Origin of the sequence: Candidatus Methanoperedens sp., from assembly GCA_027460525.1 — an archaeon.
Classification (GTDB): domain Archaea; phylum Halobacteriota; class Methanosarcinia; order Methanosarcinales; family Methanoperedenaceae; genus Methanoperedens.
In genome coordinates, this window is record JAPZAS010000009.1 from 1 (window position 1) to 54,624 (window position 54,624).

Here is a 54,624-nt window from a genome sequence, read left to right on the forward strand (position 1 = left end):
ACATGAACTACTTTGTCTCCTTTCCTCACACTTCTTCTTAGATATTTATACTGTTTGCCTTTGATTGTTTTTATTTCTATGAAAGCCATAATCCTCTTAATTTAGGGTACACATTATATATGGAAATTATTCTATTTATAACTATCTATAGACTGAATATGCGTGATAAAATATAAGTTAAAATAAAAATACTATTATCAGTTAGATACCGTACTTAAGATTGGTTGAATGGCAAAACAAGCATTCAGAGATAACAATCGGTTCCAGTATGATATTTTTCTTAACCTGCTCCCTGATATTATAACTCAATTCCACAGCCCATATATGCTTTAATCATCTCCAATGTCTATTAGGCATCTAAAAGGTAATAAAGCTTTCGATACCTAAAAGCTTATATGTGATTAGTTACATAAGGAAAATTATGCAATTACAAAAACAGGTATCAAGGAGATATAAGGGCGTTAATTATCCAAAGTATGTCATCGTAGTACCGCCTTCCGAAATCGAAAAGTTAGGGTGGAAAGATGGGGAGGAATTAGAGCCTGAAATTGATGATAGCAGACTTATTATTAAATCTAAGAAAAAATAATGAATAGAAAAGGGATTTTCAAGGGTATTGCAACTGTAATTCTCATCGCCATATTCATATTTATTATTGTAGTAGCCCTTCCAAATATTTTTAATTGGAAAATCGATTTTATGGGTATAAATCCATCAGAGCAAACACACGGAAAGCTCATACACCTTGAGTATCCGCCATCAAGAATACCACAGATAGAATTAAATTCATCTAATGAATATAATCTTTCGGGCTTACCGTTGCTTTCCATTGATATAGGTTTACAATATAATGGTATTTTGGTCGAAGACACGCCTGTCGAAATAGGAGCTACCGGTTTTGTGTACCCAGATGGACAAAAGATAATAAAAAGAGCAATCTTAGGAGGCGGTCTTACTTATAACTATTCTGTAGGATTAAAGTTTGAAAGTGCATCAGTCTATGATATAAATCATACAAATTTTCCTATTGAAATGCCAACTATCCCTGTTGACTTGCACAACGCTTCATATATTATACATTCACGCCCTCCAAATAATATTTTACCTACTTTACTAACTATCAGTTGGGATACCCAAGGAGATTATTACCCTTCCATCACTATTTTTTATGTTAATGGAACTTATACGACTGTCACATACCCAGATTTTAAAATACATGTTAGTTCGCCTGACGTGGTGCAACAAGAAAATTATGCCAGAATAAATACTTGGTTAACTATTGGGTTGTTTTTCTTTACATTAATAGAAATTGTGCATTTATTAGGTCATTCGCTTCCAGAAAAATGGTTAAGATGGTTCGGACTCGATAACAACAGCAATTCCAACAATGAATCCCCCAAACAAGAACAACATTCCGCCAATAACAAGCATCCAAATTCCAAGCCACACAGCAAATATAAGTAAAAGATATGAAAAAATAAAAAAAAGTACCGCAACGAATATTATGTCGAAGCCAACACATGCGAGATGAAATGGAAATTCTTCATCGTTCTTTATTTCACGAATTTTTTCCCACAACTTTACTGCCTTAATAGTGTCCCTAAGCGGAAAATGCATTATCGCATCCCCCGCAAGATAGCTCCCGATTTTTGACAGGGGTTCGAAAAGGTCTGAGCAACCGAAGACTTGACAGAACCCTGGCAAAGATAATCGCTGAAAAAGGAGTATGGACAGGATAAACAATATTGCAACTGGAAAGCAACGTGCATATAAGCCAAGCTTATTTATATAAACATGAAGATAAGAGATTACAATGCATACACTTGTCATATGTATTGACCGGGATAATGACCTGGGGGAAAAGGCAGGCGTTCCAAGTCCCATAATAGGTCGCGCCGCAAACCTCGATGCCGCTGTTAAGCTTGCTACCAGCGACCCTGAAGATTCCGATACTAACACCATTTTCGGCGGGATTAACGTATACGATAAACTGAATGCCGAAAAAAACGATGCCGAGATAGTTTCAATAGCCGGGGACAAGAAAGTCGGGATTATTTCAGATAAGAAAATTTCAGAGCAGCTCGACAGGATACTCGCGCAGCTAAAACCTGAGAGGGCAATCCTGGTATCCGACGGCGCAGAGGACGAATCCGTGCTTCCGATCATCCAGTCCAGGATAAAAGTGGATGCGGTGCACAGGATAATTGTAAAACAGCATGAGAATCTGGAAAGCACCTACTATATAATCAAAAAGGCTTTTAACGACCCGAAGATCTCGCATACTTTTTTCATGCCGCTTGGTTTTGTATTCCTGATATATGCAATTTCATTGTATTTTGACCAGCCCGGGATTGCGGTTATGGCAATAACGGCTGCGATAGGGGTTTACATGCTCTTTCGGGGCACAGGTCTTGATGATGCCGTTGATGATTTCGAGAAGTCTATGATGAACTCTCTCCATGGCGGAAAAATCACGTTTGTCATGTATCTTGCAGCCATAATACTTTCCCTGATAGGAACAGTAGAGGGCGGAATAGAGGTGTGGAATTATTACAACCAGCAAATAATGGTAGGATACATCATACTCCTGATGGGATATGTCAATGCCTCCATATGGTGGTATGTAATTGCAGGAGTTTTAATTAATACAGGAAAAATAATCGACCTGCGTCTGGCAAAAGAAAAAATAGGGAGGAACTGGTCACATCCATTCTTCGTGATTGCAGGCGGCATTCTGTTCTGGGCAGGCAGCACCTATATACTTGTAATAAGCGAGACACTAAGTGAATTCCCTCTGCTGGGTAGCGGACGTGAGTTCTTGGTCGGTAGTGTGGCGGGCGCGGTTTTAATAGCGATTCTTGGGGCATGGATTTCCACAAAATCAAACCGAAAGAGAACTTCAAAAAACTAATAGCTATTGTGTCTTTCCACGGCTTCGTCCAGGGTCAATTCCCCTTTTGCAACAGCTCGCGCCAGCATGCGCGGAATTGTGGAGCGTCCGTTTGAGTATTCGCGGCTGTGTTCCTGTATCACCCTGACCTCGCCCTGTGAAGGCTCTATAAACTGTTTTCCCACATTTTTTCCCGGAATCTTTGCTATATTTATTGCCGCGATTATATCGGATATTACCTGACCGTGCACGCCTTTACCAAGACGGGGTGTTGTCCCTGTCTCGTCAACCATTTCGACCGGGAGCCCCAGGTCAAGGATTCCGTTAATCAACTGTGAACGGATGAGTCTTGCACCGTGCCCGATTCTGACAGTGAGCTTTTTATCCTCATATTCCCGCATGATCCTTTTTATCAAAGGGCAGACCTCGCCCACAGATACGCGGTGGACCGAGATGGTTTTACTGTTCCCGAGCACTGCCATCCCCGGATATTTCCCCGGATCTATGCCGATTATTATGTGCTCAAAATCCTCTCCGGACAATAAAGAAATGGCTTTATCGATTGCAGCCTGGGGTTTGTCCCCGATTACCATCCTGTCACGGCAAAAATCGATGCTTCCGGATTCTTCTTCAGTAGTAATGATTGCGCCCACATTCGCCGGGATAGGCTGGGATGGGGCAAGAACAGGTATGTTCAGGCTTCGGGAACGCGCCTCCTCGATAATAGAATGATATAATGAGAAATCTTCGGTGACAAGGGCTATGTTCTTATACCTTTAAAGCCCTCCTTGATGTGTTTTTCTGGGATTTCAATTATATTGTATAATGTGATTATGGTATATTACCCTTTTCAATCACTTTCAATAACCTTCCCCTTTCCAGGAATGAATCTCCCTCTCCCTCTTTTTGCGATAATCTCCCCGTCTTCTGAAATTATATCGCCTCTGGAAATGGTCATCCTCGGGAACATGCCGGTCATACCGTTATACGGCGTCCATCCTGCTTTGCTGTGCAGTTTTTCTTTCCGGATTTCCTTCGCTTCTCCCGCAATTACCATGTCTGCGTCAAAGCCCGGGGCAATAACACCCTTATTAATTCCGAATATCCTTGCAGGGTTCTGGCTTGTGACCTCTATTAATCGCCGCAGGGTGATAAGATTCCGTTTAACAGCATTCAGCATAAGCGGCATCATGGTTTCGACGCCAGGCACGCCGGCAGGTGCGCTCCAGATATCCGTCATTTTTTCAGATTCAAGGTGCGGCGCATGGTCTGAGGCAACAACATCTATGATGCCTTCGTTCAAACCTTTCCAGAGGCTTTGCTGTGAGTAGAAATCGCGCAGCGGCGGGTTCATTTTTCCAAGCGTTCCAAGGCGCTTCCAGTCCTTTATAGTAAGAAAAAGATGATGAGGCGCAACCTCACATGTGATATTCGTATTTTCAGCTTTTGCCCTTCTTATGGTTTCCAGGCTTTCACTGGCGCTGATGTGGCAGAAATGGAGCTTCGTGTTTGCCGCAAGCTTGAGGGCTTTTTCCACTGCAATTTTTTCAGATAGGGGAGGTCGGGATTTTGAGTAAGATTCCGGCGCAAGATTTCCTTTCAGGAGATGGACGTATCTAATTCTTGTCTCCTCATCCTCTGCATGGATGCAGGCGACGGCATTAAGCTCTCCTATGACTTCCAGCGCTTCTTTGAGTGTTATATAATTCACATTCAGCGAGGCTGTGGATTCTGCCATGAATATCTCCCCGAAGGCTGTGGCGCCGAGTTCCCAGAGTTCTTTTAAGTATCCGGGATTCCGGGTTACTCCGGCGTTGATTCCATAATCGATTATGGATTTCTTTGCCTCTTTTTGCTTTTTTTTGAAAGATGCTGGGTCTATCGTTGGGGGGATGGTGTTGGGCTGGTCGATCACAGTGGTGACGCCTCCTGCTGCCGCCGCGCATGAGCCGGTGTACCAGTCCTCTTTCTTTTTCATCCCCGGGTCGCGGAAGTGGACGTGTACGTCTATTGCCCCGGGCAGCACGAGCGCGCCTCTTGCGTCTATTACCTGGTTTACTTCCCCAGTCCCTACTATTTTCCCGACTTTTGTGATTTTGCCGTTATCCACGGCTATTTCCGCAGGCTGGAGGGCATCATTGATGAAAATCCTGGCATTCTTGATCACGAGGTCGGGCATAATTTTTTATTAATAAAGAGTGTCATGCTCGTAAGGCGATGGAATCCAGACGCATTTTCAAAAAAATAACTATTTAGTCATCACAATTTCTATTATGGAAACGTTCGATTCCCCTCTATCCGTGGCAATTTTTTCCGTCCCGATCTTTATATCCTTTACTTTAGAACCCTCCAAAAACCTATTCTTTGCAACTTCTACTGTATCCACTGCCCTTGATATTGCCCTTCCTCTCGCTTTGACTGCAACCTCCGATGCTCCATTGTTGAATTGCGTGACTACTGCAAGCACATAGTTCATCACTGGTTTGTTCCCGATATACACTACGTTATCATCTGTCATTTTTTGTCTCCCTGCAATTTAAGACAATCAATTACTATGCCCCTACATATATTTAACGAAATTTTTGCAATCATTTATATCCAAAAAGATACCACTAAAGAGACCATGATCAGGCTCTTGGAAATCTATTCCGGCAAGGCAAAAACGGTCTTCAAAACAGACGCTCCGAATAAGCTTATAATGGAATTCAGGGACAGCCTCACAGCCTTTGACGGCAAGAAGAAAAGCAGCGCGCCGAAAAAGGGTTATTACAATGCACAGATAGCCGCAAAGCTTTTTTTACTGCTCGAGGAGGAGGGCGTTAAAACTCATTTTGACAGCATGCTTTCAGGGACTGAGATGGTAGTGGATGCTGTGGATATAATAAAAATCGAGGTAATTGTGAGGAATATCGCAGCAGGTTCCCTTACCAAAAAATACCCCTTCAAGACAGGGCAGAAGCTTGACCCGCCGATTTTGACTTTTGATTACAAGAGCGATGAATACGGCGATCCCATGATTAATGACGATATAGCGATTGCTCTGGGGCTTGCCACGAAGGATGAACTTTACAGGATCCGAAGACTTGCACTCTGGGTCAATTCGATACTTGTTGAGTATCTGGATGAAAGAAATCTTCTGCTCCCGGATTTCAAGCTTGAGTTCGGAAGGCGAAGTGGTGAGATAGTGCTTGCAGATGAGATCTCCTGCGATACCTGCAGGTTCTGGGACAAGACCACGGGCGAATCACTGGATAAGGATGTGTTCAGGTTTGATAAAGGCGACCTTGTGGCTGCCTACCGCGAGGTTGCAAGAAGAGTTGTGCCTGAGATATTTGCCGATTAAAACTACCTTCCCTTCAGCCTTGAAACCCCCTGTCTTACTTTGAGCATTAACTTTTCAGGCACACATCCAAGGATTTCAGGATCGAGATAGACTGCCCTTATCAATGCCTGGGCAGCCCTCTCATAGCTGCCCAAGTTATAATAGACCGACCCGATGCCCTGGTAAGCTTCCGGGGATTCGGGGTCAAGCCTCAGAGCTTCCTGAAACTCCTTGAGCGCCTCATCATACATGCCTGTTTCAGCGAAGATGCTGCCAAGATTGATATGGGCAGGGGCATAATCAGGGTCGAGCCAGAGCGCCTCCCTGAACTCCATAATCGCCTCCTGATTTTTGTTTTGCAGTGCATGGATATGCCCAAGATTGTTGTGTGCAACTGCATACCGAGGATTAAGCCTGAGCGCATCCCTGAGCTCTTCTGTCGCCTCCTCGTATCTGCCTCTTCTTGCATAGAGGCTGCCGAGGTTGTTGTGCGCTTCAGTATAATCTGGATTGAGCCTGAGCGCCTCCTGCAGTTCCCTCTCTGCCTCGTCATACTTTCCCATCCTGTCATAGGCTACCGCAAGATTATTGCGGACTTCGATATAACATGGGTTGAGCCTCAGAGCGGTATTTAACTCTTCCAATGCTTCCTCGTATCTGCCTATCCTGTCATAAGTAATGCCGAGATTGTTATGGATATTGTGGCTCAAACCTATGCCTGTTGTTAGCTGGAAAAAAGAGTAATACCGGGTGAGCAGCGTGGAAGTCTCGTCATCCAATCCTCCGGTATTCTTCAGGCAGTAATAATTTTCTTTCCGCTTATATCGGCTGGCATCTACCTCAATGATAGAATCTATGCTAAAATCTACGAAAATCATCGAATCAGGAGAGAACCCGTCTATTGAAATAAAGACATGCGGTCCTGCGCTTGCAGCCCTTACCTCAGGTACCAGGCAGCGCAGGAGAATATAGCCAAGCTGGGTGATTGCGGCGCAGGAGGCAAGGAACTCCTGCTCTTTCTTTTTGTCTTTTTCAGGGATGCCGGATTTTTCGAGGAGTAAAAAGATATCTTCGTTCCTGTGATTTAAACCATTGACAAGAAGCCTGATAAGTTTGGTGGGAAAGTCTGGACGGTAGTAGCCTTTGTTTTCCAATTGAAGCATCAGTTCTTTCAGCGAATTGATTAGTCCAGCCGTATCTTTTGCCCCCTGCGCTGAGTATACAGCCTGTCTCAGCTTTTCGAAGTCTATCTCTTTGAATAAAATATCGAGTTCGTACAGTATATCCGGTATGCTTGTCTCATGATAGCCCAGGCGCGCGAGCAGGTCTCGGAGGTCGGGAGGAGAATTTGGAAGAGTCATTTTTTTTATCGGGAGTTTATCTACTATCTGATTTAAACCCATCTGACAAACTATATGTATAATTTTTTAAAGTTCCCGTTACCTTTATATACCATCATCACTAACCCAAGGTTAGTAACCTCAAGTCACTAACTCGGGGTGAAGCAAAGACATGGAATCAGCACAACTGTTGGACATACTCGGGAACGGAAACCGCAGGAAAATCCTGCAGCTTCTGGCAAGCCGCCCCTGCTACATGAGCGAGATAGCAGAGCGGCTGGATGTAGGAGCGAAGGCGATACTGGGGCATCTTCTGCTTCTTGAGCAAGCAGGTCTGATTGAAGCCAACGTTGATGAGCAGCGGCGCAAATACTTCCATATAACAGACAACCTCCGTCTTGAGGTATTTGTGTCGCCCTACTCCTTCGAAGTGGAAACCACGACCATTGCCATCAGCGTTCCAAAGCACTATGTAAAAGCCCGCCAGGCAATCACGGGGTTAAAAGCCCTTTATGGCGAGATCCAGGGGCTTCTGGAACAACGGCGCCAGGTGATGCAGGAATACCAGCAGGTCCAGTCAGATATCACAGAGGCTATGGGACATAGCATGGATGCCATCGAGGAGGTGGCGGCGGACGATGTGGAGGCTGAAATACTCTATGCCCTGCTGAAAGGTCCGATGAACCAGCGTGCATTATCCATGCAGCTTGGAATACTCGAATACATGCTTGAGGGATATCTGGAAAGAATGCTAGAAAAAGAAATAATAAAAGAAGATACAAATAACTATAGTATAGGCTAAAAACAAAATATAGTATACAGAGGTTAAAAACAATGTTCAGAGGATGGAGAAAACCCGAAAAGGGATTTTTTGACGAATTTGAGAGAGAAATCGAAGAAATGAACCAGCTCATCGACAGCATGATGCGTTCAACAGGCAGCGAGCCTTTAGTTTATGGGTTCAGCATGCATGTAGGACGTGACGGAGTGCCTCATACGGAGCATTTCGGGAATGTAAGACCGGCTCATAACGAGTTAAATGTGAGGGAAGAGGAGCACAATGTCAGGGAACCCTTTACCAGCTCGATGATCGATGAAAAGAATAATGAACTCAATATAACAGCAGAAATGCCGGGAATTAAGAAAGAGGACATCGAACTCAATGCGGCAGAGAACGAAGTTGTGATAAAAGCTGATAGCGAAGGCAGGAAATACTACAAGAGCATAAACACTCCCTGCCCTGTTGAACCAGACAGCGCAAAAGCGAAGTATAACAACGGGGTTCTGGAAGTAACACTCAAGCTCAAAGAAACCCTTAAACCAAAAGGAAAAGCAGTAAGAATCGAGTAAAAACCCCGTATTTAAATACCGGGATTACTACCAAAACAAGGTATATATGGATAAAAAAGATAAAACCGTGTCATTGAAAGTGGTTGAAGCAAAACCCTACGATGCAGGCAGGGGTATTGCCCGAATAGATCCTGAAGTGGCTTACGACCTCGGACTGCAGACAGGCGATGTCGTAGGTATTGAAGGCACGAAAAGGACGGCAGCAATAATATGGCCGGGTTATCCGGAGGACAGCAACTCCGGAGCGATTCGCATTGACGGAACAGTGAGGCGAAATGCCGGCGTAAGCATTGATGACAGGGTGCAGATACGGAAGATACAGACCGCGCCAGCCCAAAAAATCCTTTTCTCACCCACCCAGCCTTTAAAAATCCAGGGTGGAGAGGCGTATTTAACGCACAACCTGGAAGGGCGTGTAATCACGCGAGGGGATGTGGTGGAATTGAATATCATGGGAAGGCGGGTTGACCTTGTGGTTGTTTCCATAAAGCCTGTTGCCGACTCTGTCATAATAGGCGCGGCTACAGCGATAGACATCAGCGATAAACCCGCAAAGGAGATGCCCTCCATTCCCAGAGTTTCGTATGAGGATATAGGCGGGCTCGGGGATGAGGTCAGGAAGGTAAGGGAAATGATAGAGCTTCCGCTTCGCCACCCTGAGATTTTCGAGCGCCTCGGCGTGGAAGCGCCCAAGGGTGTTCTGCTTCACGGTCCTCCGGGAACGGGGAAAACACTTCTTGCAAAAGCCCTCGCCTCCGAGACCAATGCGAACTTCCTTCCTCTCAGCGGTCCTGAGATCATGAGCAAATTCTACGGCGAATCAGAGGAGCGGCTGCGTGAGATATTCCAGCAGGCAGAGGAGAATGCGCCCAGTATTATTCTGATCGACGAGATAGACAGCATTGCCCCGAAAAGAGAGGAGGTCACGGGTGAGGTGGAGCGGCGCGTTGTGGCGCAGCTTCTTGCTGTGATGGATGGTCTTAAGACTCGCGGCAAAGTCGTGGTAATAGGAGCCACGAACAGGCCGAATGCCATTGACCCCGCGCTTCGCCGCCCCGGAAGATTTGACCGTGAGATCGAGATTGGAGTTCCAGACAGAAAAGCACGCCTTGAGATTCTGCAGATTCATACTAGAGGGATGCCGCTGGCTGAGGATGTGAAACTTGAAAAATTTGCAGACCTTACACACGGTTTTGTAGGGGCTGACCTCGCCGCACTTACGCGGGAGGCTGCCATGAATTCAATCCGGAGGGTGCTGCCCGAGCTTGACCTCGAAATCCAGAGCATACCAGCTGAGATCCTGAATAAAATGACTGTAACGGGCGATGACTTTAATAGTGCATTGCGTGAAATGACTCCGTCGGCGCTGCGCGAGGTTTTCATCGAATCCCCCAATATCCACTGGAGCGACATCGGCGGGCTTGAAGATGCAAAGCAGGAGTTAAAAGAGGCAGTGGAGTGGCCCATGAAATATCCCATGCTGTTCAAAGAAACAGGCGCTCACCCTCCGAAGGGAATCCTGATATACGGGCCTCCGGGAACGGGCAAGACCATGCTCGCAAAGGCAGTGGCAACCGAAAGCGAAGCAAATTTCATAAGCGTTAAAGGTCCCGAGTTCCTGAGCAAATGGGTGGGCGAGAGCGAGAAAGCGGTTCGCGAGACCTTCAGGAAAGCAAAACAGGCAGCACCGTGCATCATCTTCTTTGATGAGATTGATTCCATAACGCCTACGAGAGGTACAGGCTCGGATTCCCATGTTACAGAGAGGGTTATAAGCCAGCTTTTATCTGAAATCGATGGGCTTGAGGAATTGCATAACATTACTGTAATTGCCGCCACCAACAGACCTGACATTATAGACCCTGCACTTCTTCGACCTGGAAGGATTGACCGCCTGATCTACGTCACGCCGCCGGATAGGGACGCAAGGTACGAGATATTCAAAGTCTATACCTCAAAGACACCTCTTGACAGCGATGTTGACCTTGACAGGCTTGCCGAGGATACCGATGGTTTCACAGGCGCAGATATCGCTTCGGTGTGCAATGAAGCCACGATACTTGCCATAAGGGAGTATGTGAATTCAGGGAGGGCTACGGACGATAAATCTGTAAAAGAACTGAAAGTGGGTTATCACAATTTCAGGGATGCGATGGCAAAAGTAAAGCCGTATTCCAAGAAGGAACTGGAGAAATACACCAAGATATCTGAGAACTTTATATATCAGTAAGGATTATAAAAGCTAATTATGGCTGAGGATTTGCTTACAACCATTTTAGCTTTTATATACACCATAGGGCACTGGTTAGGCGAAAAGATAGTAGGTTTGATTCACTCCATTTCAGGCGTGATCATCCCCTCGACAATAGTTGACGCCATCGGGATGCTTGTGATACTCACAATATTCCTGGCAATAGCAGAAGTGGCAAAAAAGGCGATATGGATTGTTGTGGCTATCGGCTGGGTGCTTATAATTGTACGGATTTTGATGTTGATGATAGGATAGTTTCGGTCTTCAGATTTACTTTCTCTACTTAATATTTAATTCTGATTTCCAAAGCGCAACTGTCATATGGTTTTACCCCTTTCGTTTTTTTTGCTCGCTTCAAAATCGGACTAACGGCATATCCAAATAATTTTTTTCTATCGAAAGTTTTATACATGATTATCATGTATTATAAATATTACAGTGCGGCGTTTCAAAGCGATATAAAGGGAACAGGCGCTTGCCTGAAAATGCCGGAGGTATGGAAGTGGGAATGATGAAATTAAAATCTGGGTATCAAAGGTTTTGAATTGGGAGGGATATCTATGGTTAAAAAAAAGGTTATTGTAGAGATGCGAGTACCGAAGGTACCCGAATCAAGATTCGCAGCGGCAGCAAGTGAAATTACATCTCAGCTTGACATACCCGGTTTTAAATTGGATCCGGATTACAAGCCTGTGTCGGCAAGCCCGCCCGATCATCTTGCGGCGAGCTTTGCAGCTTCCAATGAGGCAGTTATGCTGGTGCGGGGTGAAATAGAGGAAGGTAAAGAAAAGGAGCTTGAGTCCAAACCGAATGTCATAAAAGTCTGGACGGATGCAAGAATAGAGCCTTCCTACGATTGCGACACCGATACTTCGAAAGGGGACATAGACAGCGTCGCCAGCTATCTGGGAGTGGATAAAATATGGGCAAAAGGCGTGCGGGGAAAAGGTATTGTTATTGGTATATGCGATGATGGTGTCAATGCAATATCGTCGGATATAGTGGTTGACGGATGGTCGCCGCCAAATTGTTCCCGATATGGAGCCGAAGGCGGGCACGGCAACATGACAGCTACAGATGCTGCAGGGATGTGCCCGGAGGCGAAAATCTATGATATCGGTGTGCTTAAGAACCCGCCGGGAAGCCTTCCCGATATCGGGGGAGCAATTTCCAACGCCATAGCCGGGTTCCAGTGGGCTATCGAACGACACAGGAAAGATGGTACTCCGCACATTCTTTCCAATAGCTGGAACTGTTACCAGGAGGCATGGGCTCCCGATTATGCAAGGGATTCGAACCATCCTTTTACAAGAAAAGCCGTCGAGGCGATAAGGGAGGGGATAATAGTTTGCTTCAGCGCCGGGAACTGCGGCGACAAATGCAAGGATAAGGACCCTCGGTGCGGTTCGGATGAAGGTTCGGGGCGCAGCATCTGGGGCGCAAACGGGCATCCGGAGGTGATAACGGTAGGCGCAGTAAATGTGAAGGGAGAGCTTGCCGGTTATTCAAGCCAGGGGCCGGCAGCCCTTTCAAGTGAAAAACCCGACTTCTGCGGGATAACCCATTTTAAAGGATACAATGACCCGGATACAGGGACGTCGGCAGCGACACCGGTAGTGGCGGGTGTTATCGGTCTGTTAAAATGTGCAAAGCCCACGCTCACTCATGCAGAGGCAAAAGCCGTATTGAGAAAAACAGCCAGAGATATCGCCGGAGCGGGTTTTGATACCGAGTCGGGATACGGGATAATCCAGGCGCGAGCGGCTTTCGAACTCATAAAAGGGCAACCCAAACCTGAGCCCAAACCAAAACCCAAGCCTAAACCAAAGCCGAAAAAAGAACTAACTATAAAGGGATGATTGAAGGCTTAATTTTAATTACAGATAGTTATGTGAAATGCAGGTTTACGCTTCTCTGAAGAACTCCAGCCGCTGCTTCAATCCCTGATGAAGTACGCGAAGAAGTAATCATTAATTCAATCAGACCTTCCCAGCAGCCTGCACGTCTTGCACAGTGCTTCACTGCTGGGCTCGCCGCATATCTTGCACCGGACGATCTGTGTACCGGGCGGCTGCAGCCCCTCTGATATGGCGTCAAACCCGCCGAGCAGCGAGTACTTTGTTCCCGGGTGATTTACCTCATAGTTATTGATCATCTCGCGTATCTCGTTCCGCAGCGCCTCACCTGCGTAAGGGCATTCATCCAGGCTTACCGGAAGGAAGTTCAGGAAATCGTAGAGCGCCACCTCTTTTTCTGGTACGCTGCGAAGCGGTTTTATTCTCGGCACAAGTCCTGGCTGGACCGTGCCGGGAAGCGTCCTTTTCATTCTGTCTACATCCCCGCGCAGGTAATTCATCAGTATGGTCTGGGCTTCATCGTCAAGGTTGTGGCCGGTTGCGAGCTTATCAGCGCCAAGTTCTCTTGCAGCTTTATTAAGGAGATTTTTTCGAAGCACACCGCACAATGTGCATGAAGCGGCTTCATTTTTCTCGATAAGCTTATCAAGTGTTGTTCCAAACTCATCCTCAAAAGACCTGATCGTATGATGGATTCCAAGTTCACCCGTCAATTTTACAGCATGAGGGAGAGTTTTTTTCCGGTATCCACGAATGCCTTCATCGATTGTGATGGCTGAAAGTTCAACGTCGGGTCTTTTCTGAAAAATCTTATGCAGTATATAGAGCAGCGCAATGCTGTCCTTCCCTCCGCTGAGCGCCACTGCTATCCTGTCGCCTTTTTCCACCATTTTGAATTTCCGGATGTCGCGTTTTATCTTCCGCTCCACGTCCTCGATAAAATGAGGTTTGCAGAGGTGAGCATTGGAATATTTCTGGTATGCGACAGCGGTTTTGCTGCATCTCTGGCATTTCATGTATCATGTTCCAAGGCTTATCCGCAGTGTTACAATGGAAGGATTTTCCATTATCCGATACGCAGCATCCGTTTCCTTTCCTATTTTGACATCACCTTTTCGTCCCACGGTCGCGGTGAAAAGATAGTCTTCGCCGCTATACACATCCACGGTTTCGCCTGATAATCCTCTGACCGAAAGAACCACATGCTTCTTCCCGCGCTCAACCATGGGTACAAAACTTGTAATCTCGGGTTTGCTTTTCTTTCCTGCCCATTTTCCTTCCTTTTCACGAATATCAAGGTGAATCCCAAGCTTTCTTTCTATCCTGTCTATATTCCTGCCGCCTTTCCCTATGACAGCCGGGATATCTTCCTTGGAAACATACACCATTGCGCTTGAATCCGACACCACCTCAACCTCAACCGCGCTGCGCGCATATTTCTGAACTTCCTTCTCTATCTCCCCGACCGCCAGAGCCCATGTGCCTGGACGTTCCAGTTCCTCACCCACAGGCATCACCACGACCTGCTCCCCGTATGTGTATATCTCGTATTCTATTTTCCCGGTTTCAAAATCTGCCACCGTAATTACCGGTCGTGCCAGATCCTGCTCCACCATGCCGTGCGGCACTTTTACCGTGAACTTGATGTCATAAACCTTGGAAACCTCGCCTTTATCTATGAAAATCACGGTATCCACCACCTGGGGTATTATCCCGAGTTCGACCCGCCCGATGAGCCGCTGGATTGCGTCAACAGCTCTTGTGGCATGAACAACGCCGATCATACCAACGCCTGCCATCCTCATGTCCGCAAACACATGGAAATCCCGGGTTTTCCTGACCTCGTCGTAAACAGTGTAGTCGGGTCTCACAAGCAGCAGGATATCCGCGGTTTTTTCCATATCGCCTTTTATAGGCGCATACTGGGTTATGGCATCGGGCACCATTAAATCCCTCGGCGATTCCATTGTTTTCACGATATAACCCTGCTCGTACAGCACCTCAGCAACACTGGCTGCAAATGTGGATTTACCGGCTCCCGGAGGACCTGCAACAAGTATGCCCCGCTGCCTTTCGATAATCCTTTTTTTAAGCTCCTTGTTCAGCCTGTAATCATCAAGATGAACGACAGCAACGGGTCTAACAGCCGTAATCTCTAAGCCATCAGAAAACGGGGGTTGCGCGACTGCGATGCGCATCGAGCCTATCTGGAAGACCATGACGCCTTCGTATTCTATTTCCAGGTGCGAATCAGGGTCGCGTTTTGCCCTTTCGATGAGTTCTTTTATGATGGAATGAAGCTCGGCATCGGTGGAGGCTTTGTCCCTGATTTTTACAAGCTTTTGCTTGCCCACGCTGCCCTTTTTAGCCACTGGCGGGACATTTTCTTTGAGGTGGATTGAAAGGGTATCGTGAGTGAAAAATTCCTCAATGCGAAGGGGTTTTAACTCCTCCATGATCGGAGTAAGGTATTCTACATTCAATCCTTTTGCGCGTGCCACCTCTGCCTGCACCCTGTCGCTTGTTATAAAAATCGCATTGTTCTCGACCGCAACCGCGCGTATCATGGAATCTATCTCTCCTGCGGAGGCAAGTTTTATCTGCTCAAGCGAGGGGCGTTTACCTGTGAATTCAAGCCTGATCTCCCCTCTCTTTGCCATGTCGCTTAGTTCTTTTAATTCTTCAAGCCCTTTGAAACCTGTTTCCCTTCCTCTGTTTGCCTGCGCTTCAAGTTCAGACACGAGTGCTTCAGGGATGATGACTGCGGCTTCCTTAAATTCCCCGGCTTTTAATTTCGCTGTTATGCGCCCGTCGATGATAACACTGGTGTCAGGGACTATGCAAAACGTGTCGTTCATAATGGTTAGATGCTCACGAGAAGCTAAAAATGTTCTGATGTGGTCTCTTGCAGATGCACGCATGAGGGCTGTAACATTATATTCGATCTTTGTCGTCTCTGAGATCAGACAATTCGGTTTTGGACATGGGGCCAAAGAGACTTTTTTCCTTAGCCGCGACTATCTTTTCCAATGAAACAGCCTCGGCTGAATTTAAAATAGCATTCCTGCGAATGTAATTCCTACTGGATTCTATACCTCTGCGGCTGACTATGTCCACATCGCGCCCTAATATCTGTTTGAGTTCGTCTTCCATATGGACTAGATCAAACATTGTATGTTTTGCATCTTCGCTGAAGGTGACGAGGACATCAACATCGCTGTCGGGACGAAAATCTTCTCGAAGCACCGAGCCGAACAGGGAGAACTCTCGTATTTTCCATTTTTTGCAAAACTCAACAATCATGTCTCTTGGGATATCGATGCGTGGTTTTGTATTTGACATTCTTCCATGTCTATTATTGTGATTGTTCTTTTAAATCTCTTTTCATGGGTGCAAGTGATATAATGTAACAAAATAGAAATTCGCGCCGCGCACTGCTTGCAGGGTGTGTCGGTGAGTGTCCTAAAATGGCAAAAGAAGGTTATTATTGGTGTGTTGATGAACTGCATCTCGACAAAACTGGCACAAAGAAAATTTATTTACCCAATAAATGCATGTACGTATCTATGGAAAAAACAATTACAGTTTCAGACGATATTTATAAAGGACTCCCAAAATTTAAGAGCCACAGGAGCTTTTCGGAAATTTTAGCTGGAATGATAAAGAAGAAAGGGAATCTGGAAACACTGGAAATCGGGTTCGGAAGTAGGAATATCAGGGAAAAAGAGACGCTGAAAGCAGAACTTAAAAAAGTTGAAGAGGATTTCCAGAAATGGATTTAATTCTGGACACGAGTATAATTATAGAAATTTTCGGCGGTAATCAAAGGATTCTCGAACTTTTGAGAAAATATGGAAACAAAGTGTTTGGGATAGCCTCTATAACGGAATTTGAGCTGTTTTGCGTTGATTTAAAAGAGAGAGAAATAACAATGCTTGATAGCCTTCCAGCATGTGATTTTGATAAAAAAGCAGGAAGAATTGGGGGAAATATTTTTAAGGATATGAAGAAAGCCGGAAAGATGCCTAAGATAAAGGATTTACTGATTGCTGCAACCTGCATAGCTAACAATAAGCGACTGATAACAGGCGATGGAGATTTTGAGTCTTTCAAGAAATATGGGCTGGATGTGGAGGTAATCTGAAAAGTTGTGGCAAAGAGAGATAATATTATGAAAGCGAAGAGATACGAAGCAAAAGATGAGGATGAGCTTCTCAGGTTTATCGACGAAGACCCGGACAAATTAAAAGGCTGGGAAGGTCCAATCGAGGCGCATTTGAGGTCTGTTCGCTATCCTCCGAAGAAGTCTAAAGGTAAAGTCTGCGCGGTAAATCAGTGAGCCTTTTTTTTGTTATAATTTAAACCACAGCATCAGATCCGTTAGCCTTTGCGCGCCGTGCACTTCAGCACTTCCAGCAGGCGCATCAAAAAAACAGTTTATTCATAAGTTATTATTGGAAATACCATATTCTTTATTATCGTCAAAGACATTACTTTGGGTTGGTGTATAATGTCTCTATTGGAAGATATTGAAACGCTGGATAATGGTGCAAAGTTTTACAAATGCGATTTACATATTCATACACCGGCATCTTACGATTTTACTGAGAAAACGATCACTCCCAAAGATATTATTGAAACTGCTATTAAAAAAGGATTAAAAGTAATCGCAATTACAGACCATAATACGAGTAAATGGTGCAAGGACTTGATTGAAGCAGCAAAAGGAACTGAATTATGCATATTACCCGGAGTAGAGATAACATGTTCAGACGGTATAAAAAATATTCACTTGATTGCTCTTTTTCCCAAAGATAAAAGTAAACGAATTCAGGATTTATTATCTAAAATTAAAATTAATGTAGAAGAGCAAGAAAATCCGACTGGAGAGACGCATAGCGAATACAATGTCGTCAATGTTCTTAATGTAATTAAAGAGTTAGGTGGTTTTGCAATTGCACCACATGCGGATAGCGTGAATGGTATTGCATCTGGAAAAGAGGGAATTCCCAGAGTCGACATTATAAAACACCCCGCTTTAATGAGTGTGGAAACAAAAAATGAGAAGACAAAGAAGTGTTTAGATGGTAGCGATTCTGTATATAATAGAAAATTGGCTTGTATCAGAAGTTCTGATAATCATTCACTGGATGGAATTGGCTCAGAATCGACCTTCATAAAATTAGATATGTTGGATTTTGAAGGGTTGCGTCAAGCATTCTTAGACCCCGATTCGCGTATTAGAGAAGTAGAAGAATCCATCGAATACCCATTAATTATCGGAATGATCTTCGAAGGTGGATTTTTAGACGGGCATGTGCTTCATTTTAATAAAAATTTGAATTGCTTAATTGGAAGTAGAGGAACGGGAAAATCTACGATTATAGAGCTTTTGAGGTATGCATTAAATGATTCACCAGATGAGATGCTTCAAAAGGTAGAAACCCAACGGCAAGGTTTAATAAAGTATACCCTTGGTGATGGGGGAAAGGTAACTGTATTTATAAAAACTAGTGCTGGTCAGGTATACCAAATTGAAAGGGCATTTGATGATGAAACCAAGATACTTGATGATAAAGGCAATCAAATTCAAGTTTCAGTGAACGACTTATTTAAAATTGAAGCCTATAGTCAGGAAGAAGTCGTGGAGATTGCTAAAAAACCTTCGATTCAGCTTGACATGATTGATAGCCATGCTGATATTAAAGATTTGGTGACCGAAAAAGAGACCATTAAAAAGAAATTAAAGAAAAATGCAAAAGAACTCGGTGAAGAAATTGCACAGGTAGACGAGTGGTCGACGGAAGTCGCTCAGCTAGGTATAATAAATCACCAACTTATGGTGCTGGATGAGCATGGGTTGAAAGATCGATTAAAAATTCAACGAATTTGGGAAAATGACAAAAGAATTATACAAAAAATTCGTGAAGAAATTGAAAAGGAGATTAAAAGATGCGATGATTGGTGTAGTATAGATTCAGTTGAAGTACCAGTTGCGAGTGATGAATTTGCCAATCCAAAGGTTATCGAACTTTGCCGTAATGCTCTAATAGAGGCAAAACAAAAACAAATGGCTTTAAAGAAAGAAGAATTAAAAATCTGGCAAACAACAAAAATTAATTTTGAAAAGTTTTTAATGGAATGGAATAAGAATTATACAAACCAGAAGGAAGCATATCGGGAATTGCTCAAACAATTGCAAAAAGAAGGAATTCAAGAACCTAGTAATTACTTGAAATTAGAGGATCGCAAAAAAGATTTAGAATTACTGGCAAATAGAGTTGAAGAAAAAAGAAAAAGTATAAAAAAATACGAAAGAGAAAGAAATAAACTATTAGAAGAGCTCTCTCGTAACAGTAAAAATATTTTTGGAAAAAGGCAAGAAATTGCCGAAGAAATTACTGAAAAAACTAATAATTTTGTTCAAGTTAAAATCGAACATGAAAAAGATAGAGAATTATATGAGAATTTTGTAATGGAAATGCTTAATGGATCGGGTATACGCGATACAAAAAGTAATCCTAATAAACAAAGAATAGCTTTAATTCATCCAATTGATTTAGTGAAATTTGTAAGAAATGGACAAATTGAAGAATTAGCAAAACAAGCTAGTGTAGCTAAAAATATTGCCGAGAAAGCCATATACCACTTTAAAAACAAAGAGATATTTGATTTGGAACTCCAAGATTTAAATGATAGACCAGAAATAAAATTAAAATTAGAAGATGGAACATACAAACCTATAACAAAATTATCTCCTGGTCAAAAATGTACCGCTATATTATCCATTGCAATGTTAAAGAAAGACAAACCATTAATTGTAGATCAACCAGAAGATGCAATAGATAATTCATTCATTAGGCAGCAGATTGTAGAAGGGCTTAGAGCAATAAAAAATAAACGGCAGATAATACTTGCAACGCATAATGCAAATATTCCAGTTTTGGGCGATGCAGAATTAATCATGGTTATGAAAGCTGAAGAGAATAAAGGTGAAATTGTTTGTTGTGGTGCAATTGATAGACAAGCAATAAAAGATTATGTAACATCTTTACTTGAAGGTGGAAAAGAAGCATTCACGATGAGATTAGAAAAATACGGGTTTTGAATCATGTCCACACCCCTCCTCACCAAAGTAACCCTCGCAAGCTCCGCCTCCATCCCCTTAGCCAGTGTGCCCGGCGCTGTAAAGAACAAAGCCCTCACGGCAATGGCGCAGGCTTTGGACTCAAACAGGGACAAAATAATCTCTGCCAACAAAAAAGACATTGCAGCGGCAGAGAAACTCGTCGAGGCAGGCAAGCTCTCAAAGGCTCTCATTAAAAGGCTGAAAGTTGATGATACCAAGATAGACGAGATGATAGCAGGCATCAGGGATGTCATCAAATTCGAAGACCCGGTTGGGAAAACGCTCTCGGCACTTGAATTAGACACCGGTCTTGAACTTTTCCAGGTAAGCTGCCCGATTGGACTAATCGGTGTAATATTCGAATCCCGTCCCGACGTTGTGCCGCAGATAATGTCCTTATGCCTCAAAAGCGGCAATGCCACCATCTTCAAAGGAGGAAGCGAGGCGGCTTATTCCAACAGGGCGCTCTTTGATGTGCTCGTAAACGCCATCGAGGGCATGGAAGGCATGCCAAAAGGCGCATTTGCGCTCATGGAAACGAGGGAAGAGGTTAACGAGATGCTGAAACTCGATGAGTACATAAACCTCATCATTCCAAGAGGCTCGAACGAGTTCGTGAAATACATACAGGATAATACGCGGATTCCTGTGCTGGGACACTCCTCTGGGATTTGCCATGTGTATGTGGACAGCGAGGCAGACCTGAAGAAAGCCCTCGATGTATGCTATGATGCCAAAGTCCAGTACCCTGCAGTGTGCAATGCCATGGAAACAATGCTCGTGCATAAGGATATTGCAGAAAGGTTTCTCCCTGAGATTGGGAAAAAATACCACGAGGCAGGCGTCGAGCTTCGGTGCGATGAGCGCTCATTCAAGCTTTTAAAAGATCTGGGATTCTTAAAAGCCCTACTTCATGCCACTGAAGAGGACTGGAGGACGGAGTATAACGACCTGATACTTTCCATAAAAATTGTGGATTCGCTGGATGAGGGTATAGACCATGTCAACAAATACGGCTCCCACCATACGGATGCCATTGTGACAGAGGACAAAAGTAATGCTTCAAGGTTCATCGAGCTTGTGGACTCATCCAGCGTGATGTGGAACGCTTCAACGAGATTTTCGGACGGTTACAGGTACGGGAAAGGCGCGGAGGTGGGTATCAGCACGAACAAGATACATGCCCGCGGACCCGTGGGGATGGAAGGGCTTCTGATATACAAGTACGCACTTCTGGGAAAGGGGCATAAAGTTGCGGATTATGTTGGAAAGAGTGCAAGGAAATATACACACAAAAAGCTGAATGCAAGCCTTGCAGATAAAATGGGTCAAGGATGATAATGGAGCCTCACGCTGTTGACAGGAAGGAGCTTTTCAGGGATACCAAAAGAATTGTCCTGAAGATAGGGACTTCATCCCTGACAAGGGAGGACGGAGGTTTTAACCGAAGGTTGACCGAAGACATAGCAACGCAGGTCGCGCAGCTTGGAAAGCTTGGGAAAACGGTGATTATCGTAAGCTCAGGCGCCATCGGGATCGGGGTCGAGGAGCTGAAATTGAAAGAGCGACCAAGGGAAATCCCGCTCCGGCAGGCGGCGGCAGCCGTGGGTCAGAATATCCTGATGCAGGAATGGATGGCTGCGTTCAACAAACACAACCTCAAGGTGGCGCAGATATTGTTGACCTACGAAGCCTTCTCAAACAGGATGACGTATCTCAATCTTCGAAACAGCATCTCGGCGCTGTTAGAGGCTGGAGCGATACCCATAATCAATGAGAACGACCCGATCTGCGTGCATGAGATAGAAGCCACCTTCGGGGATAATGACAGGCTCTCTGCCATGGTGGCAAGCAAGGTTGAGGCTGAGCTTCTGATTCTTTTATCCGACATCGACGGCTTATACGACAAAAACCCCAAGAAAAACGAAAATGCAAAGCTCATAAGCATTATCGAAAAAATCACGCCTGAAATAGAGAGCTATGGAGGAAGCCCGACAAGCATGAAAGGCGTTGGAGGTATGAGGACAAAGATAGAGGCGGCGAAGATAACCTCCCTGGCAGGATGCCACATGGTGATTGCAAACAGCGAGATTGATGATGTGGTTATAAGGATCATGAACGGCGAGAACATAGGGACGCTTTTCCTTGCGAAGGATGGAAAACACAAAAACAGGACGCGCTGGATAATCCTTTCAAAGGCGTCTGGAAAGCTCATCGTGGATAAAGGCGCTGAAAGAGCCATAAAAAAGAGCATGGGGCTTTTGCCTTCAGGGATTATCGAGGTAGCAGGGATGTTTGACAGGGGCGATATTATCGAGATCGAAAGCGATGGATGCGTTTTCGCAAAAGGTATCACGGATTATGCGTCTTCAGAGTTGAACAAAATCAAGGGGAAACATTCGAATATGATTGAAGGGATACTCGGATACAAGAATTACGATGAAGTTATGAGGAAGGGTAACATAGGGCTGCTGTAAAACCATTCCTTCCATTAGCAGAAAGCTTTTAAGATTCCTTGACGATACATGCAACTATGAAACACATGTATTATCAATTCCCAAAAGAACCTGAATTCGAGCGAAAATTCAATTTTAAAGCAGACCTTCCTTATGTAGTCAAAGTCATGGCAGGAATGGACGGGCAGTTCGGGAATTTCATAACAGACGGTCCGGATCGTAAGGCTACGCCAGTAAAAGCCAAAAGAAGCATAAATATTGAAATCACGGATAAAAGCATCGATTTTTATCCGCTTAATAAAAGCAACCTGAATTCCGTACTCAAGGACGTAGCTGCGGAGGGCATAATCGATTTCAAGGTTCACCTCAAATATTCTTTCCTGGATGAAAAATTTGACCGCGTCCCCTTCAAGGGAGATTCTTTTCTTGTAAGGACAGACCTTGAAAACGGCGTACTTACGATGAAGGTGCACCATATCGAAGGCATGGGAAGGACTGAATGCGAAAGAGTAGCAGATACTATTGTTGAAGAGATAGCAAGAAACGCACCCAATGTTTGAGGAACCGTTCTAAAAAGATGTTATCAGCAATGGGTTCATCAAAGTCTGACCTTATTTATACAGTTTCAATGCCTTTTCTAAGAAAAGGAAAAGAGGCGCTGAAAGAGAGTGAGCTCGTGCTTGCGCTCTCCATTGATTTGAACTGGTTCACCCCGGAGCAGGCCAAGAATGTGTTGATTCAAGCCGAGAAATCAGGAATTTTAAAAAGAGAAGGGGAGATGATATCCCCGGCATTTGATTTATCCGGGGTGGAGATACCTTCGGGATTCAAGCCTGAACCTGGCGTTTTTGAGAAAAAAACCGTGTTTGACAGGATTATCGAGCGCATTATATCGGGCACAGGCATGGAAAAGCGAAAAGTGATAGCCCTGATCAATAAAAAACAGGAAGAGCTTGCAAAGATGGTTTTAATCGAGGTCAGCGCCATTCTGGTTGCGCTGGAGAATGGAGTATTGGTGGATGACCTCATCGAAGAGGAATACGAGGCTTTGATGAATTCCTCATCTTAAACAACTTATTGGTGTTTGCTGAGGAAAATCAAAAATTAATACGTAATAATCTTAGAAAATTCATGACTTTCATAGATTTTAATATTCTATTTTAAACTACTTTATAGGTCAATTCATCTTATATCAAATTAGTTTTACCTAATTTATAAACTATTTTCTCTATTGACGATATTTTTAAATACATAGTTGAAATATGAGTTATCGGATAGGTGAACAAATCCTGTACGTAAAAATGGGTGGTAAAGTTGGCTGGTTAAGGAGATAAAACTCTAACAACTGGATTTTACTGACCATGAAAAACGTAGGGCTCAGCCGTTCCGCAGGAGCAACCCTGCCCGAAGGCACTGCAAAGTTGGCTTTAAAGATATACTTAGAGCTTGCTTGGTTTGCCTCCGGGATAAGGAAAAATTAAAGGAGAAATAAAATGAAAATAAATAAAGCCATAAAATTAGCTTTGTCCTGTGCCGTATTATTGCTTTTTATCGGGGGCAGTATTGCAGCAGCAGGGCAAACCGACATTACAGCGCAGAACAAACACACACAGCCAGGCAAGGTTATGTCCCCGGATCGTCGTTACATATATAATGAAACGGATTTTGATAACGCAGTAATTTCCAGTGGGACTATAACTGTGCCTTACACAGAGGACATCAATGAGCGGCATAAAATATCGAAAAATGCGATAAATAATTTATACAAACAATTTAAAGTGCCGCCCAATGAGATTGTGAGCCTTGAGTGTGATTTCAAAAAAGGAAACTGTACTTATGAAATCAGTAAACCGGTCGAAGGAACTGCCATAGCGTCAGGGGAGGTGCCCTCAGCGCCATCGACGCCATTTAAAGGTTGGGCAGAGAGTGCCACATATTATGATGCTGCAGGTACCACATCGTTCAATGGTCATTGGAACGTTCCAAGGGTTCCAAATAGTCAGATTGGTCAGGCAATAGCCTACTTCATAGCATTAGAACATTTTACTCCGCAGTATGGTGAGATTATTCAGCCAGTGCTTGAGTGGAACAATGGTTTTGGTCCCCAATGGGATATTGCTTCTTGGTACTGCATGAACGGTAAACAATGCCAGCGAGACGCCCACCCCAAATTAGTTAGTGTAAATGATAATATAGCTGGCTACTTAGAATATGAAGTATATCAAGGAAAGCCAATCCAGTGGTGGATATTCACGGAGGATATCACACAGGGAACCGAATCGACTTTGAATATAGAATCGTCGGGAGTATGGAACTTGAACTACATTGCACTGGAATTCACTAAATTAGAAGTAGGTGTAAATTCCTGTTCGAATTTCCCCGGCGGAGCAGATTTCACAGGTTTATCAATAAATAATGCCATACCAAGTTGGACACCTTGGATAAATTCAAGTGCAGCAGCTGTATGTCCGTCGATGGGAGTCAATATAGTATCGCCAAATGAAGTCCAACTTAAAGCCTTTCCCAATGACACCGTCGGCGTCTATCGCAGCAGCACCGGTACTTTCTATCTCAAGAACAGCAACAATGCAGGTAATACTGACATAACAGTACCGTTCGGTCCGGTCAACCCCACCAACATAATACCTCTGGCTGGAGATTGGAACGGTGACGGAATTGACACCATAGGAATTTACCAGAAAAGCACAGGAACATTCTTCCTGAAGAACAGTTTCAGTGGAGGATCAGCTGACATAACAGTACCGTTCGGTCCGGTCAACCCCACCGACATAATACCTCTGGTTGGAGATTGGAATGGTGACGGAACTACTACCATCGGTGTTTATCAGAAGAGCACAGGAACGTTCTACCTGCAGAACAGTTTCAGTGGAGGAAACGCGGACATAACCGTACCCTATGGTCCGGTGAGCCCCGCCGACATAATACCTCTGGTTGGAGATTGGAATGGTGACGGAACCACTACCATCGGTGTTTATCAGAAGAGCACCAGCACGTTCTTCCTGAAGAACAGTTTCAGTGGAGGAAACGCAGACATAACCTTCGTTTATGGCTTACCAGGTGATATACCTGTAACCGGTGACTGGAACGGACAGGGCATAACAACAGTAGGCGTCTATCGCAGTGGTGTGTTCTATCTCAGGAACAGCAACAATGCTAATGCTGACATAACCTTTGGTTATGGTGTGCCAAGTGATACACCTGTAACCGGCAACTGGGACGGAAAGTAACAGCAGCAACTATAAAACAGGAAATTAAAAAATGAAATACCAGACCGTTGCGGGACTTGTGGTAATATGGCTCGTATTAGCTACAGGTCTCGCAGAGGCTGGAACATTGACGGTCAGTCTGTCACCAAGCCTTGACGGCAATGGAACTATCAAAGCAGCGTCCATCACGAAGGCTGTACTTTCCTCAATCGATGGCGCGTTACCAGATGGCTCGTTTGTCGTCAGCAGTGGTGGATATGGTATAAAGTTTAATACTTCATATAAAAATGCAACTATTATTAATGGCACAGCAAAGTTTAATCTTAGTACAGGAGATGTCAGCAGTGGGTATTATAGTGGCTCACAATTGGAGGGGGCATCTGTGATGCGGATAAATGACCTCAACGATGATCTCATTCCAACACGCATTGATGACCCGACGAAGGATATCCACCAGTATGTGGGAGAGAAGTTGCGGGTATCTGTTATAGGCAACCTTTCAGACCCAACCTATCGAATCGAAACGTTCTCCAAAGGGCAGGGTAAGAATCCAGTAGTTAAGTGTACTGATGGCACTGGAGTGATATTTGATAGTATCTATATCATAATATCTCTGAAAACCAACCCGCAGGAACTCGAAATTAAAGCTATTCGCGACGGACTCGAAATGTCTCAGCCTGGTAACTTTTCGGGAAATATATTAATCATTAGTGCGGAGAGAATAACCAACTTTACACCAACCGCACCAACTCATCCGAGCACTTCGACCGCGATCAATCCACTCTTCTCCAAATGGGTATTCGGCCACGGCGATGATTATGGTGGAAATGACAGCAAATGCAGTAACTGCCACGGAAATCTTGACACGAAACCAGCAAGCTTCTCTGAGATCACTGTCAACAACGGTTTTTGCTTCAGGTGCCACAACGGAAAAGGCGGTGCTGACGCAGGGTTCGCAGGACAAGTCGGCTGCATGCATCCATACCCGCCACCCCCCGAATTGATGATAACACCAACCCCAACAGTCACACCGACGGCAATACCAACGACTGCAACACCAAAAACATCTGCGTTCGAAGCACTTTCGGCAATTGCGGCTTTGCTGTCAGTGCTATTAATCAAAAGAAAGTAAAATCGTTCCTTTTGGAGCTTGGGTATGCGGAGCATCCCCTGCATTGAAAAACTTTCCTATATTTTTTTCTTGAAAAGCTTAATAAACTCGTCGCACTCCTTGGTAATTTCCTTGGATGCTTTTGTTATCACTTCTATGGGGTCAGCGCCGTCCGTCCTCACAAAAAGCACAGGTTCGCTGATTGTGGGATGTTTTATGTCATACGTTGCTATTTCAACATGTTTGTTGTTCAGCAAAGCAGTCTTGAGCACATTAAGCAGGGTATGCGTCTCCCCAGCCACTCTTATATTTATTTCATTTTCTGTCTTGTTGAGTATTGTAAGTTCCATAAAATCACCTAAGACCCCATATTTAAATACGGGGACTAAATAACTCCTGTCCCGTAATCAGAGGATATTTTTCTTGTCTCCGTTCTTTCACATTTAGGACATTTAAGCCTGCCGTCATCTTTTTTCAATACAGCCCTGCAATTGCCGCAGTAAGCCTTCATGACCCCGAGTTCCTTATTTACTGTGGTGAGGCGCATGTTCCTCATGTCTATCACCCTCGCTTTTACGATGTCAAAAGGCGCAAATTCGTTGTATAATTCCTTGACATACGCATCCTTTACGTTTGAGACATGGATTGCAGCCTGCTCTGCGTTTACAATCTCCCGTTCTCCTTTTCCTTTTATCCCTGCAATCTCTACCAGGGCAACAGAATCTTTTACATCGGTAACCTGACCGATAACGATATCCCCGACCTGGAGATGGGGAGGTGTATTGGTAACAGGAGCGACTGAAATGGAACGCTCTTTGGTATTTATCCTTACGATCCCGCTGATAGATGCGTATATGTTCCCCTTATCCACGTAAGTTCCGATTTTTGGGGTGAATTCTTCTGAAGTTCCAATGAGGTCTCCGGGCAAGACTGTTGTGCCTTTTTCTTCCGGTTCTCTTGCTATTTCTTCGGGTTTCTCTAACTCTTGCGCAGTTTCCTGTATCTCTTCTTCAACTTCTTCCTCTAACTCAAGCTCGTTTTCTTCCTTTTCCTTTTTTTCTCCAATATCGCCTTTTCCGAGCTTTCTCCTCGTTGCTATTTTCTTTCTTTTAATTCTAATAACTATCCCTCTATATTTTCTCAATCCTGTATATCTCGACTTTTATGACCTGTATTTCCTTCGTATGAAACCTGAATGTTCTTTTAATAGGAAAATCGATTAATTTATGTTCTGTTATGACCGAAGGGCTAATGAATTTTTTTATGAATTCCATGCTCCCGAGGTTATGTATGGAGTAAACCACGCCGCTTACTTCGAGGGCTTTCCTCAAAAAAGGGCGGTCGCTTCCTTTCACCTGGGCGCCAAACGGTGGATTCATCACTACTGTATGCGCTTTCCCGCAGACTTTTTCTATACGGCTGCATACGAACTCGACATCCGCGCCGAGTCTCCTAGCATTTGCCCGTGCAGTCTCAAGAACATCAATATCATCATCAAAACCTATAACCTTTTCTGCTCCCAGAAGTTTTGCCCCGATCGCAAGTACTCCTGTCCCGCAGCCGAGGTCATAGACCGTATCTACAATATCGCCCCGCATAAAAGCAAAATGCAATAGTTCTGACGCTATTATTGCAGGCGTGGAGTACTGTTCCCGTTCAGGTTTCGGAGATATGAATCCTTCCACCTGTTCAAGCAGCATCTCCAGATGTTTCTTTCTCATAGTTTCTTCGCCGTGAAATGGAGCGCGGGCAGCATTGCCTCTCCGTGGACTTTCACATGGTTAAAATATTGCCTGGCTAGCATTCTAATCCCTGTCCCTCCCTGTGCTTTCTCTTTTTTTATGAGGTTCCCGAGCATTACAAGATGCGCCCTGACATACTCCTCGGGTACTCGTATGTCTCTTTTTACGATTTCAACGGTTATTTCACTGAAACCTGATGCAGAGAGCTGCCTGCTGACATCTTCGAATTCGTGCCGGAAGAGCGCGCCGGTACTTTTTAGGAGTTCATTAAAAAGAAGGCTTGATTTCTGTGCATCGTTCTGCGCTGACCATTGGAGCAACACAAAGGAAAAGCCTGAATCTTTAGCCAGTACCCTTGCAGCTTCATCGAACGCGAAGCCGAGCATCTCGGATGAGACCAGGTCAAAGTAATGATACGAAATAACTGCAGCAAAGGCAGAATTTTTAAATGGCAGAAGCGTGGGTTTTATAAGGATAGCATTTGTTAGCGGTCTTGGGGTCGTTATCCCGGAAACCGCAGAAGGTAGTTCCTCAGAAAGCATTCCTCCGAAATCAAGGACTCGCTTGTTATACTCAAGGTTTGAGCGTTTGATGAATTCCTGTCTGTCTTGTGCTGCGTAGGGCATATTTTATTGGACCAATATAAATTAGCAACATACTTATGTGAATGTAAGTATAAATAACATCTAATGTCAATTCAAAAACAAGTAATCAAACACCCCTACATCACAACCGATACAAGAATATGTAAAGGCAGCCCGATAATCGCAGGGACAAGGGTACGCGTACTTGATATAATCATTGAATACGAGTATCTTGGCTATGCTCCGGATGAAATTGTCAATGAACATACACACCTGATTCTTCCCCACGTACATGACGCCCTTTCTTTTTATTATGAGCACAGGGAAGAGTTAGATCAGGAAATCAGACTGAGAAAACAGAAAATAGAAAAATTACGTAAAAAGTTTAGTTCTTGAAGGCTTGAACGGGAAAATTCATTTCTACCCCTTCGCCACCCCGAGCGGCATTACCTTGACAACCTTACGCGCTATACCAAGCTGGTGCACTACTTCCACGACCTCGTCGCTCGGCTTGTAAACCAAGGGCGCTTCCTCTGCTATCACAGAGGGATGCGTGGCTCTTACAGATATGCCTCTGGCAGCCAATTCCTTTTGTATTGTCTCGCCGCGGAACTCCCTCAGTGCCTGTCCACGGCTTGATACCCTGCCGGCGCCGTGGCATGCGCTCCCGAACGTGAGTTCCATGGCTTTCTCTGTTCCATGCAGTACGAACGATGGCGTTCCCATGCTGCCTGGGATCAATACCGGCTGACCGACTTTCCTGTAAGCCTGTGGAATATCTGGATGCTCAGGCGGAAAAGCTCTCGTTGCTCCTTTCCTGTGCACATACACCATCTTTTTTTCCCCGTCAATGGTATGTTCTTCAAGCTTCGCAACATTATGCGCCACATCGTAGATGAGCGACATATCCAGGTCATCTATATCGCGCCTGAAAAACCGTGCAAACGCTTCCCTTACCCAGTGTGTGATGACCTGCCTGTTTGCCCAGGCATAATTGGCAGCAGCAGCCATGGCTTTAAAGTAGTTCTGTCCTTCGGTGGATTCCGCAGGCGCACATGCAAGCTGCCTGTCAGGTAGCCAAATACCGTATTTGCGGGTGGCTTGCTCAAGAATCCTGAGATGGTCTGTGCATATCTGGTGACCTGCGCCGCGCGAGCCGCAGTGGATCATGACAGTTACCTGCCCTTTATGAAGCCCGAATACCTTCGCAACATCTTCGTCGTACACATCATCCACATACTGCACCTCGAGGAAATGGTTGCCTGAGCCAAGCGTCCCGAACTGCGGTTTGCCGCGGCTTCGCGCCTTCTCGCTCACTTTCGAAGGATCAGCGCTTTTCATGTACCCGTTCTCCTCGCAGTGCTCGATATCCTCTTTTACCCCGTACCCGCTGTCCACAGCCCATTTAGCCCCGTGAAGGAATGCATCGGTAAGTTCCTTATCCGAAGCTCGAAGCTTGCTTTTTGAGCCCACTCCCGAGGGAATCTCATGGAAAAGAAGCTCTATGAGTTCTTTCATCCCGGGTCGCACCTCATCAACTGTTAGATTAGTCCTGATTATCCGTACTCCGCAGTTGATGTCGTATCCCACGCCGCCGGGGCTGATTATTCCTGTGCTCCTGTCAAAAGCCGCCACTCCCCCGATTGGAAATCCGTAGCCTGAATGTGCATCCGGCATTGCCATGGCATATTTCTGGATTCCCGGCAGGGTTGCGACATTGGCGGTCTGTTCCAGTGTTTCATGCTCGAGGCTCTGGAGTAGTTTTTGTGAAACGAAAATGCGCCCAGGTACTCGCATGCCCTGTTTATAGCTCATGGGTATGTCCCATGTGTAATCATTCACTTTTGTGAGGAGGGCTTCAACACCTTTTCTTTGTTCGGACATGGTTGTCTTTCACTTATGCTGTGTGGATTTATTAAGCTTGGCGCAATCTCTTTCAGGTATCCACAATCATCCGCACTATTTATCCAGCACCAATACGCTTGATATCTTCTGTCATCTCCCTGATATTTTCAAGCTCGGATTTGAGCTCAGAATATGCCTCTCCTGCCGACTTTGTGGCAAGAGCTCCCTGCGTTGAAGGGGCAATCAACCCCTGCTGTTCGAGAATGCGGAGAGAATATCTCACAAGATGGTCTGGTATACCGGTTTCCAGTGATAGTTTCATTATTCCGATTGGTCCTGAATCTATTACTTTTTTGAGTACGATGATGTGCCTTTTTAATAATTCAAGTTCATGCCGGACTCTTCGGGTTAGCATAATCACCAGATTAGAGTTGTAACTATGAGCATATCTAATTTAGCATGGTGAAGTAAAAGAGCAAAAAAATCTTGCGTCTCTTGGGGAATATTCACACCCCGAGAGCGCGGAATACAGTATTAATAGATGAAAAAATTACTTCTTGAACTCTGTATAGCCGCACTTGCCGCATGCGAGGCGGTTCTTGTGCTCACCGAGGAACACTCCAGGTCCGCATCGTGGACACGAGGGCTTTATCCTTTTAGCCTTACCCCCGCTTATTTCATAAAATTTATTTACTGCCATTAGAATCACTTCTCTTCAGATTTCTTTTTTCCCTCAGCTTTAGGCTCTGCTTTGGGTTTGGCTTCGTGCTTAGCTTCAGATTTAGCCTCGGGTTTTGTTTCCGCTTTAACTTCAGGTTCTTTTGCGGCTGGCTGGGCAGCCTGTGCAGGTGCTGCTTCTGCCTCGCCTTCTTTAGCCTTGGGCGCATCCCTTGCAACAAGATGCTGATGAGCCAACTGTTTCAAACGTTCTTCGCTCTGATAGATACATGCTGTTCCCGTCAATTCTTGTTTTCCATAGATTGTGTCAAGGTGTTCTATCACAATCAATTCAGGTTTGGAATTGAGGAGTGCTGCCAGTTTACCCTTCACCTCTATTCTTGAAGGGGTTGCCCTTTCCTTTATTTTCAGCGAAATCTCTCGTCTGTTCAATATCGGGTTTGTTTTGTCCTTGATAATCTGGATTTCCATTATTTTACTCCTTACATTTCATTCTTTCAAGCAATGATTGTATTTCTTTCTTCTTGCTTTCGGTCACTCGAACAAGTACCGCCCCTTTGTCAGGCAATCCATATATAATTACTGATGAAAGAGGCGCCATGGCTATTGCGGGAAGGGCTGCCAGATCCTCCTCGCCTTTTATAAATATCTGGGTAGGCTTGTCTGAATCCATCGCGCGGGAGATTTCCTGCAACAGCGCTTCTGTTATTATTCCGGCTGGATTTTCAACAGTCAGTTGCTTAAAAAGGGCATGCCTTGTGCCACGCATTATTTTATCCGAAGCTGGACCACGTTTTGTCCTGTCATCCACAAAGGATATGTCTGGAACCAATCCCGCGCTTAGAAGATTGAATGTCACAATATCCCCCACGGAAATTAGTTTAGTATAGTTTTTTAAATCCCTAATCATTTGTTTTGCGGTCTCGACACCATTTCCGGGGTAAAGCTCGCCATGGAGTTTTCGAAGCTCATCTCTTAACTCGTTAGGGAGGCAGTATCGTTTCAAGTTACCGTACCTTCAATGCGTACGCCCCTGGTAATTTGACACCGAGCCTTTTAGCAATCTGTGATTTTCCGGGGTCGACTATTATCACATAACCACTCCAATCAGAAGTAAGGGCGGTTGAATTGCAGACAGGGCAGACCTGTCCCTTGACGACAACATGACATTCCCTGCAAACATTCTCTGCCATTATGTCCCCTCAGGTTTAGATTCTGATTGTTCTGCTCTCGGGGCTTCTTCTTTCCTTTTCTTCTTAGGCTTCGCTTTTTCCTCGACGACTTCTTTGGGTTTGCGCGCTTCTTCGATCCATTCCAGTTTGCCCAGAGCGTGCTGGCGCATTGTAAGACCGATTTTACTGTCCCTGGGTTCGCGCTCGTTAAGGCTTACGGCTATGATTCTTGCACGTACTTTGTCCCCGTCTGTCACTGAACGCCCTGATTCCTTGGTTATAAGGCGTGAATTTTTCTCATCATAGCTCACGAATTCATCGGTAAGCTGGCTTACATGCACAAGACCGTCAAGGGGACCTATGCCTACAAAGATTCCGAATTCTACAACTTCTACAACGCTGCCCTCGATAATTTCCTGCATCTCTGGCATGAAGGTCAATGCATCAAAAACCGCATCATAATACACTCCGCCATCCCCTGCAAGTATATGTCCTTCGCCAACCTCTATAACATCCTTTACCGCGACCATTGCACCGATTTTTTTATCCACGAGTCCTTCGAGCTTATCCCTTAAAGCGAGTTTGACAGCTTCGTGAACAGGTTCGCCGAGCAATTCAGGTGCGATTCTCACCGTATCTGCTAATCTCATTTTTCTATACATCTAAATCCTCTTAGTAAAAGCTATTAAATACTTAAACGAGTCTTATCTTGAAGATACACAATAGTAACTCCCTTACTACATAATCTTTTCTTTAATTCGATATCATTTGTTAACACCGCTGCATCCATCTCAACAGCCATATCGGTTATTATATCATCCGCAAATCCATTCTTTTCGATTATGGTACATCGGTCAAGTAACGATAGTGCGATTTTTGCCGCTGTCCTTTCCTTACCTCTTCCCTGTGAATAAATTTTATCTAACTCTTTAACAGAAGCCCTGGGAACAAGATAGGAATCAAAGCCCAACCGCCCAAGCTCAGAAAAAATATCAAGACCAAACTGTCCCGGGATCATCAACCCATTGGTATCAATTATTACTTTGGATTTCATTTAAATTCTTTCAGTACGCCTGAGCCGATAAGCCTCCAGCGCGCACCGACCCTGCGAGAAATAGCAATATGCGCGCCTTTATCTGCGCAGATCGGTCTTTTAAGTTTTACCTCGGCGTCCTGCAACCGTGCGCTTGTGACCACGCCGATGGTGGTTGCAGTTCCGATATTAAGCATCAGGGGTTCATTTGAATGTATTGGTTCGACAGCGGATTCATCGCTTATTCCAACAACCCGCGGAAGGAGTTTTGTTTCCATCACGAAACCCGAAAGTGCAGGGGGGAGTGACCCCGGGATACCTGCAACCTGCCCAACAAGGGCATCGCTCTTGGTGAGAGAAGGATCGAGCTTGGTACCTACGCCGATAAGACCGCCTGGCGCTGCCTCGTCTACCTCTTCATTGCCTGCGCGTATCGTTGTGATTACAGTTCTTATAGGGATCCATTTAACAGTGCCGCCAGCTTCAACTTTTCTGCCCGGGCGCATCTCTATCTCATCACCAGGATGAAAAACCCCAAAATTTAAAGAGCCGCCGATTGCACCCCCTACCAGCTTATCCGGATCTGTCCCGGGTTTGTTTATATCGAACGACCTTGCCACGAACATCAGTGGCTGTTTTTTCAGGTCATGTTTTGGGGTCGGGATATATTTTTCAATCGCTTCGATGATAAGATCGATGTTTGCATTCTGTTGCGCCGAGACAGGAATAATCGGCGCATCCTCTGCTACTGTTCCTTTTACGAAATTTTTAATCTGGTTGTAATTTTCAAGAACCTTCTCGCGCGGAACAATGTCGATCTTATTCTGGATTATTATGATATTCTTTATGCCCAGGATATTCAAAGCCATTAGATGCTCTTTTGTCTGCGGCTGCGGACATTGTTCATTTGCAGCAATGACAAGAAGCGCGCCGTCCATAAGTGCAGCCCCGGATAACATGGTTGCCATCAGCGTCTCATGACCCGGAGAATCCACAAATGAGATTGGACGCAGAACTTCTGTTTTAGCCCCACATTTCTCGCATATTTCCCTGGTTGTATAGCAATCAGGTTCCGGGCAATCAGGACATTTCCTGAGCACCACATCCGCATAGCCAAGCCTGATCGAGATTCCCCTTTTTATTTCCTCGCTGTGCCTGTCAGTCCAGACGCCTGAAAGTGCTTTTACGAGGGTGGTTTTGCCGTGGTCAACATGTCCTACTATGCCTATATTTACAACAGATTGCAATGAAGCCTCCAATGGAAAATAATGCCTTACATTGGGGTCTTTGTATTTAACAGCTTTTGCATAAAAGGTTTGTACCACACAAAAATATGGCTGTAATCACTTCTTCTTTTCCCCGTATTCTTTGAATTCTTTTTCAGCCGCAAGAATCTCATTAATTCTTCTTGCTTTATCCTGTTCGATATAAACTACCTTTACCTTCATTTCAATCACCTCAATACTCCAAATGAGCCTAAGCTACCCGGATTAATTCAAATCGTCCCTGTTTCCCCGTTTTATAAATCTCGAATCTTGATTTTTTGCTGTTTTAAAATATCATATATGCAGGCATAGGCTTTTTGGTCACAAAGCGGATAAACAATATTTAATCATTAAAATTAAAATGTTGTCACGCGCTTCATCAATGTTTGCCTGCAGATATCATACTTATCGCATTGCCTGCACTCATTCCATATAACTTTTTTTTCCTCGTTCGGAAGCCTCTGGAACCCTTTTTTCTCAAAAAAACCAGGCGATGTGGTGCGAAGATAAACAGCATCTGAAAGCCCGGCTGAACGGCTTACAACGGCATCCGCCAGTCTTGAACCTATGCCCTTATTGCGAAGACCTGGAAGTACTGCAATGGAACGCAACTCCACAACCTCGTCAATGTCAAGACAGGCGCACCCCACGGTTTTGTTATCCAGAACAGCTACTATGAACTCGGGAAGGTTTTTCTCCACTTTTTCAGTGTCAAGATAATAAAAAGAGAGAATGATTTTTATATCCTTAATATCGGCCTTTGTGGCTTTCCTGATTTCAATATTCATCTTTGGTGATATTTTTGGTTTCCACATGCGATCCAACGATATATTCCATAATGTTTTACGTAATTCTTCTTTATACCATATCTTGTTATAAAAATATAAGTACGATAACATACTAATTATCATCTTATCGGGATACTAATAGGAGAGAGATGCTGGAAGAAAATGATATAGAGAAAGAGTTTAGAAAGAAGGTCAGCAATATGAAAAAACAGGAAAAAATTGCGCAAGAGACTTTAAACTTGCTTGAGCATGGTTTTAAATTCGGCAAAAGGTTGTATAAAAACAGAAGCGAGCTTTATGAGCGATGAACTATCGTTGATTGACACAGATTTTTTGGCTTCTTTGATGAGAGCGAAGTATGAAAGTTATACGCGACCCTATACATGATTATATTGAACTGGACGAACTTGCCCTTGCTTTGCTTGAAACCCCGCAGGTTCAGAGGCTGCGGAGGATAAGACAACTGGGGTTTTCCAATCTTGTTTATCCGGGGGCAAATCACACGCGGTTTGAGCATTCTCTGGGTGTGTACCACCTTGCAAAGCATATGGTTAAACAGGTGGATGAACTCCAGAAGGAGGAATTACTTGCGGCAGCGCTGCTCCACGACATCGGGCACGGACCTTTTTCCCATGCAACCGAGGGAATAGTAAAACAGTATTCCAGAAAAAACCATGTTGATGTGGAGGAATTATTAAGAAAAGGAGAAATTTCTGAAAAACTTTCGGACTTTTCCATATCGCCGACAGCCGTTGCAAGTCATATAAAGGGCGAGACCTATCCAGGTCAGATCATCAACAGCGAAATAGATGTGGACAGGATGGATTACCTTGTGCGCGATGCCCATTATACAGGCGTAGCCTTTGGTCTTATCGACCATGTGAGGTTAATCCATGAACTCAAGTTCAATGAGAATAAACTTGTCCTGAATCCCGGTGGACTGCAGGCTGCGGAGTCACTGCTTGTTTCAAGATTCCTTATGCATCCAACGGTTTATTTCCATCATGTCAGCAGGATTGCGGAGTCAATGTGCCAGCATGCGGCTGGATATATGATAGAAAATGGTCTTTCTCCAAAAAAACTCAGGAGAATGGACGATGTCGAGTTCATGAATACAATGAAAGCTGCCGAAGGCTACGCATCCGAGATTGCCAAAAGGCTTGATGAAAGGCGGTTATTTAAGCGGGCGCTTTATACAGGTTTTGATTCTCTGGGCATGGACGTGATAAAGCCGAGGTACAACATAAAAAGGATTGAAAATGAAATAGCAGAGAGCGCTGGCGTCGAAGCGGAATATGTTCTCGTGGACATACCCGAAAAACCCGAGATTGTTGAAATGAAAGCAGAGGTTCTGGTAAACGGTAAAATGATACCCATTGATAAAGCCTCAAGCCTGGTTTCTGCCCTTGGGAAAGCGCAGCTTGATAACTGGCGCCTCGGGGTTTTCACGTTACCTGAACACAGGGAAAAGGTAGGCAATGCTGCAAGGGAATTCTTTGAGGTGAAAAAAGATACAAAACAATTCAAGCTGACCGAGATTTAATATTCTGAACAATTTATGCGCAAGGCTAAAAACGTCCAAAGCTTTTATATATTCCTTCCTCGTTTAAAGCGGAAAGCACGCTGCGTATAATTACGCACGTTGAAGTCGATCAAAGTCGGATTTGATGAATTGCATGGGCCTATGCGGTTATCGCATGCCCGGAGATGCATGTAAGTCAAAATCTATTTTGTGAAGGCATATTTGCAAAGTTTGCAACTTGCAACTCCAACGTATTACATATTATCAAGGAGGAACAATGTCACACCCCCACAGACCAAGGCGCGGGTCAATTGCATACAGCCCGCGGATAAGAGCAAGAAGCGAAATCCCCCGTGTGAGAGCGTGGCCTCTCTCAAAAGAGCCCAGGCTATTAGGATTTGCAGGTTATAAAGCCGGCATGACGCATCTCATTGTAAGAGATGAAGCCCCAAACAGCTTGACAACCGGGATGGAAATTTCAGTACCAGTAACCATTATGGAAGTTCCTGCAATGAAGGTTGCAGCAATACGGGTTTACAAAAACACCACTTATGGAGCCGTTGCTATAGCTGAAGCATGGACAACCGAGCTTGATAAAGAACTCAACCGTGCAATCACGGTTCCAAAGAAACACGACCTGCCTGCAGCACTTTTGAAAATCGAGCAGCTAATCAAGGACGGCATGGCAAAGGATTTGAGGGTTATAATGTACACACTGCCTGAAAAGGTAACAGGCATCCCCAGGAAAAAACCTGAAATCATGGAAAACAATATTGGAGGCACTGATTTAAAAGCACGTTTTGAGTACGCCAAGAACCTTCTTGGCAAAAACGTCAACATAAGCGACGTATTCAAAAACGGCGATATCATAGATGTTCTTGCCATAACCACAGGAAAAGGATTGCAGGGACCGGTAAAGCGCTGGGGAATACAGCTTCAGAAAGCAAAGCACTCAAGAGCGGGCAGCGTGAGGGAGATCGGCACACTCGGAGCCTGGCATCCCTCGCACGTAAGCTGGAGAGTGCCGCAGTTGGGGCAGACAGGCTATCATCAGAGGACTGAATTCAATAAGCGAATCGTGCAGATCGGTAAGGACAGCAAGACTGTGACACCCGAAGGCGGGTTTTTGAACTACGGTATTATCAGGAATGATTATATTATTGTCAAGGGAAGCGTTCCGGGTCCAGCTAAAAGACTGGTACGCATGCGACCTGCTATCAGACCAAATAAAGCACAGGCGCTCACCCCGGAGATAACGTATATAAGCCTTGAGTCAAAACAAGGGTGATTCCATGGACTTAAACATAATCGATTTATCAGGAAATACTGCAAAGAAAATCACTACGAATCTGTTCGATGAGCCTTACCGTCCGGATCTCATAAAGAAAGCTGTGCTTGCTGCTCAGGCAAACCGGCAGCAGCCCTATGGTCCGCACATGTATGCGGGCTTACGGACCTCAGCCGAAGGATGGGGACCTGGAAGAGGCGTTTCAAGAGTGGCAAGACTTAAGAACAGCAGCAAGTCTGCCAGAATACCCCAGGCAGTCAAAGGAAGAGAAGCCCATCCCCCGAAACCTGAGAAGGACAGGACAGAAAAGATCAACGACAAAGAGCGAAAAAAAGCCATTAAATCTGCCATTGCTGCGACAGGGAATTTAGAATTGGTCAAGAAAAGAGGGCATATGTTCTCAGCGCAATTGCCTTTGATTGCAGTGGATGAACTTTCTGGCCTTACAAAGACAAAGGATGTAAAGTCGTTTATGGAGGCAGCTCATGTATGGGATGATATCGAGAGGGCAAAAGATACAACGATAAGAGCAGGAAAAGGCAAGCTCAGGGGCAGGAGATACAAGAATACAAAGAGCATTCTGATCGTCGCTGCCGAGGATAAGGGACTGATTAAGGCTGCGCGCAATCTTGCAGGTGTGGATATTGTTATCTTAGACCAGCTCAACGCTGAATTATTAGCCCCTGGAACGCATGCGGGCCGTTTAACGATTTTTACCGAATCTGCAATAGCAAAACTCGAGGTGGCAATGCAATGATCCAGCATCCATACGTCACAGAAAAAGCCACGCTCATGGCTGAAAAAAATAATGTTCTCCAGTTCATAATTGATGTCAGCGATACTAAAGATAAAGTGAAAAAGGAAATTGAGGCACTCTATAAAGTGAAGGTGTTGAAGGTTAATACGATGCTTACGTCGAAAGGAAAAAAGAAAGCCACCGTAACATTTGAGGAACCCAACACAGCAACTGAATTAGCCTCGAGGTTAGGAATATTTTAAGGTGAGAAAATGGGACATAGAATTATTTCTCAAAGCAGGGGAAAAGGTTCTCCTACATATAAGGCACCTTCTCATAAATTCAAGGCAAACCTTGAGCACCTGAAGGTAGAGGAAGGAATTGTCACAGGAAAAGTACTTGAAATCATCCATGATACTGCGCGCTCAGCTCCTATTGCACGAATATCCTTCAGCAATGGAGAGGAACGTTTGATGCTTATTCCAGAAGGCGTGGAAGTCAACCAGATCATACAATGTGGCATTTCCGCGCCTGTAGAGCCAGGCAATACCCTGGTGCTTGCAGAAATCCCTGAGGGTGTACCGATATGCAATATCGAGTCGCAGCCCGGTGATGGCGGAAAATTTGCACGGGCTTCAGGGATGTACGGGATTCTCGTGGCTCATGATGTGGGTAAGACGATTGTGCAATTACCGAGCGGCGAGATGAAATGGCTCAATCCGAAATGCAGGGCTATAATAGGCGTAGTAACAGGGGGCGGGCGTACAGAGAAACCTTTTGTGAAAGCGGGCAAGAAATTCCACAGGATGAAAGTGAGAGCCACCAAATGGCCAAGGTCAAGAGGAGTGGCGATGAACGTGGTTGACCATCCCTTCGGTGGTGGCGGACGCCAGCATCCGGGCAGACCCAAGACCGTGGCAAGAGGCACGCCGCCGGGGCGGAAAGTGGGCTCTATTGCCGCAAGAAGGACAGGAAAGAAGTGATAATACATGGCAAGAAAAGAATCATCAAAAATACCTAAAAGGAAGGGAGAATTCACATTCAGAGGTAAGTCATTAGAGGAACTCAGGAAGTTAACCCTCGATGAGTTCGCACTGCTTGTCCCAGCAAGACAGCGCCGCACCATGCAGCGCGGGTTATCAGAGGACCATAAGAAGTTGCTGCACAAAGTCAAGATCAAAGACCAAGGTATCAGGACGCATCTTCGTGATATGATAGTACTTCCTGAAATGGTAGGCTTGAAAATCGCAATCCACAGCGGCAAGGAGTTTACACCCGTTGAGATAATACCCGAAATGCTGGGTCATTATTTCGGTGAGTTCGTTCTTACGCGCAAGAAGGTTTCACACGGCGCAGCAGGGATAGGAGCTACACGATCGAGCAAATTCATTCCATTGAAGTGATACCATGAAATTAAATTATTCAATCGAACCCGATGCTGAAAAAACTTCAAAGGCTATGGGCAAGGAACTTCATATTTCAAAAAAGCATGCGTATGAGATAGCAAGAGCAATAAACGGCATGAAACTCAAGACTGCAAGAGGATTCCTTGAGGATGTGGCAGCGCTGAAGCAGGCTGTGCCTTATAAGAGATACACAAGAAACGTTCCTCACAGAAAAGGGATGTGCACAGGGCGGTACCCGCAGAAGGCAGCAAAGGAGTTCCTCAAGGTATTGAAAAATGCCGAGAGCAACGCCACATACAAAGGGCTTGATTCTGAAAACCTCAGGATTACTCAAATCGGGACAAAGAAAGGTCATTCTTTCAGGGGGTCATTTCCCAGGGCGCAGGGAAGGGCAACGCCAAAGATGCATGAAACGGTCAGCGTCGAAATGGTAGTGGAGGCGCAATAATGGGAGTAGAAAGAAAATTCGTTAAGAACGGTCTTGATAAGGCTCAGATGGAGGAATACTTTTCCAAACAACTGGAAAGGGCTGGTTACGGTGGCATGAACATCAATAGAACCCCCATGGGCACCCAGGTCACTATAGTCGCCGAAAAACCGGGCATGATAATCGGAAAAGGCGGCAAGACCATACACAAGCTTACCCATGACCTTGAAACCATCTTCCGCGTGGACAATCCCCAGATAGATGTTCAGGAAGAAAAAGTTCCTGAACTGAATGCGCAGATGATGGCGTCCCGCCTTGCAGGAGCCATAGAACGAGGGCTATACTTCCGCAAAGCCGGTCATAACATGCTTCGAAGGATACTGGAATCCGGGGCACTTGGATGCGAGATTGATATCGCAGGCAAGCTCACGGGTCCCAGAAAAAAGACCGAGAAGTTCGTGGGAGGTAATATGCTCCATGCCGGCAACCCTGCCATGGAACTGGTAGATAACGGATTTGCCATCGCGATTAAAAAACTGGGAGTTATCGGTTGCCGTGTGCGGCTGATCAGACCCACTGTTAAACTTCCGGGAAGATTCAAAACCATCCAGATAGCAGCTGCGCAGGTTCCGCAGGGCGCTGCAGAAAAGAAACCAGCCGGCATTCCCGAAATTGTGAAGGCTGCTCCAGCTCCAAAAGAAGTAAAACCAGAAGCTATACCTGTGCCTGAGGCTCCGAAAGAAACTTTACCAGAGGAAACTCGTGCTGCCAACGTCGAAGAGCGGATGCACGGCGATGTCATGGAACACAAGCATCCGGAATACGATTACTGGCATCCTGCTTCACGCCTTCATAAAAAGGAGGAGAAGTAATGGCAATACTTCGGGCGGATGAAATAAGAAAGATGAATCCTAATGAGCGGCTGGAAGAACTGGACAAGCTCAAACTTGAGTTAATCCGCGAGCGAGCCATTGCTTCGGCTGGCGGCGCCCCTGAAAACCCGGGGCGTATTAAGGAAATAAGGAAAACTGTCGCCAGGATAAAAACTATCCAAAAGGAGCCGAAATGAAGCTGACGCCACATAATATCATACACCATGAACTCATAGGTCTTGATACAAAGGTAGTGGACAGCACAAATAGCTCTCTCGTGGGAATAGAGGGAAGGATAGTGGATGAAACGAAAAATATGCTGGTAATAGAAAATGCCGGGGAGAAAAAAGTCCCGAAATCCAGTTCATCGTTTATGTTTACAATTCCATATTTTAACGGTAAACGTTACTTGCCGTTAAGAATCAAAGTCGATGGAAGATTATTGCTCTCGCAACCCGAAAACAGAATCCAGACAAAATTCAAGAAAAAATTCAGGAAGGTATAATAATGACACGTGATATCGGGCTGGATGTTCAACCTCCAGCGAAAGAATGCACCGATCCCAATTGTCCATTTCATGGCATACTCCCGGTACGAGGACAGGTTCTCAGCGGAGTCGTGGTGAGCGATAAGATGGATAAGACTGTTGTGGTGCAGAGAACATTTGTGAAAAAGATTGCAAAATATGAGCGATACGAGAAGAGAAAAACCAAGGTGCATGCCCATAACCCTCCATGCCTGAGCGCAAAACAGGGCGATAACGTAACGATCGCTGAATGCCGCCCCTTGAGCAAGACAAAATCGTATGTAATTATAGAGGTGAGAAAATGAGGGGATTGAAAGCAAAAATCCCGCGCGCCATTAACACAGCTACGAGAATGGAATGCGCAGACAACACAGGCGCAAGAGTGGTTGAAGTGATTTCGGTATTGAATTATCGCGGGGTCAGGAACAGGTACCCCAGAGCAGGTATCGGGGATACTCTTATAGTGAGTGTAAAGAGAGGAACTCCGGAAATGAGAAAACAGATGTTCAAAGCGGTTATAATACGCCAGAAAAAGGAATTCAGGCGACCCGATGGGATGAGAGTTTCATTCGAGGATAACGCATGTGTGATAGTGGATGACGAAGGGGTGCCGAAGGGCACGGAAATAAAAGGACCGGTTGCCAGGGAAGCCGCTGAGCGGTATTCAAAGATATCCTCCGCAGCCTCGATTATAGTGTAGGTGGAGCATGACATCAACGCAGCCAAGAAAACAGAGAAAATCCAGATACCAGGCGCCGCTCCACATGAGACATAAACTCATGGGCGCAATGCTGAGCCCTGAACTTCGTGAAAAACATGGGGTGAAAAGCATACCCCTGCGTACGGGCGATACCGTTAAAGTATTACGCGGAGACCATAAAGGCAAGGATGGCAAGGTAGCAGGTATTAATCTTAAAAAGATGACCATCACGGTTGATGGCGTGAGTGTTACAAAAGCGGATGGCACAGAAGTTCCAAGACCGATACAACCCTCAAACGTAATGATAACCAAATTAGAACTCAAAGATGAAAAGCGCTTAGGTGATTAAATGGGAAGACATCAGAAAAGAGTGGCAGCACCAACATCATGGCCGATTACGAGAAAGACGCATCACTGGGTGGTTGGAGCCAATGCGGGACCTCATTCGAAGGAAACCGGGATTCCACTGCTTGTGGTTGTCCGTGACATGCTCAAACTCGCGAACAACAGCAGGGAAGCCAGACGAATAATTAACGAAGGGACTATTTTCGTTGACGGCAAAGCAAGAACTGATTATAAATACATTATCGGTCTTTTCGATATAGTATCAATTCCTGCAACCAACGAATATTATCGCGTCCTTCTGGATAAACAGAACAGGTTCAAACTGTATAAAGAAGATGCTGGCGCCATGAAGCTGTGCAGAATCAACAACAAAACTATTGTGAAAAAAGGAACGGTGCAGCTCAACCTGCATGACGGAAGCAATATCCTGGCGTCCAATGATTACAAGACTTTTGATACCGTCCTTCTGGGAGAAAACCGCGAGATTGCGAAACACATAGCATATAAGCCAGGAAATCTTGCAATGGTTGTGGGAGGAGAACATTCAGGTGAGATTGGAAAGATAAAACAAATCCGCAAAGTCAGGGGTTCTGGGACAAACATGGTAGCAATATCCAATGAAGGGGAATTTGAGACCATTGAAAATTATGTGTTTGTTATAGGCGAATCCGCCCCTGAAATCAAGGTGATATGAAATGGACAAAATGAGAACGCCTTCTGTAGCTAAAGTCACGGTTCACATAGGGACAGGAGAAAGCGGCGAGCGCTTGACAACTGCGGAAAAATTGCTCGAGGCTATTGCCAGGCAAAAGCCCGTAAGAGCGATTGCAAAGAAAACATTGCCAACATTCTCGATAAAGAAAAAAGAACCTATTGGATGCAAGGTGACGCTCAGGGGAAATAAAGCCGGCGAGTTCCTTAAAACTACATTGAAAATCATAGATAACAAACTGAATGCGTCCCAGTTCGATGAAAACGGGAATTTTTCATTCGGGATCGAGGAACACACGGATTTCCCAGGGATGAAATACGATCCCTCTATAGGCATCTATGGAATGGATATTAATGTGGCATTGAAACGTCCGGGATACAGGATAGGCGCCCGGAAAATCGAGAGACATAAAATACCGCAAAACCACAGATTGAAAAAAGAAGAGGCGATTTCTTTTTTAAAAGAGAAGTACGGCGTGGAGGTAATTTAAATGGAACGGAGTAAGAAAAAATTCGGAAGAGGTGCCAATACCTGCAAACGCTGTGGAAGGAAACAGGGACTTGTCCGGAAGTACGGCATATACCTCTGCAGGCAGTGCTTCCGTGAAATTGCCTATGACATGGGCTTTGAGAAATATACGTAGGTGACTATAATGTTATTGGATCCACTCGCAGATGCATTGTCAATAATAAAAAATGCAGAAAGTATAGGCAAACCAGAATGTACTATCAAGCCCGCTTCAAAACTCACAGGAAGCGTGCTCAAGGTTATGAAGGATAAAGGATATATCGGCGAATTCGAATTTGTCGACGATGGAAAATCCGGTTTGTTCAAGGTAAAGCTTAAAGGAAAAATCAACAAATGCGGAATAATAAGACCCCGTCACGCTGTCAAGAATACCGAATTTGAGAAATGGGAAAAGCGCTTCCTGCCCGCAAGGGGCTTTGGCTCCATTATCCTGACCACGCCGGACGGCGTTATGACCCATAATGAAGCCAGAGAGAACGGACTGGGCGGGCAGTTGCTTGCTTATGTTTATTAGGTGAATGTTATGGAAACCAAGAGAACTATTGCAATTCCGGAAGGAGTGAACGTTACTATCGATAAGATGAATGTTTCAATCTCTGGTCCGCAGGGAGAGCTTAAAAGAGATCTCTGGTACCCTGGAATCGCAATCAAGAAAGTTGATTCGGAAATTGTTGTGGAAACAAATGTCCCAAGAAGGGAACAGCTTGCAATGCTGGGCACGTTTGAATCCCACTTAAAAAATATGATTACAGGTGTAACCAACGGATACGAGTATAAAATGAAAGTAGTTTATTCGCACTTTCCGATACAATTAAAAGCAGAAGGAAACCATGTCCTGGTAAGCAATTTCCTTGGTGAAAAGAAGGCAAGGAAAGCCAGTATCCTGGGTAATACCAATGTGGCAATAAAAGGTGACCAGGTTATTATTTCCGGCATGAATAAGGAAGATGTCGGACAGACCGCAGCCAATATCAGGACGGCTACTAAAATCCGGCGATTTGACCCAAGGGTATTCCAGGATGGAGTTTACCTTGTGGAACGAGGTGAACAACATGGAAGATGAAGCCATCGAACAGCTCACGACCCTGGATGGTGTCGGCAAGGCAAAGGCGAAGTTGCTCTATGATGCTGGATTTAAAGATATAAATTCGGTAAAAAAGGCAAGCATGGATGAAATTGCAAGTATCAAAGGAATAGGTAAGAAACTTGCAAACAAGATTAAAACCTCTGCTGGCGAAATGGTTGTTGAGGAAGAAAAGCCGATTGAAAAAGAAACACCAGAGATTACTATTACCATAGATGCCGAGACTAAGAGGCTTCTTGAGATAAGGAAAAAACAGAAAAGCAAGAAGCCGCACTTCAGGCAGACAGATTCACACAAGAAAAAGAAGCTTGCAGATTACTGGAGAAGACCCGACGGCATCCATAACAAGACGCGGTATTCGCTTCACGGAAAAACTCCGCTTGTAGAGGCAGGTTACGGCAGTCCCTCGCTTGTGAAAGGACTTCATCCTTCCGGGTTCGAGGAGGTTGTGGTGAATAATATTAAAGAGCTTGAAGCTCTCAAAGCTGGAAGACAGGCTGCCCGGATTGCCCATACCGTGGGGTCAAGAAAACGCGGCCTGATAGAAACGAGAGCCTCTGAATTAGGATTGAAAGTTTTAAACCCCACAAGGAGGGAAGAATAATTATGACAGACCTGGCAAATCAGAAGCGACTCGCTGCTGAAGTTATGGACATAGGGGTGCATCGCGTATGGCTTGACCCTGAAGCCTCCAAGGATATAGCCGGTGCCTTAACACGCGAGGATATCCGTAAATTGATCGAGGAAGGAAAGGTGGAGAAAAAGGAGATCCAAGGAATCAGCCGCGGAAGAGCACGCAAGTTCCATGAGGCGCGCGCTTATGGACACAGGAAGGGGCACGGGTCAAGAAGCGGGGCAAAAGGTGCAAGGAGACCCAAAAAGGAGATGTGGATGAAAAGAATCCGGGCGCTGCGAAAAAGGCTCAAGGAAATGAAAGGTAATAATACCATTGATAAATCCACATACAGAAAATTGTACCGGAAAGCAAAAGGCGGGGAATACAGAAGCAGGGCGCATTTAGACGCACATGTCGAGCAGCAAAAAGGTAAGGTGGCTTAAAAATGGCAACAGGACCAAGATACAGGGTTAAATTCAGAAGGGTGAGAAGCGGTAAGACCGACTACAGGGCAAGAAAACAACTGCTCATTTCCAAAAAGCCCAGGCTTGTAATCAGAAAGAGTTTAAAAAACACAATGGTACAGATAATAGTTCTCGCAGACGCAGGCGATAAAACCCTTGTTTCTGCAAATACTCAGGATTTAAAGAAATACGGGTATACGGGTGGGACGGGAAATATAACATCCGCGTACCTTGCAGGATTATTGCTTGGATACCGTGCAAGGAAAACCGGACAGAAAGAGGCAATACTTGATGTCGGGTTATATCATACAACACGCGGCGGAAGGTTATTTGCGGCTTTAAAAGGAGCTGTGGATGCCGGTCTTGACGTGCCCCACGAACCCGAGATATTCCCTTCGGAAGACAGGATTACGGGCAAGCATATAGACAAATACAGGAAAACCAACGTATCAGAGCAATTCGAGGGAGTTGTGCAGAAGATCCAGGGCGAGTTCAGGTGATAGCATGAGAGAAACAGGATTCAAAGAAGAAGCAGGGGAATGGGTTCCCCAGACAAGACTGGGTAAACTGGTCAGGGAAGGACAGGTAACTACCATGGGTGAAGCCCTTGCATCAGGACTGCCGATCAGAGAGTACCAGATCGTGGACGCATTACTTCCTGAGATACGTGATGAAGTTCTGGATATCAATATGGTTCAGAGAATGACTGACTCAGGAAGAAGGGTAAAATTCAGGGCCACGGTAATAGTAGGCAACGGCGATGGTTTTATCGGCATCGGAGAGGGCAAGGACGTTCAGGTTGGCGTGGCTATTAGAAAGGCGATTGATGCTGCCAAGATGAATATAATAGCTGTCAAACGAGGTTGCGGGTCATGGGAATGCGGCTGCGGTCTTGGGCATACGGTGCCCTTTGAGGTGAAAGGTAAAGCAGGGAGCGTGGTGATAGAACTCAGACCTGCGCCCCGCGGGTTGGGGCTGGCTTCCGGCGGAACCGCGAAAAAAGTACTGGAAATTGCCGGCATAAAGGATGTCTGGACAAAAGTATACGGTGAGACGAGGACGACCATCAATTTTGCGAAGGCGACTTTTGATGCACTTATGAAAACCACTACGATGAAGGTGTGAAAAATGTACGCAGCAGTCAGGCTACGCGGAGGCGTGAAGACACGGCAGGACATCAGGGATACACTGAGCATGATGCACCTTGACAGGATAAACCACTGTACGATTTTGCCGGAAACTCCAAATTACAAGGGTATGATTCATAAAGCAAAAGATTACATTGCATGGGGCATAATTAATCCCCAAACCCTTGCGCAGATGCTGGAAAATAGAGGGAAGCTTGAAGGCGGGAAAACATTGACCGAGGAATACCTGAGCAAAAACACCAAATTCAAATCGTTTGAAGAACTTGCAAAAGCGGTTTGCGAAGGGAAACTTTCTCTGAGCGAGGTTCCTAAACTGAAGCCTATTTTCAGGCTGCACCCTGCAAGGAAGGGTCTTAAAGGCACCAAAAGATCTTTCCAGGAAGGAGGGGACCTCGGAGACCACGGCACTGAAATAAATACCCTGCTAATAAAGATGAGGTAATTATGGCAAAAGAGAAGACTAAGAAATTCAGGGGTTCGAGAACGTGCGGCGGAGGAACGCATAAGAATAGAAGAGGCGGAGGAAGCCGCGGAGGCAGAGGGAATGCCGGAACATGCAAGCATCACTTCGTCAGGGCAATGCAGCGGGGTTTGAGCTTTGGAAAGCATGGATTCAAGAGACCATTATCCACAATGGCAGATAAGGTCATAGTCAACGTAGGAGAGCTCGATGAAGCCATAGAACAATTAGTAATAGATGGCTTTGCGGAAAAGAAGAACGATGCTTTCCACATCGAACTTGAAAATATCGGTATCGAAAAAGTGCTGGGCAGCGGAAAAGTGACTAAATCCCTCTATATCACAGCAAATGAGTTTTCCTCGTCAGCCAAGAAGAAAATCGAGGATGCCAAAGGGAAGGCAATAGCCCGGATAGAGACGCCTGAACCTGAGTAATCAATATGGCTTTTGAAAGTCTTGCACCACTGCTGAACCGCCTGCCTGCAGTCTCGCGACCTGAAGGACATGTACATTTCAAGAAAAAGCTGGGATGGACGCTTGGAATATTGGTTCTTTATTTCGCTCTGGCGAATGTCCCTCTATTCGGGCTGGATAAAAGCTCGATAGACCTTTTTGCACTCTACCGTGCTTTCTTCGCCGGTGCTTCGGGTTCGATCATGGTTCTTGGAATAGGACCGATAGTAACGGCTTCGATTGTGCTGCAGTTACTTGTGGGTGCGAATGTCATTAAAATGGATCTCTCCAACCCCCACCAGCAGGCTATTTTCCAGGGTTTGCAGAAGCTTCTTGTCTTTGTGATGGTAGCACTTGAGGCGCTGCCGCAGATTCTTGGCGGCTATATGCGCCCCGACGCTGGATTGGCTGCGCAGCTTGGCGTGTCTGTGAGCGTGATAACCCTGTTCTTGTTCATACAGATCTGTATCGGGGGCATTCTGATTCTCTATATGGATGAGATTGTCTCCAAGTGGGGCATAGGCTCAGGTGTGGGTCTGTTCATTATTGCCGGGGTGTCGCAGCAGATTGTCACAGGCATATTCAACTGGAAAAGTGATCAGACAGGGTTGCCGATAGGGCTTATCCCAAAATGGATTTATCTGGCTGGTCCTTCCTCACCTATACCAGGGCTGGACTATATCCTGAGCAGTAATGGAATACTATTTTTGCTGATACAGGGCGGTATTCTAGCATTGTTCAGCACTGTGATCATATACCTGATGGTGGTTTATGCTGAGAGTACACGGATCGAAATACCGCTGGCTCATGCCGCTGTCAGGGGAGCTCGCGGGCGCTTTCCTGTCAAGCTTATCTATGCCAGTGTTTTGCCCATGATTCTGGTAAGAGCCCTGCAGGCAAATATCCAGATGATAGGGCTTCTTCTTTCAAGCAGAGGCGTTATGATATTGGGAGAGTTCAAGCAGAATACGCCTGTGTCGGGTCTTATGTATTATCTCTCTCCTATCCAGGGCCCCAGCAACTGGATACCCTCACTCGTCTCATCCCAGTTCACAAGCCTGGGGGTTCCAGCTCCTGCTTTCTGGCAGATCGTGCTTCATGTTGCAACCGATGCTTTCCTGCTCATAATAGGCGGCATTATATTTGCTCTCTTCTGGATTGAGACAACCGGCATGGGGGCAAAGAGCGTGGCTGAAAAAATCCAAAAATCCGGGATGCAGATACCAGGATATCGCAGAAGCAGCGGGACTCTGGAGAGGGTGATGCAGCGGTATATCCCAAAGGTAACGGTAATTGGCGGCGCATTCATAGGTCTGCTCACGCTCATAGCCAGCCTTCTTGGCACTCTTGGAGGGGCGGGCGGCACGGGCTTGTTGCTTACGGTGAGCATCATGTACAGGCTGTATGAGGACATAGCAAGCCAGCAGATGATGGAGATGCATCCCATGATGAGAAGCTTCTTCGGGAAGGAATAAAGACCCCGCATTTAAATGCGGGGATTAAACAACGTCCTGAGTTCCCACAGCAGCTTTGGATTTTTCTTGAATAAAACAAGCAGTAACGAGGATAGTTCCATCCCGCTGACATCTATACCATTGAGCGAATGTGCAAGCTGATTTAACTGCTCATCCGTGAGTTTAATAAGCAGGTTTTTAACAAGCAGGGATTTACTTAGCTCCCTTCCAATGGAAGCGCGCCATTTGTCCTCATATTCCTTTAAGGTCCTAACAGAATAATCCCCGTTTTCCTTTGCCCTGATGCAAACTTCACCCGCCATCTTCCCTGCGTCCATGGCATTGGTAATGCCTCCGCCAGTCAGGGGGTCGGACTGCCTGGCAGCATCGCCCACAAGCATCAGCCCATCTGTTATAGTCTGCTTTATCGGCCCGCTGACAGGAACTCCGCCAACTACTATTTCCAGGATTTTAGCATGCGGCATATAGTTATCTATGAATCTTTGAAGGAGTGAAATCGCCCTGACATTTCCGGATTTGCTTCCAAGTATTCCCAATCCCACATTCGCCGTGTTTTCGCCTTTGGGGAAAATCCATACATATCCTCCCGGCGTATATTTCTCACCCAGAAAGAACTTACTGTATTCGCCGGCGTCGATATTAGAAACCAAAAACTGTGCGCAGGTTTCGATATCACCAGGTTTTAATGATGTGTCTATGCCGCCCCATCTTCCAACTTTGGATTCAACACCGTCTGCGCCGATCACTATATCAGCTTTTATCTCCTGCGTTTCTCCCATGTACATGGCATTGATCCCTGTAACTTTTCCGTTATTCCGTAATAACCCTGTTGCCCTTGTCTTTACCATCACTTCGGCTCCGGCCATAGCGGCTTTTTGGGCAAGCGCCCTGTCAAAAACTTTTCTTTCGAGAACGTAACCGATCTTCTTACTGGACGCATCCTCAGACATTTTAATCTCAGTTCCGTCAGGTGCAAGTATCATGGAACCTTTCACTTCGGCTGCTATCCATTTTTTGTCAGGTTCTATATGCTTTATCAAAGCGTCTTTGCCTACCCCTTCAGCGCATCTCACAGGATCCCCAATCTCCTGCCTTTTTTCGATAAGCAATACCGAAAGTCCGCCCGAAGCAGCGGTTTTTGCGGTTATCGAACCTGCAGGTCCTGCTCCCACGACAATTACATCATACCTATTCTTCATAAAGCGACACCTCGCTTTATGAATCCACGTATGGCGAAGCCATACGTGTGTGCGGTGTAAACTGACGCAACAGTTTTTGATAAAACTTTCCTAAAGTTTTTCATTTAACAACCACCAGCGCGCCCACAGGGCATATTTTCGCACAAACGCCACAACTGGTGCATGTATTGTCCACTTCAATCCAGGTCTCCACAAGTTCAAGCGCGCCCACAGGGCATACCCCCACGCATGCTCCGCAGTATCCGCACTTATAACGATTTACATCGACGCTCATAGGCTTGTCTGCTAACGCAGTTAGCACATATAAATTTTATTAAGCCCCGCTATACTACCGCATACCCGGCAGATGCTTCACGGCATGAAGTGGAGTTATTATTTATATCAATTTCAACAAGCTCAATACGCAAAGGAGTTCGCACTATTTTGAAGTTATTATACATTACATAAAGCTTTTCTATAGTTTCACCTGTGATGCCTGCCTTCAATAACTCTACCCTCTCTCCAGGAGTTTCTAACATCTGTTAACCTTCATTTTATCATATTTTTTCTATCGATCCAACCCGTTTTTCCATAGAGGTATGTATGTGAATCGGGTTCATAAGCATTGCGATTACTCTCCAACAAAATCGATAATGGTATAAATATCTGCAACTAAATAAGACAAGGAATGATAATCTTGAATGAAATTATATTCAAAGATGCAAAAATCACAAAGCCTGAGGATAACCAGCCCGAGCAGATAAAGAGGATTTTTCCTCACATTTCACCTGTAAGGGATGGTGATATCGTAGCAATAAAAATACATCCAGGCGAGTACGGGAACACTACCCATGTAAGACCGGTGGTTGTGAGAACCGTGGTTGACCTTGTCATAAAGGCAGGAGGTATACCTTTTGTGACAGACACAACCACATTGTACAGGGGTATGAAACTCAACGCCGCAGACCTCATAAAAGGTGCTGCCATGAATGGTTTTACCCATGCAAGCATGAATGCCCCGTTTATTGTGGCAGATGGATTAAGGGGCGGCGATGGAAAAGAGATACAGCTCAACGGCGAGGCGCTTGACAGCATTACAGTTGCCTCAGCCATAGCAGAGGCGGATTCGATGATAGTCATATCGCATGGAAAAGGGCATCCAGGCTCGGGATTCGGAGGGGCTGTGAAGCATCTTGGAATGGGCTGTCTTGACCGCAAAGGTAAGATAAAGGTTCATGAGGTAGGCAGGCCTTCCATCGACCCTGAAAAATGCATTCTTTGCAACGAATGCGTGGAAGTATGCCCGTGGGGTGCCATAACTCCGCCCGATATCGACCAGTCAAAATGCTGCGGTGAGCTATCCTGTGCCGATGCCTGCGAGCAGGAGGCCATCATTCCTCCACCCGATGCCACCGATAAAATGCAAAAAAGGCTGGGCGAAGCTGCGCTCGGGCCAATAAAATTCCTTAAGGGAAGGATTGGATACATCAACTGGGTTTATGACCTCACACCAGGATGCGACTGCTTTAATTTTTCAGGAGAGCGCTTCGTGGAAGACATAGGGATACTTGCAGGAAGAGACCCTGTGGCGATTGATGCTGCGACAATAGATCTGATTAACGAGAGGATGAAGATAAACGGCAGGTCGATAAACAGCGTTTGGGGTGTAAATCCATGGATACATATCGAGGCAGCTCGGAAAATAGGATGCGGTAGCAGGGAATATAAGTTAATATAATCCAGTCCTTATAATTTTGCCAATAAAGCCTTATATATTCATAAATTCAACTTTGTATTATGCCCCTTGAGGGGTAAGGATGGGGCTCGTTAGGGCTCGCTGGGACAAACGTCCAAAAAAGTATGTAGTTGAAAAGAGGAGGTAAACTATATGGAAAGTAAAACCATCGTTCCGATTGTGATTTCAATCGTAGCCATAATAATAGCTGGCGCAGCTTTAAGTGCAAGCTACAAGGTTGCACCCGCTCCGCAAGTAACGCCAACGCCAGGCGGTTTTGATAATAAGACACCGATACCGACCACTCACAACAGTCTTACGCTTGACCAGATTGCTGAAATCCAGCCCGGTCTTGGCACTGTGATGATTGAATATGGCAACAGGTTCTACACAATGTATTATGCCGCTATGAATGGCAACTGGGAGCTTGCCGCATACCAACTGAAAGAGGCAAGAGAGATACAGGAAGTTGGAGAGACCACGAGATCTGCAAGGGCTGCTATGCTTAAAAACTTCGAAGCAACTTGGCTTGAACCGCTGAATAATACCATCAACGCGAAGGACTGGAAGGCATTCCAGACAGCATACAATAATACTATAAACGGCTGCAATGGCTGTCATGTTGCCAACGGGTTCCCCTACATAAAATATACCACTCTGTCCTCAAGCCCGCCAAACATACCCTAACTACTAACTCATTTTTTATTTTTTATCCTGATTTTTTTAATTTATTCAACAGGTGTAATTGCTGTGTGGGTTCTTGTCCGAATTCTGAACCCAAAACATTAATAAACACAGGAATCTTAGTAACACTACGCAACAGAGAAACCATTATTTTCGTACTGTTTGGTATTTAATTCGATAAAAATTGTAATTGTGAGGTAACAATGTCAAAACTAAAAAAGCGGGAA

73 protein-coding genes (1 of these 73 only partly in view) are annotated in these 54,624 nt (G+C 45.2%); 49 read left to right on the forward strand and 24 right to left on the reverse strand.

The window, feature by feature from the left end:
• The first annotated feature begins 421 nt into the window (after positions 1-421).
• From O8C68_02570 to O8C68_02580, 3 genes are all read left to right on the forward strand, one after another.
• Entirely contained in the window at positions 422-589 is a 168-nt protein-coding gene (locus tag O8C68_02570) for a hypothetical protein (GenBank protein MCZ7394687.1), read from the forward strand.
• The gene (locus tag O8C68_02575) at positions 589-1,464 is read left to right on the forward strand and encodes a hypothetical protein (protein ID MCZ7394688.1); all 876 of its coding nucleotides are present in this window, start codon (positions 589-591) and stop codon (positions 1,462-1,464) included. The genes O8C68_02570 and O8C68_02575 overlap by 1 nt, the downstream gene beginning before the upstream one ends.
• Positions 1,465-1,813: 349 nt before the next feature.
• A complete protein-coding gene (locus O8C68_02580; GenBank protein ID MCZ7394689.1) occupies positions 1,814-2,911 on the forward strand; it encodes a DUF373 family protein in 1,098 nt (365 codons plus the stop codon).
• Here O8C68_02580 and O8C68_02585 read toward each other — a convergent pair.
• From O8C68_02585 to albA, 3 genes are all read right to left on the reverse strand, one after another.
• Positions 2,908-3,543 carry a hypothetical protein gene (locus tag O8C68_02585; GenBank protein ID MCZ7394690.1) on the reverse strand — a complete coding sequence of 212 codons (636 nt, stop codon included), beginning with the start codon at positions 3,541-3,543 and terminating at the stop codon, positions 2,908-2,910. The genes O8C68_02580 and O8C68_02585 overlap by 4 nt on opposite strands.
• Positions 3,544-3,740: 197 nt before the next feature.
• The gene (locus tag O8C68_02590) at positions 3,741-5,069 is read right to left on the reverse strand and encodes a dihydroorotase (protein MCZ7394691.1); all 1,329 of its coding nucleotides are present in this window, start codon (positions 5,067-5,069) and stop codon (positions 3,741-3,743) included.
• Positions 5,070-5,138: 69 nt separating this feature from the next.
• Complete coding sequence (albA, locus tag O8C68_02595) at positions 5,139-5,408, reverse strand: DNA-binding protein Alba (GenBank protein ID MCZ7394692.1); 270 nt, start codon at positions 5,406-5,408, stop codon at positions 5,139-5,141.
• Positions 5,409-5,516: 108 nt separating this feature from the next.
• Here albA and O8C68_02600 point away from each other — a divergent pair, with 108 nt between their 5' ends.
• Positions 5,517-6,233 carry a phosphoribosylaminoimidazolesuccinocarboxamide synthase gene (locus O8C68_02600; GenBank protein MCZ7394693.1) on the forward strand — a complete coding sequence of 239 codons (717 nt, stop codon included), beginning with the start codon at positions 5,517-5,519 and terminating at the stop codon, positions 6,231-6,233.
• 2 nt (positions 6,234-6,235) lie between these two features.
• Here O8C68_02600 and O8C68_02605 read toward each other — a convergent pair whose 3' ends face one another.
• On the reverse strand, positions 6,236-7,615 hold the full coding sequence (locus tag O8C68_02605) for a tetratricopeptide repeat protein (GenBank protein ID MCZ7394694.1): 1,380 nt from the start codon (positions 7,613-7,615) through the stop codon (positions 6,236-6,238).
• Positions 7,616-7,724: 109 nt separating this feature from the next.
• Between O8C68_02605 and O8C68_02610 the strand changes: the two genes are divergently transcribed.
• The 5 genes from O8C68_02610 (at position 7,725) to O8C68_02630 (ending at position 13,012) form a co-directional block, all read left to right on the forward strand.
• The gene (locus O8C68_02610; GenBank protein ID MCZ7394695.1) at positions 7,725-8,354 is read left to right on the forward strand and encodes an ArsR family transcriptional regulator; all 630 of its coding nucleotides are present in this window, start codon (positions 7,725-7,727) and stop codon (positions 8,352-8,354) included.
• Between the two features lie 32 nt (positions 8,355-8,386).
• A complete protein-coding gene (locus O8C68_02615) occupies positions 8,387-8,902 on the forward strand; it encodes an Hsp20/alpha crystallin family protein (GenBank protein ID MCZ7394696.1) in 516 nt (171 codons plus the stop codon).
• Between the two features lie 46 nt (positions 8,903-8,948).
• On the forward strand, positions 8,949-11,132 hold the full coding sequence (locus O8C68_02620; protein MCZ7394697.1) for a CDC48 family AAA ATPase: 2,184 nt from the start codon (positions 8,949-8,951) through the stop codon (positions 11,130-11,132).
• An 18-nt stretch (positions 11,133-11,150) separates the two neighbouring features.
• Complete coding sequence (locus O8C68_02625) at positions 11,151-11,408, forward strand: hypothetical protein (GenBank protein ID MCZ7394698.1); 258 nt, start codon at positions 11,151-11,153, stop codon at positions 11,406-11,408.
• A 305-nt stretch (positions 11,409-11,713) separates the two neighbouring features.
• A complete protein-coding gene (locus O8C68_02630) occupies positions 11,714-13,012 on the forward strand; it encodes a S8 family serine peptidase (protein MCZ7394699.1) in 1,299 nt (432 codons plus the stop codon).
• Between the two features lie 116 nt (positions 13,013-13,128).
• Here the strand turns inward: O8C68_02630 and O8C68_02635 are convergent, their stop codons facing one another.
• The 3 genes from O8C68_02635 to O8C68_02645 all read right to left on the reverse strand — a co-directional run bounded on the left by O8C68_02635 (position 13,129) and on the right by O8C68_02645 (position 16,351).
• Entirely contained in the window at positions 13,129-14,025 is an 897-nt protein-coding gene (locus O8C68_02635) for a TIGR00269 family protein (protein ID MCZ7394700.1), read from the reverse strand.
• Positions 14,026-14,028: 3 nt separating this feature from the next.
• On the reverse strand, positions 14,029-15,867 hold the full coding sequence (locus O8C68_02640; protein MCZ7394701.1) for a PINc/VapC family ATPase: 1,839 nt from the start codon (positions 15,865-15,867) through the stop codon (positions 14,029-14,031).
• Positions 15,868-15,943: 76 nt separating this feature from the next.
• Positions 15,944-16,351 (reverse strand): nucleotidyltransferase domain-containing protein, encoded by a 408-nt coding sequence (locus O8C68_02645; protein MCZ7394702.1) that lies wholly within the window; start codon positions 16,349-16,351, stop codon positions 15,944-15,946.
• Positions 16,352-16,476: 125 nt separating this feature from the next.
• On the opposite strand from O8C68_02645, the gene O8C68_02650 reads away from it, so the two are divergent.
• The 10 genes from O8C68_02650 to O8C68_02695 all read left to right on the forward strand — a co-directional run bounded on the left by O8C68_02650 (position 16,477) and on the right by O8C68_02695 (position 26,953).
• Positions 16,477-16,791, forward strand: a complete 315-nt coding sequence (locus O8C68_02650; GenBank protein MCZ7394703.1) for a hypothetical protein — start codon at positions 16,477-16,479, stop codon at positions 16,789-16,791.
• Positions 16,782-17,153 (forward strand): type II toxin-antitoxin system VapC family toxin, encoded by a 372-nt coding sequence (locus O8C68_02655; GenBank protein MCZ7394704.1) that lies wholly within the window; start codon positions 16,782-16,784, stop codon positions 17,151-17,153. The genes O8C68_02650 and O8C68_02655 overlap by 10 nt, the downstream gene beginning before the upstream one ends.
• A 27-nt stretch (positions 17,154-17,180) precedes the next feature.
• Positions 17,181-17,348, forward strand: a complete 168-nt coding sequence (locus O8C68_02660) for a hypothetical protein (GenBank protein ID MCZ7394705.1) — start codon at positions 17,181-17,183, stop codon at positions 17,346-17,348.
• Between the two features lie 180 nt (positions 17,349-17,528).
• A complete protein-coding gene (locus O8C68_02665; protein MCZ7394706.1) occupies positions 17,529-20,117 on the forward strand; it encodes a PHP domain-containing protein in 2,589 nt (862 codons plus the stop codon).
• A gap of 3 nt (positions 20,118-20,120) precedes the next feature.
• Complete coding sequence (locus O8C68_02670) at positions 20,121-21,476, forward strand: glutamate-5-semialdehyde dehydrogenase (protein MCZ7394707.1); 1,356 nt, start codon at positions 20,121-20,123, stop codon at positions 21,474-21,476.
• Positions 21,473-22,615, forward strand: a complete 1,143-nt coding sequence (proB, locus tag O8C68_02675; GenBank protein MCZ7394708.1) for a glutamate 5-kinase — start codon at positions 21,473-21,475, stop codon at positions 22,613-22,615. The genes O8C68_02670 and proB overlap by 4 nt, the downstream gene beginning before the upstream one ends.
• A gap of 56 nt (positions 22,616-22,671) precedes the next feature.
• A complete protein-coding gene (locus O8C68_02680) occupies positions 22,672-23,154 on the forward strand; it encodes a hypothetical protein (protein ID MCZ7394709.1) in 483 nt (160 codons plus the stop codon).
• A gap of 29 nt (positions 23,155-23,183) precedes the next feature.
• Positions 23,184-23,663 (forward strand): DUF2240 family protein, encoded by a 480-nt coding sequence (locus tag O8C68_02685; GenBank protein ID MCZ7394710.1) that lies wholly within the window; start codon positions 23,184-23,186, stop codon positions 23,661-23,663.
• A gap of 424 nt (positions 23,664-24,087) precedes the next feature.
• The gene (locus tag O8C68_02690; GenBank protein ID MCZ7394711.1) at positions 24,088-25,842 is read left to right on the forward strand and encodes a hypothetical protein; all 1,755 of its coding nucleotides are present in this window, start codon (positions 24,088-24,090) and stop codon (positions 25,840-25,842) included.
• Positions 25,843-25,873: 31 nt separating this feature from the next.
• Entirely contained in the window at positions 25,874-26,953 is a 1,080-nt protein-coding gene (locus O8C68_02695; GenBank protein MCZ7394712.1) for a cytochrome c3 family protein, read from the forward strand.
• A gap of 56 nt (positions 26,954-27,009) precedes the next feature.
• On the opposite strand, the gene O8C68_02700 is transcribed toward O8C68_02695, so the two are convergent.
• Genes O8C68_02700 through O8C68_02715 form a run of 4 tightly spaced genes read right to left on the reverse strand, consistent with a single transcriptional unit; the run spans position 27,010 to position 29,300 of the window.
• The gene (locus O8C68_02700) at positions 27,010-27,282 is read right to left on the reverse strand and encodes a DNA-directed RNA polymerase subunit L (protein MCZ7394713.1); all 273 of its coding nucleotides are present in this window, start codon (positions 27,280-27,282) and stop codon (positions 27,010-27,012) included.
• A 35-nt stretch (positions 27,283-27,317) separates the two neighbouring features.
• Positions 27,318-28,076: an exosome complex RNA-binding protein Csl4 gene (locus tag O8C68_02705; protein MCZ7394714.1), complete on the reverse strand. Its 759-nt coding sequence runs from the start codon at positions 28,074-28,076 to the stop codon at positions 27,318-27,320.
• Positions 28,063-28,653 carry an METTL5 family protein gene (locus O8C68_02710; protein ID MCZ7394715.1) on the reverse strand — a complete coding sequence of 197 codons (591 nt, stop codon included), beginning with the start codon at positions 28,651-28,653 and terminating at the stop codon, positions 28,063-28,065. Before O8C68_02710 ends, O8C68_02705 begins: the two co-directional genes overlap by 14 nt.
• A complete protein-coding gene (locus O8C68_02715; protein MCZ7394716.1) occupies positions 28,650-29,300 on the reverse strand; it encodes a hypothetical protein in 651 nt (216 codons plus the stop codon). Before O8C68_02715 ends, O8C68_02710 begins: the two co-directional genes overlap by 4 nt.
• Before the next feature lie 63 nt (positions 29,301-29,363).
• Between O8C68_02715 and O8C68_02720 the strand changes: the two genes are divergently transcribed.
• Positions 29,364-29,654, forward strand: coding sequence for a DUF433 domain-containing protein (locus tag O8C68_02720; protein ID MCZ7394717.1), 291 nt, complete (start codon positions 29,364-29,366; stop codon positions 29,652-29,654).
• A 24-nt stretch (positions 29,655-29,678) separates the two neighbouring features.
• Here O8C68_02720 and O8C68_02725 read toward each other — a convergent pair whose 3' ends face one another.
• From O8C68_02725 to O8C68_02770, 10 genes are all read right to left on the reverse strand, one after another.
• A complete protein-coding gene (locus O8C68_02725; GenBank protein MCZ7394718.1) occupies positions 29,679-31,142 on the reverse strand; it encodes an RtcB family protein in 1,464 nt (487 codons plus the stop codon).
• Between the two features lie 79 nt (positions 31,143-31,221).
• Entirely contained in the window at positions 31,222-31,518 is a 297-nt protein-coding gene (locus O8C68_02730) for a hypothetical protein (protein ID MCZ7394719.1), read from the reverse strand.
• A 135-nt stretch (positions 31,519-31,653) separates the two neighbouring features.
• Entirely contained in the window at positions 31,654-31,803 is a 150-nt protein-coding gene (locus O8C68_02735) for a 30S ribosomal protein S27ae (protein ID MCZ7394720.1), read from the reverse strand.
• Positions 31,804-31,808: 5 nt separating this feature from the next.
• Complete coding sequence (locus O8C68_02740) at positions 31,809-32,252, reverse strand: hypothetical protein (protein MCZ7394721.1); 444 nt, start codon at positions 32,250-32,252, stop codon at positions 31,809-31,811.
• A gap of 4 nt (positions 32,253-32,256) precedes the next feature.
• Positions 32,257-32,787 (reverse strand): GTP-dependent dephospho-CoA kinase family protein, encoded by a 531-nt coding sequence (locus O8C68_02745; GenBank protein MCZ7394722.1) that lies wholly within the window; start codon positions 32,785-32,787, stop codon positions 32,257-32,259.
• A 1-nt stretch (position 32,788) separates the two neighbouring features.
• Entirely contained in the window at positions 32,789-32,974 is a 186-nt protein-coding gene (locus tag O8C68_02750; protein ID MCZ7394723.1) for a DNA-directed RNA polymerase, subunit E'', read from the reverse strand.
• The gene (locus tag O8C68_02755) at positions 32,974-33,615 is read right to left on the reverse strand and encodes a DNA-directed RNA polymerase (GenBank protein MCZ7394724.1); all 642 of its coding nucleotides are present in this window, start codon (positions 33,613-33,615) and stop codon (positions 32,974-32,976) included. Before O8C68_02755 ends, O8C68_02750 begins: the two co-directional genes overlap by 1 nt.
• 23 nt (positions 33,616-33,638) lie before the next feature.
• Positions 33,639-34,007, reverse strand: coding sequence for a DNA-binding protein (locus O8C68_02760; GenBank protein ID MCZ7394725.1), 369 nt, complete (start codon positions 34,005-34,007; stop codon positions 33,639-33,641).
• Positions 34,004-35,233 (reverse strand): translation initiation factor IF-2 subunit gamma, encoded by a 1,230-nt coding sequence (locus O8C68_02765; GenBank protein ID MCZ7394726.1) that lies wholly within the window; start codon positions 35,231-35,233, stop codon positions 34,004-34,006. The genes O8C68_02760 and O8C68_02765 overlap by 4 nt, the downstream gene beginning before the upstream one ends.
• Positions 35,234-35,607: 374 nt before the next feature.
• Positions 35,608-36,066 carry a GNAT family N-acetyltransferase gene (locus O8C68_02770; GenBank protein ID MCZ7394727.1) on the reverse strand — a complete coding sequence of 153 codons (459 nt, stop codon included), beginning with the start codon at positions 36,064-36,066 and terminating at the stop codon, positions 35,608-35,610.
• Between the two features lie 122 nt (positions 36,067-36,188).
• Here O8C68_02770 and O8C68_02775 point away from each other — a divergent pair, with 122 nt between their 5' ends.
• From O8C68_02775 to secY, 26 genes are all read left to right on the forward strand, one after another.
• Positions 36,189-36,347, forward strand: coding sequence for a hypothetical protein (locus tag O8C68_02775; GenBank protein ID MCZ7394728.1), 159 nt, complete (start codon positions 36,189-36,191; stop codon positions 36,345-36,347).
• A gap of 50 nt (positions 36,348-36,397) precedes the next feature.
• On the forward strand, positions 36,398-37,582 hold the full coding sequence (locus tag O8C68_02780) for an HD domain-containing protein (protein MCZ7394729.1): 1,185 nt from the start codon (positions 36,398-36,400) through the stop codon (positions 37,580-37,582).
• A gap of 256 nt (positions 37,583-37,838) precedes the next feature.
• Complete coding sequence (gene rpl3p, locus O8C68_02785) at positions 37,839-38,849, forward strand: 50S ribosomal protein L3 (protein ID MCZ7394730.1); 1,011 nt, start codon at positions 37,839-37,841, stop codon at positions 38,847-38,849.
• A 4-nt stretch (positions 38,850-38,853) separates the two neighbouring features.
• On the forward strand, positions 38,854-39,606 hold the full coding sequence (gene rpl4p / locus O8C68_02790) for a 50S ribosomal protein L4 (protein MCZ7394731.1): 753 nt from the start codon (positions 38,854-38,856) through the stop codon (positions 39,604-39,606).
• The gene (locus O8C68_02795) at positions 39,603-39,848 is read left to right on the forward strand and encodes a 50S ribosomal protein L23 (GenBank protein ID MCZ7394732.1); all 246 of its coding nucleotides are present in this window, start codon (positions 39,603-39,605) and stop codon (positions 39,846-39,848) included. The genes rpl4p and O8C68_02795 overlap by 4 nt, the downstream gene beginning before the upstream one ends.
• A 9-nt stretch (positions 39,849-39,857) precedes the next feature.
• Positions 39,858-40,568, forward strand: coding sequence for a 50S ribosomal protein L2 (locus O8C68_02800; GenBank protein ID MCZ7394733.1), 711 nt, complete (start codon positions 39,858-39,860; stop codon positions 40,566-40,568).
• Positions 40,569-40,574: 6 nt separating this feature from the next.
• Positions 40,575-40,988 carry a 30S ribosomal protein S19 gene (locus O8C68_02805; protein MCZ7394734.1) on the forward strand — a complete coding sequence of 138 codons (414 nt, stop codon included), beginning with the start codon at positions 40,575-40,577 and terminating at the stop codon, positions 40,986-40,988.
• A 4-nt stretch (positions 40,989-40,992) separates the two neighbouring features.
• Positions 40,993-41,439, forward strand: coding sequence for a 50S ribosomal protein L22 (locus O8C68_02810; GenBank protein MCZ7394735.1), 447 nt, complete (start codon positions 40,993-40,995; stop codon positions 41,437-41,439).
• Positions 41,439-42,290, forward strand: coding sequence for a 30S ribosomal protein S3 (locus tag O8C68_02815; protein ID MCZ7394736.1), 852 nt, complete (start codon positions 41,439-41,441; stop codon positions 42,288-42,290). The genes O8C68_02810 and O8C68_02815 overlap by 1 nt, the downstream gene beginning before the upstream one ends.
• Positions 42,290-42,487: a 50S ribosomal protein L29 gene (gene rpmC / locus O8C68_02820; GenBank protein ID MCZ7394737.1), complete on the forward strand. Its 198-nt coding sequence runs from the start codon at positions 42,290-42,292 to the stop codon at positions 42,485-42,487. The genes O8C68_02815 and rpmC overlap by 1 nt, the downstream gene beginning before the upstream one ends.
• Positions 42,484-42,795, forward strand: a complete 312-nt coding sequence (locus tag O8C68_02825; GenBank protein ID MCZ7394738.1) for a ribonuclease P protein component 1 — start codon at positions 42,484-42,486, stop codon at positions 42,793-42,795. The genes rpmC and O8C68_02825 overlap by 4 nt, the downstream gene beginning before the upstream one ends.
• Before the next feature lie 2 nt (positions 42,796-42,797).
• Positions 42,798-43,121, forward strand: coding sequence for a 30S ribosomal protein S17 (locus O8C68_02830; protein MCZ7394739.1), 324 nt, complete (start codon positions 42,798-42,800; stop codon positions 43,119-43,121).
• Positions 43,118-43,516 carry a 50S ribosomal protein L14 gene (locus tag O8C68_02835; GenBank protein ID MCZ7394740.1) on the forward strand — a complete coding sequence of 133 codons (399 nt, stop codon included), beginning with the start codon at positions 43,118-43,120 and terminating at the stop codon, positions 43,514-43,516. Before O8C68_02830 ends, O8C68_02835 begins: the two co-directional genes overlap by 4 nt.
• 7 nt (positions 43,517-43,523) lie before the next feature.
• Positions 43,524-43,865: a 50S ribosomal protein L24 gene (gene rplX, locus O8C68_02840; protein MCZ7394741.1), complete on the forward strand. Its 342-nt coding sequence runs from the start codon at positions 43,524-43,526 to the stop codon at positions 43,863-43,865.
• Positions 43,866-44,555: a 30S ribosomal protein S4e gene (locus O8C68_02845; protein MCZ7394742.1), complete on the forward strand. Its 690-nt coding sequence runs from the start codon at positions 43,866-43,868 to the stop codon at positions 44,553-44,555.
• 10 nt (positions 44,556-44,565) lie between these two features.
• A complete protein-coding gene (locus tag O8C68_02850) occupies positions 44,566-45,063 on the forward strand; it encodes a 50S ribosomal protein L5 (GenBank protein MCZ7394743.1) in 498 nt (165 codons plus the stop codon).
• Entirely contained in the window at positions 45,064-45,216 is a 153-nt protein-coding gene (locus tag O8C68_02855; protein ID MCZ7394744.1) for a 30S ribosomal protein S14, read from the forward strand.
• 6 nt (positions 45,217-45,222) lie between these two features.
• A complete protein-coding gene (locus tag O8C68_02860; GenBank protein ID MCZ7394745.1) occupies positions 45,223-45,615 on the forward strand; it encodes a 30S ribosomal protein S8 in 393 nt (130 codons plus the stop codon).
• 9 nt (positions 45,616-45,624) lie between these two features.
• Positions 45,625-46,164, forward strand: a complete 540-nt coding sequence (locus O8C68_02865; GenBank protein ID MCZ7394746.1) for a 50S ribosomal protein L6 — start codon at positions 45,625-45,627, stop codon at positions 46,162-46,164.
• A complete protein-coding gene (locus tag O8C68_02870; protein ID MCZ7394747.1) occupies positions 46,154-46,789 on the forward strand; it encodes a 50S ribosomal protein L32e in 636 nt (211 codons plus the stop codon). The genes O8C68_02865 and O8C68_02870 overlap by 11 nt, the downstream gene beginning before the upstream one ends.
• Before the next feature lie 2 nt (positions 46,790-46,791).
• Positions 46,792-47,244 (forward strand): 50S ribosomal protein L19e, encoded by a 453-nt coding sequence (locus O8C68_02875; protein MCZ7394748.1) that lies wholly within the window; start codon positions 46,792-46,794, stop codon positions 47,242-47,244.
• 2 nt (positions 47,245-47,246) lie between these two features.
• Positions 47,247-47,765 carry a 50S ribosomal protein L18 gene (locus O8C68_02880; GenBank protein MCZ7394749.1) on the forward strand — a complete coding sequence of 173 codons (519 nt, stop codon included), beginning with the start codon at positions 47,247-47,249 and terminating at the stop codon, positions 47,763-47,765.
• Between the two features lie 4 nt (positions 47,766-47,769).
• A complete protein-coding gene (locus O8C68_02885) occupies positions 47,770-48,390 on the forward strand; it encodes a 30S ribosomal protein S5 (GenBank protein ID MCZ7394750.1) in 621 nt (206 codons plus the stop codon).
• A gap of 3 nt (positions 48,391-48,393) precedes the next feature.
• Complete coding sequence (locus O8C68_02890) at positions 48,394-48,855, forward strand: 50S ribosomal protein L30 (GenBank protein ID MCZ7394751.1); 462 nt, start codon at positions 48,394-48,396, stop codon at positions 48,853-48,855.
• Between the two features lie 2 nt (positions 48,856-48,857).
• Complete coding sequence (locus O8C68_02895) at positions 48,858-49,307, forward strand: uL15 family ribosomal protein (protein MCZ7394752.1); 450 nt, start codon at positions 48,858-48,860, stop codon at positions 49,305-49,307.
• A 5-nt stretch (positions 49,308-49,312) separates the two neighbouring features.
• A complete protein-coding gene (secY, locus tag O8C68_02900) occupies positions 49,313-50,800 on the forward strand; it encodes a preprotein translocase subunit SecY (GenBank protein ID MCZ7394753.1) in 1,488 nt (495 codons plus the stop codon).
• A gap of 11 nt (positions 50,801-50,811) precedes the next feature.
• Here secY and O8C68_02905 read toward each other — a convergent pair whose 3' ends face one another.
• The 3 genes from O8C68_02905 to O8C68_02915 form a co-directional block, all read right to left on the reverse strand.
• Entirely contained in the window at positions 50,812-51,999 is a 1,188-nt protein-coding gene (locus O8C68_02905; GenBank protein ID MCZ7394754.1) for an NAD(P)/FAD-dependent oxidoreductase, read from the reverse strand.
• A gap of 100 nt (positions 52,000-52,099) precedes the next feature.
• Positions 52,100-52,273 carry a 4Fe-4S binding protein gene (locus O8C68_02910; protein ID MCZ7394755.1) on the reverse strand — a complete coding sequence of 58 codons (174 nt, stop codon included), beginning with the start codon at positions 52,271-52,273 and terminating at the stop codon, positions 52,100-52,102.
• 49 nt (positions 52,274-52,322) lie between these two features.
• On the reverse strand, positions 52,323-52,517 hold the full coding sequence (locus O8C68_02915; protein ID MCZ7394756.1) for a hypothetical protein: 195 nt from the start codon (positions 52,515-52,517) through the stop codon (positions 52,323-52,325).
• Positions 52,518-52,666: 149 nt separating this feature from the next.
• On the opposite strand from O8C68_02915, the gene O8C68_02920 reads away from it, so the two are divergent.
• The 3 genes from O8C68_02920 to O8C68_02930 form a co-directional block, all read left to right on the forward strand.
• Positions 52,667-53,716, forward strand: a complete 1,050-nt coding sequence (locus O8C68_02920) for a DUF362 domain-containing protein (protein ID MCZ7394757.1) — start codon at positions 52,667-52,669, stop codon at positions 53,714-53,716.
• Between the two features lie 150 nt (positions 53,717-53,866).
• On the forward strand, positions 53,867-54,400 hold the full coding sequence (locus tag O8C68_02925) for a hypothetical protein (GenBank protein MCZ7394758.1): 534 nt from the start codon (positions 53,867-53,869) through the stop codon (positions 54,398-54,400).
• A 200-nt stretch (positions 54,401-54,600) separates the two neighbouring features.
• A protein-coding gene (locus O8C68_02930; GenBank protein MCZ7394759.1) for a hypothetical protein crosses the window boundary here: on the forward strand, positions 54,601-54,624 show its 5' portion. It continues 114 nt past the right edge of the window; the window shows 24 of its 138 coding nt (coding positions 1-24); the start codon lies at positions 54,601-54,603; its stop codon lies off the right edge, out of view.

Bases quoted from the DNA above. Each gene is read 5' to 3' on its own strand.
- O8C68_02570 (MCZ7394687.1), top strand. From the start codon at position 422: ATGCAATTACAAAAACAGGTATCAAGGAGATATAAGGGCGTTAATTAT.
- O8C68_02575 (MCZ7394688.1), top strand. From the start codon at position 589: ATGAATAGAAAAGGGATTTTCAAGGGTATTGCAACTGTAATTCTCATC.
- O8C68_02580 (MCZ7394689.1), top strand. From the start codon at position 1,814: ATGCATACACTTGTCATATGTATTGACCGGGATAATGACCTGGGGGAA.
- O8C68_02590 (MCZ7394691.1), bottom strand. From the start codon at position 5,069: ATGCCCGACCTCGTGATCAAGAATGCCAGGATTTTCATCAATGATGCC.
- albA (MCZ7394692.1), bottom strand. From the start codon at position 5,408: ATGACAGATGATAACGTAGTGTATATCGGGAACAAACCAGTGATGAAC.
- O8C68_02605 (MCZ7394694.1), bottom strand. From the start codon at position 7,615: ATGGGTTTAAATCAGATAGTAGATAAACTCCCGATAAAAAAAATGACT.
- O8C68_02610 (MCZ7394695.1), top strand. From the start codon at position 7,725: ATGGAATCAGCACAACTGTTGGACATACTCGGGAACGGAAACCGCAGG.
- O8C68_02615 (MCZ7394696.1), top strand. From the start codon at position 8,387: ATGTTCAGAGGATGGAGAAAACCCGAAAAGGGATTTTTTGACGAATTT.
- O8C68_02620 (MCZ7394697.1), top strand. From the start codon at position 8,949: ATGGATAAAAAAGATAAAACCGTGTCATTGAAAGTGGTTGAAGCAAAA.
- O8C68_02625 (MCZ7394698.1), top strand. From the start codon at position 11,151: ATGGCTGAGGATTTGCTTACAACCATTTTAGCTTTTATATACACCATA.
- O8C68_02630 (MCZ7394699.1), top strand. From the start codon at position 11,714: ATGGTTAAAAAAAAGGTTATTGTAGAGATGCGAGTACCGAAGGTACCC.
- O8C68_02635 (MCZ7394700.1), bottom strand. From the start codon at position 14,025: ATGAAATGCCAGAGATGCAGCAAAACCGCTGTCGCATACCAGAAATAT.
- O8C68_02640 (MCZ7394701.1), bottom strand. From the start codon at position 15,867: ATGAACGACACGTTTTGCATAGTCCCTGACACCAGTGTTATCATCGAC.
- O8C68_02645 (MCZ7394702.1), bottom strand. From the start codon at position 16,351: ATGTCAAATACAAAACCACGCATCGATATCCCAAGAGACATGATTGTT.
- O8C68_02650 (MCZ7394703.1), top strand. From the start codon at position 16,477: ATGGCAAAAGAAGGTTATTATTGGTGTGTTGATGAACTGCATCTCGAC.
- O8C68_02655 (MCZ7394704.1), top strand. From the start codon at position 16,782: ATGGATTTAATTCTGGACACGAGTATAATTATAGAAATTTTCGGCGGT.
- O8C68_02660 (MCZ7394705.1), top strand. From the start codon at position 17,181: ATGAAAGCGAAGAGATACGAAGCAAAAGATGAGGATGAGCTTCTCAGG.
- O8C68_02670 (MCZ7394707.1), top strand. From the start codon at position 20,121: ATGTCCACACCCCTCCTCACCAAAGTAACCCTCGCAAGCTCCGCCTCC.
- proB (MCZ7394708.1), top strand. From the start codon at position 21,473: ATGATAATGGAGCCTCACGCTGTTGACAGGAAGGAGCTTTTCAGGGAT.
- O8C68_02680 (MCZ7394709.1), top strand. From the start codon at position 22,672: ATGAAACACATGTATTATCAATTCCCAAAAGAACCTGAATTCGAGCGA.
- O8C68_02685 (MCZ7394710.1), top strand. From the start codon at position 23,184: ATGGGTTCATCAAAGTCTGACCTTATTTATACAGTTTCAATGCCTTTT.
- O8C68_02690 (MCZ7394711.1), top strand. From the start codon at position 24,088: ATGAAAATAAATAAAGCCATAAAATTAGCTTTGTCCTGTGCCGTATTA.
- O8C68_02695 (MCZ7394712.1), top strand. From the start codon at position 25,874: ATGAAATACCAGACCGTTGCGGGACTTGTGGTAATATGGCTCGTATTA.
- O8C68_02700 (MCZ7394713.1), bottom strand. From the start codon at position 27,282: ATGGAACTTACAATACTCAACAAGACAGAAAATGAAATAAATATAAGA.
- O8C68_02710 (MCZ7394715.1), bottom strand. From the start codon at position 28,653: ATGAGAAAGAAACATCTGGAGATGCTGCTTGAACAGGTGGAAGGATTC.
- O8C68_02715 (MCZ7394716.1), bottom strand. From the start codon at position 29,300: ATGCCCTACGCAGCACAAGACAGACAGGAATTCATCAAACGCTCAAAC.
- O8C68_02720 (MCZ7394717.1), top strand. From the start codon at position 29,364: ATGTCAATTCAAAAACAAGTAATCAAACACCCCTACATCACAACCGAT.
- O8C68_02725 (MCZ7394718.1), bottom strand. From the start codon at position 31,142: ATGTCCGAACAAAGAAAAGGTGTTGAAGCCCTCCTCACAAAAGTGAAT.
- O8C68_02730 (MCZ7394719.1), bottom strand. From the start codon at position 31,518: ATGCTAACCCGAAGAGTCCGGCATGAACTTGAATTATTAAAAAGGCAC.
- O8C68_02735 (MCZ7394720.1), bottom strand. From the start codon at position 31,803: ATGGCAGTAAATAAATTTTATGAAATAAGCGGGGGTAAGGCTAAAAGG.
- O8C68_02740 (MCZ7394721.1), bottom strand. From the start codon at position 32,252: ATGGAAATCCAGATTATCAAGGACAAAACAAACCCGATATTGAACAGA.
- O8C68_02750 (MCZ7394723.1), bottom strand. From the start codon at position 32,974: ATGGCAGAGAATGTTTGCAGGGAATGTCATGTTGTCGTCAAGGGACAG.
- O8C68_02755 (MCZ7394724.1), bottom strand. From the start codon at position 33,615: ATGTATAGAAAAATGAGATTAGCAGATACGGTGAGAATCGCACCTGAA.
- O8C68_02760 (MCZ7394725.1), bottom strand. From the start codon at position 34,007: ATGAAATCCAAAGTAATAATTGATACCAATGGGTTGATGATCCCGGGA.
- O8C68_02770 (MCZ7394727.1), bottom strand. From the start codon at position 36,066: ATGTGGAAACCAAAAATATCACCAAAGATGAATATTGAAATCAGGAAA.
- O8C68_02775 (MCZ7394728.1), top strand. From the start codon at position 36,189: ATGCTGGAAGAAAATGATATAGAGAAAGAGTTTAGAAAGAAGGTCAGC.
- O8C68_02780 (MCZ7394729.1), top strand. From the start codon at position 36,398: ATGAAAGTTATACGCGACCCTATACATGATTATATTGAACTGGACGAA.
- rpl3p (MCZ7394730.1), top strand. From the start codon at position 37,839: ATGTCACACCCCCACAGACCAAGGCGCGGGTCAATTGCATACAGCCCG.
- rpl4p (MCZ7394731.1), top strand. From the start codon at position 38,854: ATGGACTTAAACATAATCGATTTATCAGGAAATACTGCAAAGAAAATC.
- O8C68_02795 (MCZ7394732.1), top strand. From the start codon at position 39,603: ATGATCCAGCATCCATACGTCACAGAAAAAGCCACGCTCATGGCTGAA.
- O8C68_02800 (MCZ7394733.1), top strand. From the start codon at position 39,858: ATGGGACATAGAATTATTTCTCAAAGCAGGGGAAAAGGTTCTCCTACA.
- O8C68_02805 (MCZ7394734.1), top strand. From the start codon at position 40,575: ATGGCAAGAAAAGAATCATCAAAAATACCTAAAAGGAAGGGAGAATTC.
- O8C68_02810 (MCZ7394735.1), top strand. From the start codon at position 40,993: ATGAAATTAAATTATTCAATCGAACCCGATGCTGAAAAAACTTCAAAG.
- O8C68_02815 (MCZ7394736.1), top strand. From the start codon at position 41,439: ATGGGAGTAGAAAGAAAATTCGTTAAGAACGGTCTTGATAAGGCTCAG.
- rpmC (MCZ7394737.1), top strand. From the start codon at position 42,290: ATGGCAATACTTCGGGCGGATGAAATAAGAAAGATGAATCCTAATGAG.
- O8C68_02825 (MCZ7394738.1), top strand. From the start codon at position 42,484: ATGAAGCTGACGCCACATAATATCATACACCATGAACTCATAGGTCTT.
- O8C68_02830 (MCZ7394739.1), top strand. From the start codon at position 42,798: ATGACACGTGATATCGGGCTGGATGTTCAACCTCCAGCGAAAGAATGC.
- O8C68_02835 (MCZ7394740.1), top strand. From the start codon at position 43,118: ATGAGGGGATTGAAAGCAAAAATCCCGCGCGCCATTAACACAGCTACG.
- rplX (MCZ7394741.1), top strand. From the start codon at position 43,524: ATGACATCAACGCAGCCAAGAAAACAGAGAAAATCCAGATACCAGGCG.
- O8C68_02845 (MCZ7394742.1), top strand. From the start codon at position 43,866: ATGGGAAGACATCAGAAAAGAGTGGCAGCACCAACATCATGGCCGATT.
- O8C68_02850 (MCZ7394743.1), top strand. From the start codon at position 44,566: ATGAGAACGCCTTCTGTAGCTAAAGTCACGGTTCACATAGGGACAGGA.
- O8C68_02855 (MCZ7394744.1), top strand. From the start codon at position 45,064: ATGGAACGGAGTAAGAAAAAATTCGGAAGAGGTGCCAATACCTGCAAA.
- O8C68_02865 (MCZ7394746.1), top strand. From the start codon at position 45,625: ATGGAAACCAAGAGAACTATTGCAATTCCGGAAGGAGTGAACGTTACT.
- O8C68_02870 (MCZ7394747.1), top strand. From the start codon at position 46,154: ATGGAAGATGAAGCCATCGAACAGCTCACGACCCTGGATGGTGTCGGC.
- O8C68_02875 (MCZ7394748.1), top strand. From the start codon at position 46,792: ATGACAGACCTGGCAAATCAGAAGCGACTCGCTGCTGAAGTTATGGAC.
- O8C68_02880 (MCZ7394749.1), top strand. From the start codon at position 47,247: ATGGCAACAGGACCAAGATACAGGGTTAAATTCAGAAGGGTGAGAAGC.
- O8C68_02885 (MCZ7394750.1), top strand. From the start codon at position 47,770: ATGAGAGAAACAGGATTCAAAGAAGAAGCAGGGGAATGGGTTCCCCAG.
- O8C68_02890 (MCZ7394751.1), top strand. From the start codon at position 48,394: ATGTACGCAGCAGTCAGGCTACGCGGAGGCGTGAAGACACGGCAGGAC.
- O8C68_02895 (MCZ7394752.1), top strand. From the start codon at position 48,858: ATGGCAAAAGAGAAGACTAAGAAATTCAGGGGTTCGAGAACGTGCGGC.
- secY (MCZ7394753.1), top strand. From the start codon at position 49,313: ATGGCTTTTGAAAGTCTTGCACCACTGCTGAACCGCCTGCCTGCAGTC.
- O8C68_02905 (MCZ7394754.1), bottom strand. From the start codon at position 51,999: ATGAAGAATAGGTATGATGTAATTGTCGTGGGAGCAGGACCTGCAGGT.
- O8C68_02910 (MCZ7394755.1), bottom strand. From the start codon at position 52,273: ATGAGCGTCGATGTAAATCGTTATAAGTGCGGATACTGCGGAGCATGC.
- O8C68_02915 (MCZ7394756.1), bottom strand. From the start codon at position 52,517: ATGTTAGAAACTCCTGGAGAGAGGGTAGAGTTATTGAAGGCAGGCATC.
- O8C68_02920 (MCZ7394757.1), top strand. From the start codon at position 52,667: ATGATAATCTTGAATGAAATTATATTCAAAGATGCAAAAATCACAAAG.
- O8C68_02925 (MCZ7394758.1), top strand. From the start codon at position 53,867: ATGGAAAGTAAAACCATCGTTCCGATTGTGATTTCAATCGTAGCCATA.